Below are 57,671 nucleotides of genomic sequence, written 5' to 3'. Positions count from 1 at the left end.
GGGAGGGCGGCCCCGGGCGCTATCTCGGGGTGCCCTGATCCGGCCGCCGGCTCAGCCGGGGAAGAGCAGCGGGGCGTACTCCGGGCGCAACTGGACGTTGTTGTCGTACAGGCAGTACTCCACCGCCAGCAGGGGCAGGGCGGGATCGCCGGGGCCCGCGGCGGCGCGGGCGGCGGCGCGTACCTCGTCGGCGGTGGGGAAGCGGGCGGCGAGCGCGGCGTGGATGTCGTACGGGGTGCGGGCGACGCGGTCGTCCCAGTAGCCGGGGAGGCCGAGGGCGGCGAAGACGGCGCGGACGCGGTCGGCCTCGGTGTCGATGGCGAGTTCGGCGAGGGCGCGGGCGAGAGCGCCGGTGCCGGTGTCGGTGTCGGCGTCAGTGCCCGCGTCCGGTGGGGTCCCCGTCCGCAGCCCGGTGAGCAGCGCCGTACCGCCGTCGGCGGCGAGTGCGGTACGGACGGTGTGCACGGCGGTGCGTACGGCGGTGTCCTCCCCGGGCTCCCGGCCGGGCGGCGGGCCGGGCTCCGGTGCCCCGGGAGCGGCCCGGAGGCGCGTACACCACGCCGCCAGCCGCTGCCCGTCGGTGTGCCGGGAGAGAAAGGCCCGCCAGTCGAGCCGGGCCCGGTAGGCGCGGGAGAGAAAGGTCTTCTCGACATGGGCGAAGAACTCGTCCACCGCGCGGGCGCCGCCGAGGGCCTCGACCAGGGCGGGCGGATAGCTGAACGTCGGGTGCACCAGGTCGATCCGGTCCAGCAGCCCTTCGGGGCCGACGGAGTAGGCCGCGGCGGAGGTGTCGGCGAGCAGTCCGTCCCCGATGTCGAAGACCCGGGTGGCGCGGGTGATGAAGGAGTCCTCGAAGCGTTCGCCGAGGCGCAGCTCGTTGATGGTGCGCAGGGTGGTGGCGACGGTCTCCGGGGTGGCGTAGGTGTTGCCGAGGAACATGTCGAGCCGCCGGGGCGGCACGGGCAGGCCGTGTGCGCGGCGGTGTGCCTCGTCCTCTTCCAGCCAGCCGATCTGGGCTTCGATGGCGTGCCGGGTGCGGTAGGGGACGCGGGTGCGTCGCAGGTTCTCGTCGTGGTAAGAGGTGAACTGGTTCCAACTGGGTTCGAAGCGGGACTCCAGCAGCATCCGGATCTCCGCGCGCGCCAGCGGCGGGTTGGGCAGCAGATAGCAGGTCCAGTGGACGGGGACGGCGCGGCCCCGGTTGAGGCGGCGCATCCGGGCGGCCATCTCGAAGAGCAGCGCGTTGCTGCCGATATTGATCTCGGAGCAGACCAGCCAGATACGGGAGACGCCCCGGTCGGCGAGGAAGGTGATGTCGGCCATGACGACATCGAGATCACGGACGCGGTGGCGGCGCCCCTTGACCATGGGTTCGGTGCAGAAGTAGCAGCGGTACGGGCAGCCGCGCTGTATCTCCACGGCCACATGGACCTCGGCGCCGGGGCCGGTGACCCGCTCGGGGCCGTAGAAGTCCAGCAGATCGCGGAGGACGGCCTCGGTGTACTCGGGGTGGTCGGCGGGGGGCAGGAAGACACGGGGGTTGACGGTGTAGCCGGTGCCGGAGCGGTGCGCGAGATTGGGGATACGGTCCAGATCGCGCCGGGCGAGCACATCGTCCAGACGGGCCAGGATCTCGTCCGGTTCACCGGTGACGCCGAAGTCGGGCCGAAGCCGTTCCAGCAGGTCCCGGGTGCGGGTGGTGAAGCCGAATCCGCCCACCATGACCGGCCGGTCGGTCAGTTCGCGGAGCAGGGCGATGAGGTGTCGGGTGTCATGGAAGGGCCAGTAGCTGTTTCTGCGGACGGGTGGGGCGCCCGGGAGATCGTAGTCGGCGTAGTTCCAGATGAAGATGGAGTCGAGCTGCCGCAGATGGATGCCGATGAGCAGCGGATCGGTGCGCTCCAGCGCGGCGCGGAGGACGGTGCGCCAGGACTCCCGGGGGGTGTGCAGCAGATCGAGCCGGGCGGCGGTGCGGCCATGGCGCGCGGCCACCGCCGAGACCTGGACGAAGGCGTAGGGATAGATGGGCAGCGCCGGATAGTTGGAGGCGCTGAGCAGCAGGATGTCCGCGCCCTGACGCGCTCGGGCGGTCGTGCGGTCGACCGGCATGCGCAGCATGGTGGCATACGGCCGGAGGGCGCACCAGCGGCGTGCGGCGCGGGGTGTCCGAATCGGGGCGCTGGGGTGCGCGCACCCTTGACCGGCGGGGTGCGGGCCGAAGAATGGGAGCGTTCCAGAGCGTTCCGCCCGGGAACGCGATGGCCCCGATCCTCCGGGAGGAGTGGCCGGTGAGTATCCCCCTTCTGTCAGCGGACTCCCATGTGGTCGAACCGGTGCGGCTGTGGACGGACGGACTTGAGGGCCGCTACCGCGACCGCGCGCCCCGGGTCGTCTGGGACGCAGAGCGCCGTGGCTGGTACTTCGTCTGTGACGATCTGCGCCCCGCCCTGGTCACCTCGCTCTATGCCACCGACGCCTCGCCCGAGGAGTTCGCCGAGGGGGCGGAGGCCGTGGTGGAGGCGGCCCGCGCCGGCGGAAGCGACCCGGCGGCGCGGCTGAAGGACATGGCCCTGGACGGGGTCGCGGGGGAAGTGCTCTACCCCAGTCTGGCGCTGCATCTCTTCTGGCTCTCGGACGGTGCCTTCCAGCGCGCCTGCTTCCGGGCCTACAACGACTGGCTCGCCGACTACACGCGGTACGCCCCCGAGCGGCTGGCGGGCCTGGGGCTGATCTCGCTCTGGGACACCGAGGCGGCCGTGGCGGAGCTGCGCCGCTGCCACGGTCTGGGGCTCCGGGGCGCCGCGGTCTGGGCCTCGGCCCCCGCCGAGCGGGATTTCACGGGCACCGCCAACGACCCCTTCTGGCAGGCGGCGCAGGAGCTGGGGATGCCGGTGTCGATGCACTGTCTCACCGGCTATCGGGACAGCCCCCGGCTCTTCGACTACGCCTCGCCGATGGGCCGTATCCAGCGCAATATGGGCTATCCGGAGGAGATCCAGCACACCCTGACCGATTTGATCTTCTCCGGCATCCTCCAGCGTTTCCCCGGTCTGGACATTGTGCTCGCCGAGAACGACATCGGCTGGATCGCCTACCATCTGCTGCACGCGGACCGGATCTACGACAAGCTGGGCCCGGCGCTCCGTACCGATCTCGCCCTGCCGCCCAGCGACTACTTCCGCCGCCAGGTCCATGCCACCTTCACCGATGACGAGGTGGGGGTCCTGACCATGCGCAGGCTCGGCGCCGGGAACTTCCTCTGGGGCAGCGACTATCCGCACTACGAGGGCAGCTGGCCGCACTCCGGCGAGGTGCTCGACCGCTGTCTGGCCGATGCCGACGAGGCCGCGCGGGAGCGGGTGACCTCGGGGAACTGTGCCCGGCTCTACCAATTCGACCGTGCGGCGCTGACCGCCGAGTGAGGGAGACGCGGATGGCGGAGGGCACGCACCCCTGGTACCGCTTCATCGACGAGTCCATCGAGGACCGGACCCGGGCCGGGGTCGGCTTCACCAATCTCATCTCCCCGCGTCCCTACGCACTGGATCCGGCGGTGCTGCGCGGGTTCATCGAGCGCAACGCGCTGATCCGCGAGTTCCAGCGGATCACCCGCGATGTCTTCCTGGCCAGCCTGCGCGGTGACGCCGATCCCGCCATCGCGGAGACCATCGTGGCCGGTCAGCCGCCGGAGCGCGGAAGGGAGTTCCATCAGGGGCTGACGGAGCGCCAGCTCGCGCTGCCGCTCTACTTCCGTACGGACGAACCCGCCCCCGGCGCCATCGCCGAGGTACAGTGCCCGGCCTCCGGCTGGGAGATCACGGATCAGGTGCAGGCGGTCTACCGGGCCTTCCCCGGGGACTTCGGCGCGGCAGTGCCGCGGTTCGCTCCGCTGATCGACACCCTCGCCGGGTCGCTGCGGGCCCGGTTCGGGGACGATCCCGTCGTCCACCACCTCACCGGCAACGCCTCCCGGCCGCATGGCGTCCACTACACCGTCCAGCGGCTGCGGGAGGCCGGGATCCGGCACTTCGCCTGGGACGCCGTGCACTGGAAGGACTGCGGATTCGTCCGCGCGCACGAGTTCTACGACCTCCGCTACAACGGCTTCTTCGACCAGTGGATGGAGGCGTGTGCCCAGGGTGAGCTGGTCTTCGACCATCCGCCGACGCCGCTCTACGACGCCAAGGTGACCATGGCCTGGCCGTTCTGGGCGAAGGCCCGGGAGTACTACCCCGACACGGTACGGGGGATCTTCCCGCACACCGAGATCATCACGCCCGAGGGGTTCCATCTGCCCGACGGCGAGTGGATCAGCCTGGACGCGTACACCCGGCTGGGCCAGGGCAGGCGCCGCTACTACGTCAAGTTCGGCAGCCACCATCCGACGCTGAACTGGGGCAGCCGTGCCGTCTACCACACGGGCAGCTTCTCGGGACCCGCGCTGCGCGCCCTTTTTGACCGGATCCGGGCCGACGGCGCGGCGGGCCATCCGTGGGTCGCGCAGGACGCGCGGCTGCTGGCGGAGCCCGCCACCGCCGTCTCCCGGGACGGCGAGGAGGTGAAGTTCGACGGCTACACCAAGCTGAGCGCCTTCTACACGCCGGAGGGCCTGGCCGGTCTGATGGCGATGCAGGAGCGCGCGCAGAAAGTCCATGGCTCACCACACACCGTGGTGAGCGTGGCCCACTGACTCCGCGACCCTGCTCGCGTATCTTTCTCTCAGGTCCTTCTCCCAGGGAGGTGGGTGGTGGCGACCACCGGTTCCGCCCCGGTCCGGCTCACCGGGCAGGTCCACTCCGCCGACTACTTCCGCTTCGCCGAGCGGGACACGCCGGACTGGCGGGTCTGGACGAATGTGCTGGGCGGCCGGATCGCGGGCGCGATCTTCCGAGGTGTGCTCTCCCCGGAGGTCTGCGAGCGGATCCGGCGGAATTTCTGGAGCAGCGCGCTGCTGCGGAGCAAGAAGTACAGCGGCCGGAGCGCGGACTACTGGTGCGGTGACCATCTCTTCACCGCGCCCGGTCTCGACGCCTATCTCAACCAGGCGGAGCATGCGCGTCCGCTGCTGGAGACGCTCTGCGCGGGCCCGGGCCGGACCCCGCTGTCGCTGCTGGACGAGTACCGCGACCATCTCGCGGCGCGGGGCGTACGGCTGCGGCTCGCGGAGCACGGGGGCCGGAGCGCCGCCCCGTACCGGCTGCGCTCCCGCTCCGACAGCCGGCGGCCGGTGCTCGCGCCGCACGACGACGCCGAGGCCATCCGCCACGCCCGGCATATCGCGGGCTGCGAGGTGCGGCGGGTGCGGCATCTGTGCAACGCCCTGATGTGTGTGGAGAACGACTCCGGGGGCGAGCTGCTGTACTGGAACATCGCGCCGGACCGGGCCAGCCGCGAGGCGTACGGAATGCACACCGACAGCTACGGCTATCCGATGGAGTCGCTGTCCGGCATCGAACAGCTCACCGTGCCCGTGCGCGCCGGGGACGTCTACCTCTTCGACACCGCCAATGTGCACGCCGTGGCGCCCAACGCGGGCGACGGCTCCTTCCGTACCACCATCAATCTGCTGATGGGCGAGCTGGACGACCGCACCACCCTGTACTGGTCCTGACCCGGGCCCGGCCGTCCGGCCACCACGACCGGGCAGCCCCGGAGCCGTCAACGAGGGAGAAGCCCTATGGCCATCGCCGCGGAAAGCTCCGCCGGGATCGAGGTACGGCGCCTCACCGGCGGCATCGGCGCGGAGATCCCGGGAGTGGACCTCGCCGCGCCGCTCTCCGCCGCCGTGCTCGCCGCGATCCGCGCGGCGCTGCTCCGGCACAAGGTGGTCTTCTTCCGGGGCCAGCGGCTGAGCCACCCCGCCCATATCGCGTTCGGGCGACGCCTCGGCCCGCTGACCCGGCGGCCCGGCCCCAAGCACGGCGTCCACCCCGAGGGATATCCGGAGATCCTGACCGTCGACCCGGACGCGGAGGACACCCGCTACGGCCGCCGCTTCGAGGAGCGGCTGCGGCCCAAGGAGCTGCGCCCCGACTCCGGCTGGCATGTGGATCTGGCCGCCGCCGTCAATCCGCCGGCCATCTCGGTCCTGCGCGCGGAGACCGTGCCCGACCACGGCGGCGACACCCAGTGGACCAGTCTGGTCGCGGCCCATCAGGGGCTCTCCGCCCCGCTCCGGGAGCTGGCGGCCGGGCTGCGCGCCGAGCACACCCTCTTCGCCGGGTGCGAGCTGCTGCTCTCCGACGAGGAGGATGTGGCGGTGATCCGGCGGCTCACCGAGGACACCCTGCTCTCCGTGCACCCGGTGGTCCGCGTCCACCCGGAGACCGGCGAGCGGGCGCTCTTCGTGCCGCCCGCGTCGGTCAGCCGGATCGCCGGGCTGCTGCCCTGGGAGAGCCGGCTGCTCCTGGAACTGTTCCACGGGCACATCGGCCGTCCCGAGCACACCGTCCGCTGGCGCTGGGCCGCCGGTGACGTCGCCGTCTGGGACAACCGCGCGGTGGCCCATCTCCAGCCCGCCGATCTGGACCACACCGACCACCGGCGCACCCTCTACCGGGTGACCGTCCTCGGGGACCGCCCGGCCGGTCCGGACGGCTTCGCGTCGGAGGCGGTGCACGGCGAGCCACTGACCGCGTGGCCGGGCTCCTGACCACCCGGCGCGGACTCCTGCCCCCCGGCCGGGCCGCTGACCGCTCCGCCGGGCCCTCGACACCCGTTTCCCGCTCTTCCCCGCGACCGTACGAGAAGGGAGCGATCAGCCATGCCCGGAACCCGCGGAGTGTACTTCGTGGCCAATGACCATGTGGCGGAATTGGTCACCGCGTTTCTCAACAGCTTCCGTCTGACCAATCCCGATATCCCGCTCCGGCTGATCCCTTTCGACAGCGATTACGGGCGGATCGCCGCGCTCGCCGACCGGTACGGGTTCACCGTCTGGGCGGACGGGGCGGCACTGGCCCGGTACGACGAGATCAGTCTCTCCTTCCACCCGCGAACGAAAGGGCACTTCAGGAAGCTCGCGGCCTGGGAGGGCGAGTTCGATGAATTTCTCTACATCGACAGCGACACGGCGGTGCTGCGGAACATCGACTTTGTTTTCGGGCATCTCGCCGACTACGGCTTTGTCACCGCTACGTCGCATCTTCCCGGCCGCGCCTGGAAGGAGACCGTCCGGGATTCCGGACTGCTGACGGAGGAGCAGTACGGATACCGGGCCAACACCGGGTTCGTCGCCTCCCGGAGGGGCGCGCTCACCCCGGCCGGAATCCAGGCAGCGCTGCCGGGCGCCCGGGAGCTGGCACCGCATATGAAACTCGGCTACGAACAGCCGTTCCTGAACTATCTCATGGTCACCTCGGGGCTGCCGTACACCAGTCTGCACCGGCTCCGCACCACCACCGGTGATCCGGCCGTCCCAGCGGAGATCTTCGCCTGGACACCCGGGGTGAAGGCGAAGGACGGCGCGATCGTCCACCCCGTCGTACCGCCGCCGCTGCTGGTCCACTGGACGGAGCCGGTCAAGCCGGGCCAGGCCGACCCGGCGGACATCCCGCTCTACGATCTGTGGTGCCACTACCGGGACTTGCACACCCGTACGTAGAGTGACTGCTCGTCGTCGTGGCGCGGCGGGAAACCGGGGTGCGCGGCGAGCAGATCGGCCTCGGCGATCCGCTCGACGGAGCGGAAACCGGCCTGCTCCAGCGCCCAGGCCAGCAGTTCCAGATCGAAGAGATTGCGGTGCCGGCCACGGGCCTGGAAGAGGTCGTTGACGAACTGCTGGACGGGAGCGCCGTCAAGGGAGTAGTCCGGCCAGCGGCGACAGCGGTCCTCCTTCAGGGCGCGGCCCCGGTCGGCGGTGTAGGCGGCGCAGACCTTGGCCAGATCGGGGCAGGAGAGCCAGAGCACGGCATCGTCGGAGCAGACCCGGTACAGCTCCCGGAGGAGCGGGATCAGCTGACCCTTCAGCTCCAGATGCTCCACGACGTGCTGCATCACCACGGCGTCGACCGAACCGTCGGCGAAGGGCAGCCGCCCGGCCGCCAGATCGATATCACACTCGGATCCGGAGACATCGCAGTTGAGCCAGCCGGGAACGCGCCGGGCACCACAGCCCAAATGGACTCCGCGCGGCACCGGGGCACTCCGGGTGCCGCGCGCCCACCGCCGCTGCCGGAGCCGTGCGCGAAGACGGGCGACATCGTGCTCGACAAAGGAGACGGTACGGGGATCGAATTCCAGCTTACGCAAAGCCCAAGCCATCATCCGCCTTAGCCTGCCCGAAGAATGGCGTATGGTCAACCGGTCCGTGGCGCAGAGAATTCAGCCGTGTTCCGCGCGGCGCGATATTCCGCCGCATCCACGGCGCACAGGAATTGGCCCGTACCAGCAGGGCATGGTATTCGGTCATTCCGGCGACGGCCGGGAATCCGGTCCGCGCGTACTCTGGCCGGTGCCGGTGAATGCCGTGATGATCGGTGTCATCGCATTTCCCGTGGAGGCGCGCATGCGACAGGTGGTCCTGCCCGGTCCCGGCAGCTGTGAGATCGTCGAGCGGGACGAGCCGCCCGGCGAACCCGGCCGGATCGTGGTCGACATCGGGGTGAGTGTGCTGTCGCCCGGCACCGAGCGGGCGATTCTGCTGGACCGTCCGACGGCGGACGCCCGCTACCCGGAGCACCCCGGTTATATGGCTGCCGGGACGGTACGCGGCGGTGACGGCGCGGGCCCCGCCGCCGGGACCAGGGTGGCGGTCCGCCGGGCGCGCCACGCCTCCGTCGCCGTCGTCCCCGTACGCCAGGTGCGCGCGGTCCCCGAGGGCGTACCACCGGCCGACGCGGCGGTCTGGCAGCTCGCGCTCACCGCGCTGCACGGTCTGGAGACCGGGGAGCAGCGCGCGGGCGAGCCGGTGACGGTGGTCGGACAGGGGCTGCTCGGGGTCATCACCCGCCGGCTGGCCGCCGCGCTCGGTGCGCCCCGGGTGCGGGCCGTGGCCGCGTCGTCGGCGCGGGCCTGGACCTGCCGTACGGAACCCGGCACCGCGTTCGTGGCCCCCGACGACCACGACGGCGGCTCCACCCCGCTGGTGGTGGACGCCACCGACAGCGGTCCCGGGCTCGCCACCGCGCTGGCCTCGGCGGCGGACGGCGGACGGGTGGTGCTGCTCGGTTCGCCCCGGGCCGAGCGGGCGGACGTACCGCTGCGGCACCTCCACGACCGGGGGCTCGATCTGCGCGGCGCGCATGTGTCAGGGCTGTCCGAGGCGGACGAGGACCGGCTCGGGGATCTCTTCTTCACCCTGCTGGAACAGCGCCGTTTCACCGTACGGGATGTGCTGGCCGACTATCCGGCGCACCGGGCCCCGGAGGTCTACCGGCGGCTCGCCGAGGACCGGGCCTTCGTCAGCGCCGTACTGCACTGGGACACTCCCCGCCCGGCACCGACCCGGCTCCCGGCCCCGGCGCGGACCGCGCCCGCCGTCCGCCCGCTCCGCTTCGGCCTGCTGGGCTGCGGCGACATCGGTATCGAGAACGCCAGGGCGCTCGCCGCCGCCGACAGCGGCGAGGCGGAGCTGACGGCCTGCCATGACCCGGTCGCGGAGCTGGCGGAGGAGACGGCGGGGCGGTACGGCGGCCGGGCCGAGGCATCGGTGGCGGCCCTGCTGGCCCGTACGGATGTCGACGCGGTGATCGTCGCGACGCCGCACGACACCCATGAGCCGCTGTTCACGGCGGCGCTGGCGGCGGGCAGACATGTGCTGCTGGAGAAGCCCGTGGCCCAGGATCTGGCCACGGCACGGCGGATGGCCGAGCGGGCGGCGACGGCCCGGGAGCGCACCGGGATGCTTTTCCCGACCCGGACCGATCCACGGTTCCGCCGGGCCCGCGAGGCCATCGCGGCCGGGGAGATCGGCACCCCGCTCGGCGTCGCCACCAGCTATCTCACGGACAAGCCCGCGGCGTACTTCCTCGGTGGGATCAGCGGGCGGGTCGCCACCACCTGGCGGCTGTCGAAGGAGCGCGCGGGCGGCGGCTTCCTCATCATGAACCTCATCCATCAGATCGACGCCGTACGGGCGCTGATCGGCCGGGAGCCGGACCGGGTGTACGCGGAGACGGCGCCCTCGGCGACGGCGGCGGCCCCCGGGATCGAGGATGTGGTGGGGGTGGTGCTGCGGTTCGGCGGGGTGGTCGCCACGCTGGTCGGCAGTGCCAGCGCGGCGGGCGGCGGGGGGATGCGGACACGGGTCTGGGGCGAGGCGGGGGAGGTGTCCCTGACACCGGGGTTCACGCTCACCCGGCGAGGCGCGCGGCACCCGGAGGAGGGCGGCCCGGCCGAGCCCGCACCGTCCGCGATCGAGCTGCGGACCTGGGCGTTCACCCGCTTCGCGCGGGCGGTACGGGAGGGCGCGCCGGTGGATGTGAGCCTGGCGGACGGGCTGCGCACCCAGGCGGTGGTGGAGGCGGCGTACGCGTCGGCGCGGCTCGGGCGGGCGGTCTCTCCGGCGCGGCTGATGGAAGGGGGCGCGGCATGACGGTGTGGCGGCGGGTGGCGGGCCCGGTCGCGACGGCGGCGGAGCCCGGGGATGATCCGCGTCCGGCCCGGTCCGCCGACGACCCGGCGGCCGGGGAACCGCGTCTCGCCTGGTTCGCCGACGACCCGGCGGCCGGGGAGAGCTGGGCGTACGGCTGTCCGTCGCCGGAGGCCGCGGCCCGCGCCTGGGCGGCCACCGCCGACGCGGCGGCCCGCGTTGCCGGTGGGGCCTGTGCCCGGGTCGTGGGGGACGGGCTGCTCGCCCGTCTCGTCCGGCTGGCCCTGCCCCCCGGGGCCTCCCGGAGCACGGTCATCGAGACGACCGGCACCAATGGGGGCATCGGCGACGCGCTCGCCTCGGTCCGCCCCGGCGGCCTGGTGCTGCTCGCCGCCCGCCCGCTGCACCCGACCACCCCGCTGCCCACCTATCACGTCATCCATCTCCCCGGCGTCCGGCTGCTGCCCCTCGCCTGGCGGGACGGCACCGGCGAGGCACTGCCCGAGCCCCTGCTGTCGTACGCACTGCGCGGCCTTCCCGCCCACAGGATTCCCGCGGCTCCGAAGCAGTGAGATCCCGATTCCGCGCGTGATCCACCAGATCTGGTTCGGGCCCGAACCCCTCCCCACCTGGTGGACCGGCACCTGTGGTCACCATGTGGCCGCCCGTCCGGTCCGGGGTCGGTCCGCCAGGGTGCCGGTGGTGGGCGGGGCGGGCGGGCGGAGCCTGTGGAGGGCTTCGCGGAGGCGGCGCACGGGGGCGCGTGGTCGCAGCCGCGCGGGCCGACTCGTACGGTCGGCCGTCTGTCCGCACCGGCCGAGGGCCGACCTGAGCGCCGCCCGCGGCGCCGCGGGCAAGCGCATCCAGGCTGCGTGCCGGCGCCGAGGCGCTGACGTACCCCCGCCGAGCCGGCCGTAGCGCTTCGCGGGCGCCCACCGTCCGGAACGGATCTCACCGAACCCGGTGGTGCCACCGCTGCGGCCGCAAGGTCCGAACCCGTACCGGGATCAGGCCGCGACGAGCTCCTGCCCGCGGTCCGGCTTCTTGACCTTGGGCTTCTTGTTCGGCAGGGAGAGCCGGAAGACCTTGTACCACGCGGAGAACACCTGCTTGGGCAGCGGCCCGGTAACGTACTCCAGCTCGTACTTCTCGAACAGCGCGCGCACCTTCACCGCGACCTCGGCGTACCGGTTGCTCGGCAGGTCCGGGAACAGGTGGTGCTCGATCTGGTGCGACAGGTTGCCGGTCATGAAGTGCATGGCCTTGCTGCCGCTGATGTTCGCCGAGCCCATCATCTGGCGCAGATACCACTGGCCGCGTGTCTCGCCCTTGATCGACCGGCGCTCGAAGACCTGTACACCCTCGGGGAAGTGCCCGCACATGATCACCGAGTGGGTCCAGAGGTTGCGGATCAGGTTCGCGGTGAACGTGGCGGCGAGCGTGGTGAGGAAGGACGGGCCCGACAGCAGCGGGTGGATCACATAGTCCTTGAGCACCTGCTTGCGGATCTTGCGGCCCACGGCCCTGGCCCGCGCGCGGAACTCCGGGTTCTTGCGGCGGCGCTTGTGCAGGTTCTTGCCCAGCTCCAGGTCGTACGCCGCGATGCCGTATTCAAAGAAGCAGGCGTTGATGAAGTTCCACAGCGGCTGGCCGAGGTGGAACGGGTGCCACCTCTGGTCCTCGTCGACGCGCATGATGCCGTAGCCGAGGTCGTTGTCCTTGCCGATCACGTTGGTGTAGGTGTGGTGCAGCTCGTTGTGCGAGTGCTTCCACTGGTCGGCCGGCGAGACGTGGTCCCACTCCCAGGTGGTGGAGTGGATCTTCGGGTCCCGCATCCAGTCCCACTGGCCGTGCAGGATGTTGTGGCCGATCTCCATATTGTCCATGATCTTCGCCACGGACAGACCCGCGGTGCCGATCAGCCATGCGGGCGGGAAGATGGAGAACAGCAGCACGCCCCGGCTGACCAGCTCAAGCTTGCGTTGCACCGAGATGACCCTGCGGATGTAGGCGGCGTCCTTCTCACCGCGGTCGGCGATCACCTCGTCGCGGATCGCGTCCAGCTCGCGGCCGAGTTCCTCGATCTGCTCCGCGGTCAGATGGGCGGTGGGGTCGATGGCGGTCAAGGTGCTTCCTACCGTTCGATGTCGCAGGGGCCCGCCGCGGCGGACACGCAGGTCTGGATGAGGACGCCCGGCTCGGCCTCGGTGATCTCGCCGGTGCGCAGGTCACGGACGGTGCCCGCCTTGAGCGGCGTGACGCAGCCGAAGCAGATGCCCATGCGGCACCCGGAGGGCATGAGCACGCCGGCTCCCTCGCCGACATCCAGCAATGGCGTGGTGCCGTCCGCGTCGACGGTCCTGCCGGTGGTGCTGAACGTGACCTCGCCACCGTCACCGTCACCGACGGCGGCGATGGTGGGGCGGAAGCGTTCGGTGTGCAGGCGCTCGGGCACGCCGTGCCGGGTCCAGTGCTCTTCGGCGGCGTCGAGCAGGCCCGCGGGCCCGCAGGCCCAGGTCTGCCGCTCGGCCCAGTCGGGCACGAGTGCGTCGAGACGGCCGATATCGAGCCTGCCGTCCGTGTCGGTGTGCACCTCGATGAGACGCAGCTTCTTGTCCGCGACCAGCTCGTGCAGATCGTCGCGGAAGATCACGTCCTGCGGCCGTGGCGCGCAGTGGACCAGGACGACGTCGTCGAACTCGATGTCGCGCAGCATGCCCATCACCGGTGTGATGCCGCTGCCGGCCGTCAGGTAGAGCACCTTCGCGGGCTTGGTCTCCGGCAGTACGAAGTCACCGGTCGCCTGGTCGAGCTGGATCAGCGTGCCCGGTTTCGTCCTGTGGACCAGGTGGTTGCTCACCTTGCCGTCCGGGATCGCCTTCACGGTGATGGTGACGCGACCGTCCTGGCGGTCTGTCGGCGACGTGATGGAGTAGGCACGCCACAGGCGCACCCCGTCGACGTCGATCCCGATCCGCACGTACTGACCGGCGGTATGGCCGCGCCAGCCGCGTCCCGGCCTGATCACGACGGTCGCGGCGTCACTCGTCTCGGGATGCACGGCTTCGATGCGCCCACGCAGGTCGGCGCCCGCACGCAGCGGACTGACCAGATCGAGGTAGTCCGACGGCAGCAGCGGCGTCGTGACCATCTCCAGCAGTTTCCACGCCCTACTGCGGAGGGCTGCACTCGTCATGGCCCCAGCTTGATGCGCCTCAGGGCGTAAAGTCTTATCCGTAGGATGTGAATCTGATCGGCTGATTTGTTCGCAGGGAACAACGCATGACGCATACAACCCGGAGGGTCACTGAATTGGCCCTGGATGTGACGACGGTCACCGCGCTTCGGGCCGCGCTGAAGGGCACCGCCGACGAGGTCGTCCAGGCGATCATCGACGAGGTCCCTCCCTATGCCAACGCTCTCTCGGGTCGCATGGGCGGCACCATCCGCCGAGCCGTCCGCACCGCCCTGGGGCACTATCTGGACCTCGCGAGCGGGGACGCCACGGGCGGTGACGCCGGTGACGCGGCCTACGAGCTGGGCCGCGGCGAAGTGCGTGACGGCCGTTCGATGGATGCCCTGCTCAGCGCCTATCGTGTCGGCGCCCGCGTGGCCTGGCGATGTCTGGCGGCGGGTGCCGTACCCGCGGGTCTGCCCGCCGCCGAGGTCGCCAAGTTCGCCGAGCTGACCTTCGCCTACATCGACGAGCTCTCCGCCGCGAGCGCCGCGGGCCACGCCGACGAGCTGGCCGCCCGGGGCCGGGCCCACGAGCGCCACCTGGAACACCTGGCCCGCAAGCTCCTCGCCGGAGCGAGCCCGGACGTGCTGCTGGCCTCCGCCCAACGGGCGGGGTGGCAGCCTCCGGTTTCGCTGACCGCGGTCCTGCTGCCCGCTGCCCAGGCCCGGCCCGCCTACCGCGCACTCGACCCGAGCACCCTCGTCCTGGACGATCTGCCGGACGCCACGGGCGTGCTGCTCGTCCCCGATGCCGACCGGTCGCCTCTCTTGAGCCGGCTGACCGACCGCGCCGCCGTGGTCGGCCCGGCCCGGCCATGGACTCGGGCGTCCGCCTCGTACGCACGGGCCGTACGCGCGCGCTCCCTCTCCTGCGATGTCCGCGACACCGAGGAACACTTGCCCGAGCTGGTGCTGAGCGCCGACGCGGACGCGTTCGCGGACCTGCGTGCCCGGGCTCTCGCACCGTTGCGGACCTTGCCTGTCGCGACGGCACGGAGGCTGGAGGAGACGTTGCGGGCGTGGCTGCTGCATCAGGGCAGACGGGAGGAGGTGGCGGCGGCGTTGTTCGTCCATCCGCAGACAGTCCGGTACCGGATGTCGCAGCTGCGGGAGCTGTTTCCGGATCTCGCATCGCCGCAGCGGGTTCTTGAACTGACGCTGGCGGTCGGTCTCCGGGCCGACTGACGCGTACCCCGGCCGCCCACGACCGTTTCCGTGAGCGGTTCGGGATCGCGCCTCGCCCTCGGCGCCCCGGGGGGATTCCGTCCCTCCCACAAAGGGGGCCGGGTGCCGGGCCGTGCGCCAGGGTGAGCGCCGGTCGGATCACCGGAATGACCGGGACAGTCGGGGTGGACGACCCGTACGGGCCGTCCGAGGCACCCCAGCCGCGTACCGACCGCCACCGCCACCGCCTCTGCGTCTGCGTGGCGGGTCTGCTCGGCCTCCTGCGCGGGGACGCCCCGGCCCGCCCGGGTGCGGGGGGCCGGGGCGGTGCGGTCAGATGCGGTAGCCGAGGCTGCGCAGTTGCTGACGGATCGCCTCGTCGTCAGCCGTCACGGTGCCGCTGGCCGCGGCGCCCGAGTCGGTCGGAACGGGCGCGACGTGCTCCTCACGAAGGTTCTCGTTCACTGGTTCTCCCTTCCTGACTTCGGTGTTCATCCTTGCCCGGTTGGACAAGCTCGTGCCGCCCTTAGGGTGGCGGTATGGACGGCGACATGGACGACCTGGCCTACGACGCGACCGGTACGCCGGCGGTTCGGCTGCGCCGGTGGGAACGGTGCTGGCCACCGGACGATCCGCATGCCAACTTCAAGGCCGAGGTGGTCGACTACGGGCTCCTCGATCCGCTGGAGACCGTGCGCGGGATGTCCCGGAACCTGGACATCCCGGTCGGCGCGATCGTCCGGTATGTGCTGGCGAAGTGGGCCACCGGCGGCAGCGGCGGCCTGCTCGAACTCGGGCCGGTGATGGTGCCGCGCCTGTGGGAGCCGATCGCGGCGGCGGAGGAGGCCGGTTCCGACGAGCAGCGGCTCGCGGCGTACCACCAGCTCCGGCAGATGATCTCCTGGTTGAAGGTGCCGCTGGACGACCCCACGGTGTACCCGGCCCAGTGACCGGCCGGGTGACCGGCTCTCAGTGCTCACGGCGCACCACCCCGGTCACACAGCCGATCCCGCCGGCCGCCCGCAGGTACTCGCCGATGTCGATCTCGTCGACGGCCACACCCGCCCGCTCCAGCGTCCGCCGGATTCCCGGGCAGCCCGCGGGCATCAGCACCCGCCCCGGCGCGAGCACCAGCAGGTTCATTCCGCGCCGTACCAGCAGTTCCTCGTCCGGCGGCAGCGCGATCACCCGATAGCCGTACGCGGCGAGCAGCGCCGCCAACTCCGGTGTGCTCGCCGCTCGGTGGATCACGGCGGTGGACGGGTCGAGGAACACCACCGTCCCCAGCAGGTGCTGTACGCCCGGCGCCAGCGGCACCGTCACCACCCGCGCGCCCAGTTCCGCGACCGCCGAGGCGACCTCGGCCGCGCCGGCCGCGTTCGTGCGGAACCCGGTACCGACGAGCACCGTCGACGGGTCGATCCACAGCGCGTCGGCGCCCTCGAACACGGCGGTGCCGGACACCGTGCGCAGGATCGGGAACCCGGCCCCGGCCAGCGCGAGCGCGGCATGCCGTTCCTCGCCTGCCCGCTGCGCCGACGCCATCCGCGCCAGCACCGCCCCGGCCGGGGTCATCCAGAACAGGTCTCGCGCGAACACCACGTTCGGCGTCGCCGCGGGGGACGTCAGGTGCACCTCGACCCCGTTGTCCCGCAGCCGGTCCGCCAGCGCGTCGCACTGCGCCCGCATCGTCGGGAGATCCACCGGCCCGAGCATGAGCGAGGCCCCCGGCTGTCGCACCGCGGCGATGCTGTCCGGCGGGCGGACCAGCAGCACCGACCGCAGCGTGGCCGTCTCCGACCGGTACCCGCACGGCGCCCACACACCCCCGGCCGCGACCTCGTCCACATGCGAGGCCACCCGGGGGACCCACCCCGGGCCGCCGTGGGTGCTCAGCTCAGATCCAGTGGTCGTCACGGCCGTAGCCAAGCCTCTCCGCCATCGCGAGTACGTCGGTGCTCAGCGCGGACCGGATGTCCTCCTCCCGCGCCCGCCACCGGCCGGGGCGTGGTGCGGCGGTGGCCACGGTGGCGGCGATGCCGTCGGTCGCGACCCGCTTCAGCGGCCCGTCGAACGGGATGCCCAGCCAGTCCGCGATCCGCTCGACGGCGTCCGCGCGGGCGTGCGGACCGCTGATCAGGTCCTCGGATCGCACCGTGTGATCCGCCCCGTGCGCGAGTACCGCACGGTGGCTCGACACCCACTGGTGGGCGCAGACCCGGGGCAGGGCGGCGGCGGTGTACGAGGGCCAGCGGGGTGGTAGGTCGAACTTCCACCAGTGCCGGTCGGCCGGCCGCACATCGGCGTATCCGGCGATGCGCAGCGGTTCGTCCAGCCGGTACGCGTGGAACCCGTGGTGCAGCCACCCGTCGACCAGGCCGTTGATCGACGCGGCCGGGTTCCTGGTCAGGTGCAGCACCCGCAGCCGCGCGTGAGGGAACACCGCCCGCAGGAAGCCGAGCCGGTAGGCGTTGCCCGGCGTCTTGATCACCAGTGGCTTCGTGGCGAGGTCGTGTTCGGCCGCGGGCCGCCACGGGCGGGGGAGGACGAAGGGCGGCTCTTCGAGCAGCACATCACCGGGCGGTCCGGTCGGCCGTGGTCCCGGTGACTGCCCGGGAAGGTCGTAGTACCACGGGTTCACGCCGGCCCTGCCGATCAGCGCCCGCGCGAACCGGGGGAGATCACGGTCCAGTACCGCCTCGGCGGTCCGCACCAGGTCGACGGGGTCGAGGTCCAGCTCCGGCCACTGCACGACCAGCCGCCACGCCGCGTCCGCCGCCAGGTTCTCCACGCCGGTGCCGGGAGAGCCCGCGTCCAGTGCCAGTTCCGCCTCGAACAACGCCCGGGACCATGGCGGAAGCCCGTGCCAGTGCGCCGCGTCCAGCGCATCGGACCCGGTGCCGCTGTGCGGGTGGTCGAGGCCGACCAGCCGCAGCAGCGGATTCAGCTCACCGCGCAGGTGCAGCAGGTGCGGAGAGGAGCGCAGCAGCTCGGCGAGCATGCTCGACCCGCCCCGGGAACTCGACGCGACGACGACGAGATCGCGCACCTTCGCGCGGAAGTGCGGCACCGGCGTGCCGCGCAGCGGCCGCAGCGCCTCCAGCCCGCGCACGACCTCGGCGACCGGACGATGCACGGTGCGGCTAGGCATGGCCGGGTTTCCGCACCGAGTACACGCACCACCGCCACCGGTCGCGCACCGAGCCGTCCGGCAGCACCTCGAACGGGTGTACGGCGCGCACCTCGCGCGGCGCGTCGTAGTAGAGGCGGTGGATCTCCTGCCGGTTCGCCGGTGTCGTCTCGTGGGTGTCGATCCACCGGTCGATCGACTCCCACAGGAAGTACTCCTCCATCCGCACGTCGGTGAACCCGCCGCCGGTGAGCAGCGCCCGGAAGTCCTCCTCGCGGAACATCTGGTACAGCAGTGGCTGCTTCTTCTTGAACACGCGGAACATCCAGAAGGCGTCCACGTCCGCGTACGGCACGATCTGCCCGACGATGAACTGCCCGCCCGGCCGCAGCACACGGAAGATCTCCGACACCGGCCGTTCCGGCCGGGGCAGCAGATGCAGCACCTCCCGGGTGACCACGAGGTCGAAACTGGCGTCGGGGAACGGCAGGTCGTAGACGGTGCCCTGGTGCACGATGTCCAGCCGGGTGGCGGCGAGCGCGGCCATCTCCGGGGTGAGGTCCAGCCCGACCATCTCGCCGACCCGGCCGCGGAACGCGTCGCCGACGACACCGCTGCCGCAGCACACGTCCAGCATCCGCGCGTCCGGCGGCACCGCGCACAGCTCCGCGTGCTTGCCGAGCAGGTCCTCGTCGGTGAGCCAGGCGCACGAGTCGTGCCAGTCCTTCGAGCGGATGCCGAACTGTCGCTGGTAGACCGCGTAGTCGACCTCGACGGCCCGGGTCCGGGAGCGGGCCGTCCGCCCGGCCAGCCGCGCGGCGAGCCGGGCCCGGCTCGCGTCGATGGCCCGTTCGGCGATGCGGCGGGCCAGCTCCGGGTCGGCCGCCAGCGCCCGCCGCGCCTGCTCGGTGACGACGTCGAACACGCGGGCGCCCGCGTCGTCGTTGCGCAGGGTGCGTTTGGTCTGGCCGTCGAACCGCGCGTCCGGGGTGCGGATCGCGATCACCGCGGTCAGCCCCTCCAGGATGTCGACCACGGTCATCCTGTCCGCGGACGGGCCGAGGTGGTCGGCCACCACCCCGGCCAGCGCGCGGCGCAGGGCGTCCACATGCGACCCGCCCAGGTCGGTGCGGACGGTGTTGACGTAGCTGAAGATCTGCTCCGCGTACCCCTCGGTCCACTGGACGGCGGCGTCGATCACGCACCCGTCCCCGGCCCAGGCGATGGTGGTCGGCTCGGCGTGCACCTTCTCGGCGTCGTGGGCGCGGTACGCGAGCAGGCCCCGCACCCCGGTCGTCTCGCACAGCGACTCGTGCCGCCCGGTGCGGTGGTCGGTGAGCTCGACCCGCAGGCCCGGGTGCAGGTACGCGATGTCGAGCAGCCGGGCGTGCACCAGGTCCGTGTCGAGCAGGCAGGAGGAGAAGATCTCCGGGTCCGGGCGGAACCACACCCGGCTGCCGCGGCGGTCGCTGTCGCCGACCCGCTTGAGCGGGGTCTCGACCGAGCCTCGGGCGAACGACTCGCTGTGGTGCGCGCCGTCGCGCCACACATCCAGCCGCAACCACTCCGACAACGCGTTCACACAGGCCAGACCGACGCCGTGCAGCCCGGCCGAGGTCGCGTACGAGGAGTCGTCGAACTTGCCCCCCGAGTGCAGCGTGGTGAGCACGAGCTCACACGCCGGGACACCGGCCGCCGGGTGCGGGTCGGTGGGGATGCCCCGGCCGTCGTCGGTGACCGAGCAGGAGCCGTCGTCGTACAGCTCCACCGAGATCGCGCCGCAGTGCCCGGCGGCGGCCTCGTCCACGGCGTTGTCGACCAGTTCGAGCACCAGGTGGTGGGCGCCGTCCGGGCCGGTCGACCCGACATACATCGACGGGTTGCGGCGCACCGCCTCCAGCCCGGAGTGGACGGTGATGGCCTCGGCGGTGTAGTCGGTGGTCATGGCGCTCCGTTCCCGGCGAACCGCGGCTCGGTCAGCCCGGTGAGGGCCTGCTCCAGCCGGTCCACGTGCGTCGTCTTCAACGCGCACAGCGTCTCCAGCCAGCTCGCCAGATCGGCCACGCCGTCCGTGTGCGCCCGCGCCGCCAGGCCGGGGTAGCGTTCGGTGGCCTCCGCGAGGTCGCCGCTGATCGCCGCGGCGAGGTTGCGGCGGGTGTCGCCGAGCGCGTGGCCGGTGCCCGGACCGTCGCCGCCCAGCAGGTCGCGCAGCACATCCAGGTGCCCGTGGGCGGCGCAGGCCACACTCTCGGCAAGCTCGCCGAACACCCGGGCCGCCTCGGTGTGGCCCTCGATCTCGGCGACCCGTGCGCAGTAGGTGTACCGCGCCGCGGTGGCCGCCTCGGCGAGGAACGCGGCCCGCACACCGTCGGCGAGGGACTGGTCCGGTTCCATGTCAGACCCTCGTTCCCGAGGCGACGACGAACAGCATGTGGTCGGTGATCCGCCCGTCCACCTCGGCCACCGCGTGCTGTGCGCGGAACGCGGCTGACGCCCTCCCGTAGCGGTCCCGGATGGCCTGCCGCGCGTTCTCGCCGATCGCGCCGTTGTCCGACCACACGTCCACGTCCTCCACCGACACATACCGCTGCGACCGCACCGGGTCGCACCCCGCGCCCGCGAGCAGGGCCTCGACATCGCCGGGCCGGAAGAAGTGCCGCCGGGCCGGGTTGCGCAGCCGCAGGATCTCGAAGTACTCGTCGCGGTCGTCGTCCCCGTAGGCGCACAGGTGGGTCAGCACGATCCGCCCACCCGGCCGGGTCACCCGCACCATCTCCCGCACCGCGTCCGGCAGCGTCATGAACTGGATTCCCTGACGGCACACCACGATGTCGAACGTGCCGTCACCGAACGGCAGCTCCTCCGCCGGGGCGATCACCAGTTCGTCGAGCGTGTCGCGCGCCCGCTCGGCCATCTCCGGTGTGATGTCCACGCCGACCAGCCGCCGCACCCGCCCGGCGAACAGCCTTGACACCAGTCCGGTGCCGCACGCCACGTCCAGGACCGCGTCGCCCGGCCGGGGCGCGGCCGTGGACAGCATCAGCTCGCCGAGCGTGTCGTCGGTGCACCAGGAACTGGACCGGTCGTAGCCGCTCGCGCGGTCGGCGAAATGTGTGCGGACGTTTCCCGTGCTGTTCATCTGCTCCCTCCCGCCGGAACCAGGGCGCGGCCCGGTGCCGCACGGCGGCGCAGCCGGCGGACGGTGGCGTCGCGCCGCCAGCGCCGGAAGTGGTTGCGGTCGGTGCGCAGCGATCGCGCCTCCACCGCCAGCCGCACCGCGAACCCGCGCAGCGCGACGCCGAACGGACCGGGGACCGGTTCGTCCAGCGAGGCCCCGTCGAACGGGTAGCGAAGCGTCTCCATCGCCCGCGCGGCCACGCTCTCCACCTGCCGCCGCTCCCGGTCGGACAGCCCGCTTCGGTGGGCGCCGATCCGGGCCGTGGTGATCGGGTCGCCCGCCGTGCGCCAGGACGCCGACAGCGACGCGGTCACCCGGGCGTTGCCACGGAGGTGGTGCGCCAGCATCGCGGGCTCGACCGCCTCACCGATGGCATCGCAGATCGCCCGGATCTCCCGCTCGGGCGCGGACACCAGGTCCTCGTACCGCACCAGGTGCACCACGCCCGGCCCCCACCGCTCCAGGGCCGCACGGGCGAGCTCCTGTTCCGCCGTCCACCGCAGCGCCATCCGGTACGGGTGGCAGTGGCCGAACACGGCCCGCTTCGCCGACGCGGCCACATCGCGGGGATCGCGCACCAGCCACAGGAACCGCGCGTCCGGGAGTTCGGCGAGCACCTCGTCGACATGCTCGACCATGAACGTGCTCTTGCACCCCCACCGGGCCGCGCCCTCCGCGACGCGGTACTGGTCGTAGATCGCCGACACCACCCCGAACAGCGACGGGCCGGCCGCCTCCGCCACCGCGGCCCGGTCGATCACATGCGGCCACGGGTGGATGTGGTTGCGCAGCAGGCACATCGCGTCGCCCACCATCGCGTCGACATCGCCGTGGTACGGGATGCCGGACAGATACCGCATGAAGTGCGGCGGGTGCGGGACCGCGATCCGTGAGTGCGCGTCGAGCACCAGCCGCAGCAGGTTCGACCCGGAGCGCTCGGTCCCGATGATCAGGATCGGGCCGTCCTGAGGGGACACCGGTCAGACCCCGGCCGTGAGCTTCTTCGCGCCGCAGTGCATCAGGGTGCTCCCGATCGCGGCCACCTCCGGGTCGGCCACCTTGTCCAGGGTGTACCGCTCGGAACCGGGAACCAGTGGCGCGGCGGCGGAACTCCACTCCGCGCGCCAGCGGGTCCCGGCGTACGACGTCGACCGCTCGGTGCCGTCGGCCGACTGCGGGTGGAAGTACTCGAAGTGCTCCGGCCAGTGCCGGAAGTCCATCACCGGGCCGGGCTGATAGGCGTCGTACACCCGCTTGTACGCGTCCCGGCAGACCTGCTCGGGCAGCCCGCTCACGTTCAGGAACTCGTCCTCGTGCAGCGCCTGTTCGATCGACAGCCAGTTCAGATGGTCGATCTCGGAGCGGATCACCTTGTTCCGCCGCGCGTCCTGGTACACGGTCGTACCGGGCATGGCCGACAGATACTTCACCCGGGTCACATGGTTGTACTGCTCGGCGAACTGCACCATGTGGGACAGGGACTCCTCGGTCTCGTTGGGCAGACCGACGATGAGCAGCGAGCCGAACCGCACGCCGCCGTCGAACGTGGTGCGCATCGCGCGGACGGTCAGGTTCTCGCTGCTGCCCTTGCGGGCCTCGCGCAGCACCTCGGTGCCCAGCGACTCGACGCCGTACAGGATGATGTCCGCGCCCGCGTCCCGCATCGCGTTGATACGCGGTACGTCCATGTCGGCGCACCGGGTCAGACAGGTCCACCGCAGATCGTGCTGGGAGATCGCGTCGCACATCTCGATGGTCTGGCCGCGGTGCGAGCTGAACGTGAGGTCGACGAAGAAGCAGAACTCCACGCCGTACTGGGTTTTCAGCCAGTCGAGGTCGCGGTCCATCTTCTCCGGCGACTTCGCCCGCACCTGCGGGGTGGTGCGGTAGCAGAACGAGCAGTCCATCTTGCAGCCGCGGCTGTAGGACGAGATCACCTGCGGCTGCATGCCGAGCGGCGACCGCGACTGAGGCCACAGGTCGAGCCGCATCCTGGGCAGCGCGTCGAGGTCCATCATCTGGCCGCGCGGCGGCGTGCGGCGCGCCTTTCCCTTCTCGTCCCGGTAGCAGATGCCCTTGATGGCCGGGAGGTCCCGCTGCCAGGAGCCACGGGCGTAACTCTCCATCAGCTCCAGGATGGTGATCTCGCCCTCACTGATCACCGCGATGTCGCAGTCGGTGTCCGACATGAAGACCGACGGAACGGAGGTGACCAGCGAGCCGCCGCAGATGATGGGTATGTCCGGGTGCGACTCGCGGACCATCGCCATCAGCGTCCGGCAGAACGGGAAGTTGTCCTCGAACGTGCACACACCGAGCACATCGGTGCCCTTGATGATCTGCTCGTACGCCGCCCGCAGCGGGTTCGGGGTGTAGCGGACGTCGACGATGCGCACCGGGTACCCGGCGTTGTGCAGCACGGTCGAGATGTACGTCGCACCCTCGTAGGGTGAGGTGAGGAAGAACTCCCAACCGCGCGGCATGGTGAACGGCGAGGGCCCGACGACGAGGGTGAATCTCGGCAGCGCGGGATCGGTCGGCACCGGTTCGGCGTCCTGGTTGCGCATCTGCTCGATGTAGCGCTGGTCGACGCCGCCGTTCGCGTCGGCGTACAGCTCCAGGGCCAGGGACAGCTTGCGCGCCATATGGATTCTCCCTCGCGTCACGGTCGTGGACGCTCCGCCGGGCAACTGTAGTGAGGCGATGTGCTGTTCGGCACGGGTGTTCATACCGCGTGGTTCTTCGTTGTCGTACGCGGGGAGCCCGTTGCTAGCCTTCGGTGCCGCCGGCGTCGACGGAGGAATGTCGACGGAGGAATGCAGAGGAGTCCCGGTGACCGCACAGCCGAACATCCTGTTCATCTCCCTGGACACCGTCCGCGCCGACGTGGCCTTTTCGGGGAAGTACCCCGGTGTGGAGCGGCTGCGCGCGAGCGGGGTCAGCTTCACGCAGGCGATCTCGTCGTGCCCCCTGACGCCGGTCAGCCACGCCACGGTGTTCACCGGGCTCCAGCCGCCCCGCCACGGGGTCAGGCACCTGTTCCGCGAAGCGCTGGACAAGCGGGTGCCGACGCTGGCGGAGTGCCTGTCGGCGGCCGGGTACACGACCGGCGCGGTGGTGTCCTGCCCCGGCCTGAACCAGTGGTACGGGATGGACCGCGGGTTCGACTTCTACGACGACGAGATCCCGCTGCTGCCGGACGGCCGGGACCCGCTGTCGGTCGGCGACGTGAAGCTGCGCGGGCTGGCGCTCAAGCGCGCGCCGCTGGTGGTCGAACGCGCCACCCGCTGGCTCCAGTCGCTGGACGGCGCCGGCCCGTTCTTCCTGTTCGCGCACTTCTTCGACGCGCACTGGCCGTACGAGCCGCCGGAGGACGTCGGCGTCGAGGTGGCGAATCCGTACGAGGGCGAGATCGCCTACACCGACCACTATCTCCAGCTCCTGCTGCGCCGCATCGCCGAGCTGGGCCACGACATCGCGTCGACGCTGGTGGTGTGCTTCTCCGATCACGGCGAGGATCTGGCCGGGTGGTACCCCAACGATCACGCCGGCGACCTCGGCCACCCGTACGAGGAGGGCCACGGCTGCCTGCTGTTCGACGCGACCCAGCATGTGCCGCTGGTCATCAGCGGCCCCGGGGTGCCGGTGGGGATGAGCGTGGACAGCCAGGTGCGGCTGGTCGACATCATGCCGACGGTGCTCGACCATCTCGGGCTGGACCCGCGGCCGTCGGACGGAGCCTCGCTGACCGAGTTCTTCGCGGGCGGCACCGGGGCGTCCCGCGAGGCGTACTCGGAGACCTACTTCCCGCAGGAGCGGGCCGCCGCCTCGGACGACTACCCGGACCTGAAGGCGCTGCACGCGGTGCGGGCGGACGGGCGGAAGGTGATCTGGGAGGCGGACGGGCGGCAGGTGTGGGCCTACGACCTCGCCGCCGATCCCCACGAGCGCGGAGGGCGGGTCCTCGTGTCCGATGAGGACGCGTGACACCGGGGGTGGCCCCGGCGCCTCGTTCGGTCCGCCGGGTGCTGATCGCGAGCACGATCGGCACCGCCATCGAGTGGTACGACTTCTACCTGTACGCGACGGCGTCCGCGCTGGTGTTCGGCCCGCTGTTCTTCCCGGGATCGTCGGCCGCGGGCGGTGTGCTCGCGTCGTTCGCCACCTACGCGGCCGGGTTCGTCGCGCGCCCGCTGGGCGGCCTGCTGTTCGGCCACTTCGGCGACCGGGTGGGCCGCAAGTCGATGATGGTGTGGACGTTGCTCGTCATGGGCATCGCCACGTTCGGCGTCGGCCTGCTGCCCACCTATGACACGGCCGGTGTCCTCGCCCCGGTCCTGTTGGTGACCTTGCGCGTCGCGCAGGGCATCGGCATCGGCGGCGAATGGGGAAGCGCGGTGCTGCTCACCACCGAGCACGGCCCGCCCGGACGCCGGGGCTTTTTCAGCAGCTGGCCCGCGATGGGTTTCGCGGTGGCGTTGTTCGGCAGCAACCTGACCTTCGTGCTGATCTCCGAACTGCCCGAGGAGGACTTCCTGACCTGGGGGTGGCGGCTGCCGTTCCTGGCGTCGAGCGTCCTGATCGGCATCGGTGTCTGGGTCCGGCTGGGGGTCGAGGAGTCACCGGAGTTCGTGCGTGGCCGGGCGGAGAACCGTGCCGCCCGGGTGCCGGTGATCATGGTGCTGCGGCGGTGGCCGCGCCGCGTGGTGATCGGCATTCTCGCTTCGCTCGGCACCGGGTCGGTGATCGCGATGTTCACCGTGTTCCTGGTGGCGCACGCGGCGGAGGCCGGGCCGGAGGTGCGGTCGACCGTGCTGACCGGGCTGATGATCGCGGCCCTGGGCGAGTGCGTGACACTGCCGGTGTTCGGCGCGCTGTCCGACCGGTTCGGCCGTCGGCGGGTCATGGTCTTCGGCTACGCGGTCGCGGTGGTGGCGATGGTCCCGGCGGGCGCCTGGCTGTCCTCGGGTGATCCGACGCTGGTCGCCCTGGTGTTCGTCCCCGCGCTGACCATCGCGCACGGCGCGATCTACGGCGGCCTGGCGGCGTTCCTGGTGGACCTGTTCCCGACCATGGTGCGGTTCTCCGCGATCGCCGTGACCTACCAGGTGGGTGTCACGATCTCCAGCTTCTGGCCGCTGGTGGCGGTCGCGATCACCGGTGGCTCCTCGGCGCTGCTTCCGGTGGTCGCGCTGTTCGCGGTGGTCGAGGTGGTGGCGGCGATCGCCGTGGCGTGCGCGCCGGACTCACGCGCTGACGCGGACCTGGCCGCGGACCCGGCAGGCGAGCGCGGACCAGTCGGCCGCGCAGTCCATGGCGAGGTCGGCAACCACCGGTGACCAGCGCTGGGGGACGGCGGCGGCGAGGCGGTCCCACTGCGCGGCGTCGAGGGTGTTGGCGTCGAGCAGCCGCAGGAGCGCGCGGCCGATCTCGGAGAACCGCAACGACGGATCGGTGCGCAGCGAGAGCAGGAACCGGCCCCGTTCGGCGCGCGGCATGCCGTTGGCGCCGGTGTTGTCGCCCGGTACGTTGTTTTCCGCGCGATGCCCGGCGGAAAGGCGATGCCGTGGCGGAACAGGATGCTCGCCCCGGCGCATTCTTTCCCGGACATCCCGGGCGGTGCCGACCGATATTCCGGCGATTCGGGCAATCTCCCGCAACGAAAGATCTGGATTGTTCGAAATCGCCTGACTGGCAATCGTGCGTCCGTGCGAGGCATCGAGTGGCCGCACTTTCCCGTCGCGGCCGAGGCGGGTGTTCAACTGAGTCATTTCCCCGGTTGAACACTGCCGGATCGCGGCCACCTTCTTGGTGGACAACCCGGCTGTCGACGCGATCAGACGGTCCGACAAGTGCGGATGCGACGAGAGGATACGGGCGGCGGCGGCGGTGCGGTCAGCCAGTGTCAGTGGCAATCCCTGGGTCACGTTGGCGCTCACGGCCAGCATGAACGCGTCCTCCTCGGTGCCGTCGACATACCGCACACCGATGGTGGCGTCCCCGCGCAGCTTGGCCGCGCGCAGGCGGTGCACGCCGTCGAACACCTGCATGGTCGGCCGGTGCACCAGGATCGGCGGGAGGTCGTCCGGGCACTGCGTGAGCGCGCTGACGTGGTCGGGACTGGAGCCGGCGACCCGTACGAGACGCGTTTCGATTATCTGATCGACCGGCACGAACGCCGGTGGTGTGTCCTCTAATCGTGTACCCAGTGATGTCCCGCTCATCCGAACTCCTCCAGATGGGCCAACCCATTTCCGAGCACGACTTGGGCATGCTCGGCAGCGCGTAACTGATCAGGTCTCGGGAAGCGGCTACAAGATACTGGCCAGGCCATGGCGCCGAACAGACCGGCGGGACAAAGTTTTTCTCGACAGTCTCATAATTGCCTTTGCGGTCGGGGTGCCGGGTGAGTGCCGGTGTAAGCACCCCGTCGACCTCGTTGACACCGATCCGCGTCATGGGACAGAGTTCCCCCTCGTTCCCCCAATGGATTTTCGTGGGTCACGGAGTGTGAAACCGCAGTGGACGCGCGAGCGGACAAGGTGAATCCCTTATCGGCCGGGACGATGGTGGGGATGTTCCGGCGCCGGGTCGCCCGGGCCCCGGAGTCGATCGCGGTGGTCGCCGCTGACGGCACGCTCTCCTACGGTGAGCTCGACGCCCGCGCTTCCGCGGTCGCGGGCGGGCTGCGAGACCGTGGGGTCGGGCCGGACGACATCGTCGCCGTCGCGATCCCGCGCGGCGCGGACCTGGTGGTGGCCGTCGTCGCCGTACTCGCCGCGGGAGCCGCCTACCTGCCGGTCGACCCCGCCCAACCCCCGGACCGGGTGGCCGCCGTGCTCGCCGACGCCCGTCCCACCCTGGTGCTGACGCCGCGGGAGCTGCGGGCGCTGGAGGCCGCGGCGGCGTCCGCCGCCCCGGTGGCGGAACCCGATCCGGCGTGCGCCGCCTATGTCATCTACACCTCCGGCTCGACCGGGAAGCCCAAGGGCGTGGTCGTTCCCCATACGGGGATCGCTCATCTCGTCGCGGCGCAGAGGGAACGCTTCGGTGCCGGACCCGGTGCCCGGGTGTTGCAGTACGCGTCGGTCGGCTTCGACGTGGCCGTCGCCGACCTGTGCATGGCGCTGCTCACCGGGGCCGCGCTCGTTCTCGCGCCGCCCGAGGGCCTTCCGCCCGGCGAACCGTTCGCCCGGTTCGTCGCCGAGCACGGCGTCACCCATGTGTGCATGCCGCCGAGCGCGCTCGCCGCCCAGCCGGACATGGCGCTGCCTTCGGTCGCCTGCCTGATCGTCGCGGGGGAGGCGCCGGGCCCGGACCTCGTCGCCCGATGGTCCGCCGGCCGCCGGATGGTCAATGCCTACGGCCCGACCGAGACGACCGCGTGCGCCACCATGAGCGCCCCGCTCACCGGCGGCCCGGTGGTGCCGATCGGGACGGCGATCCCCGGCACCGAACTCCGTGTGCTGGACGAGACGTGCGCCCCGGCCACCGAGGGCGAACTGTACATCGGCGGCGCCGGGGTCGCGCGCGGCTATCTGGGCCGTCCCGGGCCGACCGCGCAGCGGTTCGTCGCCGACCCGTGGGGTCCGCCCGGTTCGCGCATGTTCCGCACCGGAGACCTGGTCCGTGTGCTGCCCGACGGTGACCTGCAGTTCCTCGGCCGGGTCGACGACCAGGTGAAGATCCGCGGCCACCGGGTCGAACCGGCCGAGGTGGAGGCCGCGCTCGGCGCCCACCCGGCGGTGGCGCGGGCGGCGGTCGTCGCCCACTCCGGACCGCTCGGCGCCTACCTGGTGGGCTACGTGGTGCCGCGCGGGGCGAGCGTGCCGGACCTGCGCGCGCACCTCGCCGAGCGGCTGCCGGCCCATCTCGTCCCGGACATGATCGAGGTGGTCGGGCACTTCCCGTCGACCCCCAACGGAAAACTGGACCGGGCCGCGTTCGCCGTGCCCGCGCCGCGGGCGTCGGGCGGGCTCGCCGACGACCTCGCCCGGTTGTTCGCCGCGGTGCTGTCGGTGGACCCGGTCACCCCGGACGACGACTTCTTCGCCCTCGGCGGCACCTCGCTCATGGCCACCGCGCTGGTCAGCCGGATGCGGGTCGAACTGGGCATGGAGGCGACCGTCGCCACCGTGTTCGAGGCATCCACACCCGCCGATCTCGCGGCAGCCCTGCTCTCGGTGGACCCGGCCAGGGGCCGGACATGAACGTCGTCGTCCGGGCGGGTACGGCCGGAACCGGGCCGGTGATCCGGCCGGACCGCGGCGGCCACCGGGTGGACGCGGTGGAGCGGCGCGGTGGACCGCGCGGCACGAAAGGCCCGGACGCCGCGTCGACCAGCGGCGGGCCGTCCGAACGCGGACGGGCGGCATCGCGCGACATCGGCCCCCTCGGGGAGGCCCCGGCCCGGGCGGTTCCCCCGCGCGGGCGGATCGTCCGCCACCGTGGCCGGGTCACCCGCCGGCCCTGGCGGTGCTGCACCGGGTGGCCGCCGACGCGCCGTTCCCACGGGCGGACCCGGAGCATCCGACGGCGTACCGGCACCGGTTCGGAGATTCGGAGAGCGCACCGATGACGATCCCGCTCCCGCCAGGGGCTCGGCGCTTGTGGTTCCTCGACGCGTTCGCCGACGGCGCACCCCTGCACAACAACCCGGCGGTGTTCCGGTTGGCCGGTCCCGTGTCGGTGGACGCGCTCCAGCGCGCGGCGGATCTGGTGGTGGCCCGGCACCCGGCGCTGCGCACGACCTTCGACGAGGTCGACGGCGAGCCGGTCGGACGGGTGGGGCCGGTGGGCGCCGCCGATGTCGTGGTGCGGACGGTGCCGGACGCGGAGGTGTTCGTGCCGCAGGCCGCACGGGAGCCGTTCGACCTGCGCACCGGGCCGCTGTTCCGGATACGTCTGGGCCGGATCACGCCGACCGACCACATACTGGTGATCAACACGCATCACGCGGTCGTCGACGGTATGTCACTGTCGGTGCTGTGCCGGGAGATCAGCGCCGTGTACGCCGACCCGGCCCGGCCGCTGCCGGACCGTCCTGGAGCGCCACCGGACATCATCGACCACGACCCGTCCCGGCGGGTCGCCGATCTGGACGGTGTGCCGGACCTGCTCACCCTGCCCACCGACCGGCCCCGCCCGAGGATGCGCGCCTTCCGGGGGGAGTTGCGCCGCCACGCCGTCCCCGGGGGTCTCACCGCGCGGGTCGACGCGCTCGCCCGCGCCACGCGCGCCACCCGGTTCGTCGTGCTGTATGCCGCGTACGCCGCCACGCTGGGCACGACGGCGGGCCAGGACGATGTCGTGGTCGCCACCCTGGTGTCCGGGCGGCCGGGGCCGGAGTTCGCCGGCGTCGTCGGAATGTTCGTGAACCCGGTGCCGTTGCGGGTGGGGATCGGCGGTGATCCGACCTTCCGCGAGCTGGTGGCCAGGGCCCGCCGCGCGGTCGCGGCGGGACTGGGCAGCGCGGCCGTCCCGTTCGACCGGATCGTCGAGGCGGTCGGCGCCTCCCGCGACCCGAGTCACGCACCGCTGTGCCAGGCGCGCCTCGTGATGCAGGACCCACCCGAGGTGGTGCTCCCCGGCGTGCGGGCCGACCGGATGCTGCCGGACACGGGAACGGCCGACGTCGACCTCACCGTGATGGTGGAGTCCGGCGGCGCGGAGATGGCCGTGGTCACCGCGCACGACACGGACCTGTTCGACGGCGCGACGGTCGACGGTGTCGCCGGGCGGCTGCTGGCCCTGCTGGACCGTGCGTGCGCCGACCCGGACCGCCGCTTGTCGGCGTTGACGGCGGGGTCCTCGGTGGTGGCCGCGCCGGTGGCCGGGCCGGCCGGTGCCCCGGCGCCGTCGACCGTGCTGGAGCTGATCCGGTTCGGCACGGACGGCCGCGCGGTGGGTGAGTTGTCCTACGCCGGGCTGGAGCGCCGTTCGGCGGCGCTGGCCTCGGTGCTGCGGGCGCGGGGCGCCGGGCCGGAGACGTGGGTCGCGGTGGACCTGCCGCGCGGCACGGACCTGGTGGTGGCCATCCTCGGGATCTGGCGGGCGGGCGCGGTGTACGTGCCGGTGGAACCGCTGTGGCCCGAGCCGAGGCGCCGGGCCGTCACCGAGGCCGCCCGCGTCGTGCTGACCGGGATCCCGGAGCTGCCGGAGGAGTTCGAGCGCGTCGAACCCGGAATCGCGCCCGAGTCACTGGCGTACGTGCTCCACACCTCCGGGTCGACCGGCCGCCCGAAGGCGGTGGGTGTGCCGCACCGCGCGGTGGCCGGGATGCTGGCCCGGTCGACGGCGTTGGTGGGGCTGGGCGCCGGGGACGTGGTCGCGGCCATGACCTCCCCGGCGTTCGACATCTCGGTGTGGGAACTGGTGGGGCCGCTGACCGTGGGCGCCCGGGTGGCGCCGATACCGCCGGAGACCGTTGTGGACGGTCCCGCGCTGGCGCGGCGTCTGCTGGCCGAGGCGGTCACGGTCGTCCAGGTCACCCCGTCGGTGTGGGCGGTGCTGGTGGCGGCCGGGGGCGTGCCGGAGTGCGTGCGGGTCCGGGTGTCGATCGGGGAGGCGCTGACACCGGAGCTGGCCGGGTCGCTGGGCGGGGCCGAGCTGTGGAACGCGTACGGCCCGACCGAGACGACGATCTGGTCGACCGCCGAGCGGGTGCACCGGGGCAGCCGGTTCGGCATCGGCGGCCCGCTCGACGGCGTGGCCGTGTATCTGCTGAACGCGGGCCTGCGACCGGTCGACGACGATGTGGTCGGCGAGGTGTACGTGGGTGGTTTCCCGCTGGCACGCGGCTATCTCGGCGCGCCCGGCCGGTCGGCGACGAGCTTTGTCGCCGACCCGTTCTCGCCGGTCCCCGGCGCGCGCATGTACGCGACGGGCGACCTGGCGCGGCGCCGGCCGGGCGGTGTCGTGGAGTTCGTCGGGCGGGTGGACGCGCAGCTCAAGGTGCGGGGTCACCGGGTGGAACCGGCCGAGGTGGAGGCGGCGTTGCGGGCGGACCCGGAGGTCGCCGACGCCCGCGTGGCCGGTGACGGTGACCGCCTGGTGGCCTATGTGATCCCGGCCGCCGGGCGGCCCCGCTGGCCGAGGGTGCGGGAGCGGCTGAGCCGTGTCCTTCCCGCCTACCTGGTGCCGTCGGCGATGGTGTCCGTGGACGCGTTCCCGTTGACCAGCGCCGGAAAGCTGGACGTACGCGCTCTGCCCCCACCGGCGGAGGACGTCGCCGCGCCTGATCCCCACCCGGGTCCGGAGACCACGATCGCGGAGATCTTCGCGCGTCTGCTGGCCCGCCCGGTCAACCGCGACGACGACTTCTTCCTGTCCGGCGGCCATTCCCTGGCGGCGGTGAAGGCCGTCGCCGAGATCCGGGCGTCGACCGGCAGGGAGGTGACGGTCAGAACCCTGTTCGCCAACCCCACCGTCGCCGCCCTGGCCGCCGCGATCGACGCGGGCCAGGGCGATCCCGATACCCCCGATACCCCGGGGCCGGTGCCCGCTCCACCAGGACGGCTGTCCGGCCCGCAGCACGGACTGTGGATCATCCACCAGGCGGGCCAGGACAACGGCGCCTACGTCGTGCACGCCGCGTTCCGGCTGGAGGGTGTGCTCGACGAGGCGGACCTGCGCGCCAGGTTCGTCCACACCCTGGCCACCCATCCCGTCCTGCGATCGGCGATCGTCGTCCATGACGACACCCCGCTGCTGAGCGCGGCGCCCTACACGGACGCGTTGCCGGCGAGGGCCTGGCGCACCACCGACCTGAGCGCTCACGCGGACCCGTGGCCCGAGGCCGAACGCCTGGCCGCCCGGGACGCCGACCACCCCTTCGACCTGACCCGGTGCCCGTTGGTGCGGGCCCACCTGATCAGAACGGCCCCCACGACCCATCTCCTGACGATCACCACGCACCACATCATCTGCGACGACACATCGATGGCGATCCTCCTGACGACCCTGACCACCGTGGACCCGGGCTCCTCGCCCCTGTCCGGCGCCACGGATGTCCAGGGGCCGAGGGCCGCGCCCAGCACGAGGACCGGCGCACCGGGAGTGCCGGTCCCCGCGCCGGCAGCCGTGGTTCCACGGCAGCGGACCACCGCATTCTGGGCCGAGACACTCCGCGACGCCCCGCCTGCCTCCGGACCCCCGCCGGACCACCCCTGTGGCACGGCCCCGACCCCCGCGCCGGGCGGATCGCCGCACCCGGAATCCGGCCCGGGCGCTGTCCCCGGTGCCGCCCACCGGTTCACCGTCCCGGCGGGGCTCACCCGCCGCTTCGCCGCCTGGTGCCGGGGCGAGCGGGCCACCGTCTTCGCCGGTCTCCTCACCGTCTTCGCCATCGTCTGCTCCACCCGGAACGATGGTGACGACCTCGTCGTCGGCGCCCCGGTCAGCACCCGCCCGGCCGGGTGGGACGACGTGATCGGCATGTTCGTCACGACCCTCCCGCTCCGGCTCCGCACGAACCGTCGAGCCACCCCCCGCGAGCTGCTCGCCGATGCCACCGGGGTGGTGGCCGACGCGATGGACCACGCCGACATCTCCCTGGCCGACATCCTCACCACGGTCCCCACCCCACGGGAGGGCCATCCCCTGTTCCGGACGATGCTGGTCCTCAACCGTGAGACGGCCCCCGTCACCTTCACCGGCCTGACCGCCACCCCGCTGCCGCTCGACCGCGCCACCAGCCGTTTCGACCTCACCCTCCACATCAGGGAACGCGAGGGCGACTGGCCCGCCCTCATCGACTACCGCACCGACCGGTACGAGGCGGACACGATCACCAGGATCGCCGACCAGGTGCTGGCGGTCATGGAGGCCGTGGTCCGCCACCCCGGTCTTCCCCTGTCCCACCTGGACCTGTTGTCCCCGGCCGACAGCGCCGTCCACACCGCCCTCGGCACCCGCTCCGATCCAGCCTCCGCCGGCGGACCGGACACGCCGTCCACCGGCCCGGCCGTCCACACCCGACCGGCCGCCACGACCGTGGTGGACCTGATCGCGGCCCACACCGCCCGGACCCCCGACTCCACCGCCGTCCTCGACCTCGCCGCCGCTCCCCTCACCTACCGCGAGCTGGACCGCAGATCCTCAGCCGTCGCCCGCCACCTGCGCGAGGCCGGCATCCGGAGCGAGGACCCGGTGGCGATCACCATCCCGTCCAGCGCCGACGCGATCGTCGCGATCCTCGGCGTGCTCAAGGCGGGCGGATGCTTCGTCCCCATCGACCCCGCCCAGCCGCCCTCCCGCCGGCACGCCCTGATCACCGCCAGCGGTGCGAGGGCCGTCCTGACCCGCGACACCCTCCCCGCCACCGGTCACCACGGACCTGTGCCCATCCACCCGTCCCAGCTCGCCTACATCGTCCACACCTCCGGCTCCACCGGCGAACCCAAGGGCGTCGGCGTACAGCACGACACCCTCCTCAACCTCACCACCGCGCTCGTCGCCGAACACGGCCTCACCGCCGCGCACCGCCTCCTCACGGTCCCGCCCCTGCACTTCGACGCCGCGTTCGGCGACATCTTCCCGGTCCTCGCGGCCGGGGCCACCCTGGTCATCCACCCCGACCCGGGCGGCCTCACCGGGCCGGACCTCCGCAGGCTCTGCGTCGAGCACCGACTGTCCGCGGTGAACACGGCGGCTCCCCTCTGGCAGCGCTGGGTGGCCGATCTCGCCGGGGAACGCCTCCCGTTGGAGACCATGATGGTCGGCGGCGACATCGTCCCGGCGGTGACCGTCCACGCGTGGGCGAAGCACGGCATACCCCTCCACAACCAGTACGGCCCGACGGAAGCCACCGTCTGCGCGACCACCCATCGCACCGTCGACGGCCGCGAGCACCCCACCCGGCTGCCGATCGGCCGCCCGCTGCCGAACGTCCGCGTCCACCTCCTCGACCGTGCTCTGCGCCGGGTGCCCGTCGGCGTGGTCGGCGAGGTCTACATCGGCGGGATGGCGCCCGCCCGGGGGTACCGGGGAAACCCGGCCGCGACCGCCGCGGCGTTCCCCGCCGACCCGTACGGCGCCCACCCCGGGGCCCGTATGTACCGGACCGGCGACCTCGCGAGGCTGAGCCCGCGCGGCACGCTCGACTTCGTCGGCCGGGCCGACGACCAGGTCAAGATCCGCGGCAACCGGGTGGAGCCGGGCGAGGTGGCGGCCGTGCTCGCCGCGCACCCGGCCGTCGCGGAGGCCGTGGTGGTGGCCAGGGGCGACCGCCTCATCGGCTATGTCGGCGCCCCGGCCTCGGCCGCACCCGGCCGGAACACGCCCGGTCCGACCGGCCCCGGCCCACGGGCCGCCGTCCCGGACGTTCCCGGCCTGCGCGCCTTCTGCGCCGACCGCCTGCCCGCGTATCTCGTGCCGGACACCGTGGTCGTCCTCGACGTCCTTCCCACCCAGAGCACCGGCAAGGTCGACACCACCGCCCTCCCCGAGCCCCCCGCCGGCCCCTCCGCCCCGGCCGAGCCGCCCCGGACCGCCACCGAGCGGGCCGTCGCCGCCATCTGGGCCACCGTTCTCGGCCGGTCCGACGTGGACCGCACCGCGGATTTCTTCGCCATCGGCGGGCACTCGCTCATCGCCGCCCATGTCCTCGCCGCCGTCCGCGACCGCCTCGGTGTCACGGTGCCGATGCGCACCCTGTTCACCGCGCCCACCGTGGCGGCGTTCGCGGCAGCCGTCGACGACGGTGCCCCGGCCGATCTGCCCACGGTCGACCGGTTGCGCGCCGACGCCGTCCCCCCACCCGGAATCCGTCCCCGCACCGCCCGCCCGTCCGGCGGCCTCCCGTCCGGCGGCTTCTCGGCCGGCGCACCGCGCCGGATCCTGCTCACCGGCGCCACCGGTTTCCTCGGCCGCCACCTCCTCGACCAGCTCCTGGCCCGGACCGACGCCCGAATCCACTGCCTCGTCCGCCAGGGCTCGATCGATCGGCTGCCGGTCGCCGACCGGGTGATCCCGGTCCCCGGCGACCTGTTCGCACCCGGCCTCGGCCTGTCCACAGAGGATCACGACACCCTCACGACCGTGGACGCGATCTACCACAGCGCCGCCGTGCCGCACTTCGCCGTGCCCTACAGCACCCTCAAACCCGCCCATGTCGACGCCACCGCCGCGATCCTGCGCCTGGCCGGCGACAGCGGTGCCCCGCTGCACCTGATCTCCACCCTCGGCGTCTTCCTCGGTGACGCCTACGACGGCCGCGTCGTCACCGAGGCCGACGCTCCCACCGACCCGAGCGGCCTCACCAGCGGCTACGACCTCAGCAAATGGGTGGCCGACACCATGGCCGCCGCCGCCCGCGGCCACGGCCTGCCCGTCTCGATCCACCGCATCGCGGCCATCGTCGGCGACACCGCCACCGGCGCCGCCGACCCGCGCTCCGCGTTCAGCCGCTGGCTCACCGGATGCGTCGCCGCGGGCGCCGTCCCGGACACCGCCGAGGTGCTGGACATGGTGCCCGTGGACACGGTGGCCGCGGCGATCGTCGCGCTCTCCCGGGCCCCGGACCACCGCTGCCGGGACCACCACTACCACGGCGACGGCGGCCTCACCCGCGCCGCCGTCGCCGCCGCCCTCACCTCGGCCGGTCACCCGACCGAGGTGGTGCCGTACCACCGATGGCGGGAGCGGATGCTCGCCGACCCGGCCGGGCCCTTCGCCCCGCTCGCCTTCTCCCTGCCCGAACGCCCCCGCTCGCACCCGCGGTTCGACTGCTCCCGCACCTGGGCCGCCGCGGCCGGGGCCGGGGTGGGGTTCCCCCCGGCCGACGAGCGAATGCTGCGCAGGCACCTGGACTTCCTCACCGGTGCCGGCGCGCTTCCCGGAGGTGAATGATCATGCCCTTGCCCGAAGAACCCTCCGGGGTCCCGGCCCCGGTACCGGACCGGCTCGGCGCGCCCGGGCACCGGGCCATGACCGTCGGCGCCCGGCTCGGGGCGTTCACCGCGCTGGAAGCCGGTCCGCTCTCCGTCGCGGAGCCGGCCACCACGATCGGCGGTGCCCCGGCCGGGGCGCGTAGCCCGGTGCACGTCCCGGTGGCCTTCGGCTGCCTGCGGCGTGCCGACGACCACGACGGGGTCACGACCGCCGCGACGCCCGGCCCGGTGGACGGCGAACCGCGCCGACCCAAGCCTCTGTCCGAGCACGGGGCCGACGCCGCGGACACCCTCCGCACCGGCACGCCCCGCCGCGCCTTCTCCACCTGGCCGCGCGAGCGCCCCGCCACCGAGGCCCGCCTGCGCCGTATGCCCGCCGCCGCGGACCCGGCCGACGGCATCGCCACCGCGCCACCCCCTGCGGCGACCGTCCCGGACATCGGGGGTGGCCACGGCGACCGCACCGTCGAACGGTGCCGCCGCCCGGACAGGGGGGCCACCGTCTTCGACCTGCCCGGGACGGTCACGGCCCGCCGCGAAGAAGCCCCGCCGGACCGGGTGACGGCGCGGGCGGGCGACCGCCTCACCGACGAGCCGGGTCCCGGGCACGACCTGGTGCCGCCGTTCACCGTCCCGCACGGCCACCACATCGAGGAATGCCGAGGGCTGTTCCGGCGCGCGGCGACATCGCCGCCCCCCACGGGAAGCACCGCCGTCCTCGACCGTGACCGGGAACCACCGGCCGGGCCGGGCCCGGCCGCGGCCGGGTTCCTCGGCGTGTTCGACCTGCCTCTGTGGCAGGGCCACGGCGGCGGCGTGCGCCGCCGCGCCGATCTCGTGGCAGGGCCGACCGGGACGCGGGTCGTGCCGCTCGCCGCGTCCCGGCCGGCGAGGCCGCTGAGCGCCGGTCGGCCGTCGTGACCGCCGACCCGTACCCGGGCTACGCCTGGTTGCGCGAGCACGACCCGGTCTGCCCCGTCGACGACCCGCATGCCCCGGGCCGGATGTGGCTGGTGACCCGGTACGACGACGTCCGCGCCTGCCTGGCGGACCGCCGCCTGGGCAGCGGCGCCCCGGTCAACCCCGACCCGCACCCGCCCGGCCTGTCCCGTCTGGACGATCCCCGACACGCCGGGCTGCGCCGGCTCGTCGCCCCGGCGTTCACCCCCGCCGCGGTGTCCCGCCTGCGCGATCGCACCGCCCGGACCTGCGCGCGGGCCGTCGATTCGTTCGCCGGGCGGGGGCGCGCGGACCTCGTCGCCGAGTACACCCGGGAGATCCCCGTCGCCGTCGTGCACGATCTGCTCGGCGTCCCGGAGGCCGAGCGCGCGCCCGCCGCCGACGTGCTGGACATGTGGTACCGCGCGAAGTTCCAGCAGCCGCGTGACGAGGCGAAGCTGGCCGAGATGCTGGGCTACGTCCGGAAGCTCGTGGCCTACAAACGATCGCACCCGGGGGACGACCTGCCGACACGGCTGATCGAGTCGGGCGCGCTGACCGGGGACGAGCTGGAGGTGATGGTCATGACGCTGATCGGCGCCGGCCACATCACCACGATCCAGTTCCTCGGTACCACCGTCCTGCGCCTGCTCGACCACCCCGTCCGACGAGCCGCCCTGCTCGGCGGCGACATCGACTGGTCCCAGGCGATCAACGAGCTGCTGCGCCTGGACCCGCCGGACCACGTGGCGGAGTACCGGTACGCGGGTGAGGACCTGACGATCGGGGACGCCCGTGTGGCAGAGGGCGACACGGTGCTGCTGTCGCTGGCGGCGGCGAACCGCGACCCGAACCGGTTCCCCGACCCCGACGCCCTGGACCTCACCCGTGACGCCCGCCCGCACCTGGCGTTCGGCCACGGCGCGCACACCTGCCTGGGCAGCCATCTGGTGAAGCTGGAGACGGAGATCGCGATCACCACGCTGTTCGGCCGTCTGCCGGACCTGACCCTGGACATCCCGAGCAGCGAGGTCGACTGGGGCTACGCCCCGACGTTCCGCGGCCCCCGGGCCCTCCCGGTCACCTTCACCCCCCTGAGCCGATGACCTCGTCCCTCCGCTGGGGGAGGCGACGGATCGCCGGAACTCGACCCAGCAAGAGGTCTCTCAAGGTGGGTCCGGATACGGCTGGACGGGCTGTAGGACGCGTTCAGGGCTGCCACCGACCCGTCCTTCCGTCGCGAAGGCCGTCGACGCGGTGGGCCCGCACCACGACCCGCCCGGACCGGCGGAGCCGATGCGCGCGATACGGCGGGCCCGCTCAGGGAGCGCCCTGCCGGGTCAGCCGTTCGTGTTCCCCGGCGGACACCGGTGCCCCGGACGCCGGAAGCAGCCGCGGGACACCGCCCACGATCGGGTAGAGGCGCCGCAGCCGGGGGTTGTACAGGGCTTCGACGGAGGCGGTGCCGGACAGCACGGGGCGCAGTGGGCCCTTGTCCAACGGGCAGACGAGGAAGGCCAGCAGCGGGTCGGCGGGGTTCATGGACGGTCAGCTCCTCGGGGGAGGTCGACGGGGACGGGCGACTTCGGCGGGTCGTGCCGTGGCGGGTCGTGCTGCTCCGGGGCGTGCTGTGCCATCGTGAGGAGCACCGCCACGGCCAGCAGGGCTCCCGCGACCCGCAGCGACAGCCGCACCGGGTCGTCGGGCAGCGCCTCGCCGAACGCGAACGTCCCCAGAACGGCCGTGAACACGCTCGTCACCGTCGTGCACACCGGCACCACCAGGGAGACCCGGCAACGTTGCAGGGCCGCCTGCGACATGACCAGTCCGAGCGCGCCGGTGACCAGGAGGAGATACGGATACGGGGAGCCCAGCACATCGAGCAGCACGGCGGCGGGCCGGTCGGACAGCCCGGTCAGCCGGCCCGACATCCCCTTGACCGCCAGCGAGCTGACCCCGTACAGCAGCCCCAGGGCGACCCCGTACCCGACCCCCGCCGACGGCACCCGGCGCGGCTGCCGCGCCCGGCGCTCCGCGGCGGCGTACAGCCACACCCCGGCCGCCAGCGACGGCACACAGAGCAGCAGGATCAGCCGCACCGGCGCGTCGGCGCCGACGGTGTCGGTGTCCGGGGACAGGGAGAGGACCACCATCACGAGGGCGACGAGGACCACCCCGACCGCCCGCCGCTCCCGCCCCGACAACCGCTCGCCGAGCAGCCGCGCCGACAGGAGCAGGAGCAGCACCAGACCGGAGACGAAGACGCCCTGCGCGGCGGCGATCGGCAGCGTCCGGTAGACGAGGAGCTGCGCCCCGAACCCTGCGGCCAGCGCCAGCGAGCCGCCGATCCACAGCGGGCTCCCGAGGACCAGCCGCAGCAGCCGCGCGGGCTCCCGGACGGAGACGGCGGGCATGCTGCCGAGTGCCCGTTTCTCCAGGACGAACCCCGTGCTGTAGAGCACGTTCGCCAGCAGCGCGGCGGCCACTCCCCACCCCGTGGCCCACTCCATGGCCTAGCCCTTCCGCGCGTGCAGCAGCAGGATCGAGGAGACCGAGGGGACCGCGCACGCCAGCCGGTCCAGGGGCCGCGCCGGGCGCGGCACCCCGTGGAAGGGCGCGCCCGCGACCCGGACCACCTCGAAGCCGGACGCGGCCACGAACTCCCGCAGCGCGCGGGCCGTGTACAGCCGGAGGTGCCCGACGACCTCCCGGCCGGGACGGCCGTGCACGGCGCGCAGGCTGACCTCGGAGAAGACGGGCTGGACACCGGCGAGCAGCAGGGCCCGGTTGTACCAGGCGGCCAGGTTCGGTGTGGACAGCATCAGATGGCCGCCGGGGCGCAGGACACGGCGCAGCTCGTCCAGGGCGCCGTCCGGGTCGACCAGATGCTCGATCACCTCGCTGAACAGCACGGCGTCGGCCGCGCCCGATCTGAACGGCAGCCGTCCGGGGGCGAGTTCGCCGCGCACGACGCCGCCGAGCCGCGTCCTCGCCCGGCGCAGCGCGTCCTGCGACCAGTCGACGCCGATGACCCGGTGCCCGGTGAGCAGCGGCGCCGCGGTCGCCGCCGCCGTGCCGTCGCCGCAGCCGACGTCGAGCACGACGGCGGGGCGTGCGGCGGCGGGGCCGAGCGCGGCGGCGAGCATCCGGGCCTGCCGCAGGCTGCGGGCGTCCCCGGAGGCGACGGGCACGGCGGGGTTCTCGTAGAACTCCCGCAGCCCCGGGGGTGCGGTTCCGGCCGCCGGGGCGGGGTGCCGGGTTCCTGTGCCGGTGCCTGTCCGGACGCTCCCGCTGATGCCCGCGTCCGTCCTTGTGCCCGTGCCCGTGTCCCTGTCCGTCCGCGCGATGCTGCCCTCGTCCGCGCCGCTGTCCGCATCCGCGTCCGGCCGCGCGGTCCTGCCTATGCCGGGGTCCGTGCTCGTGTCCGCGTCCGTCCTCGTGCCCGTCCGCGCGCCGCTGCTCCCGTCCGCGTCCGACCGCGCGGTGGCGTCGCTGGCGGCCCCGGCCGCCCTGGTCCTGCCCATGCCGGGGTCCGTGCTCGCGTCCGCGTCCGTCCTCGTGCCCGGCCTCGGGGCCGCGTCCGACCCCGGCCGTGTGGTGCTCGTCATCCCCGGTCTCCCTCCGGTGCCCCGTCGCTTCCGGCCGTGGCGGTCTCTGTCGCGTCCAGGCACCGTTCGAACAGCTCCAGCAGCCTCGCCCCGTCCTCCCGCGCGAGCAGCGCCGTCGACCAGCGCAGCGCGAGATGCAGCCGCCCGGCGGTGGACGCCGTCGTCACGCTGAGCCCCCGGGGCATCCGCGCGGGCGCCGAGATCCACACGGCGTCCGCGCGGCCCGCGTCGCCGAAGTCCAGGGCGTACGGAATCCGTCCGATGTTGCTCAGCAGCGCCGTGGACGTCCACGGCCCCGCCGCCCGGCGCAGGCCGCGGGTCACGGCGGCCCGCCAGGCCACCGGCGCCACCGGGGCCGTCAGCAGAGCCGCTCCGCGGCCGAGTTGCGGTCCGGGGGCGGCCTTGAGGGCGCGGGTGCGGCCGGCGGTCCGGCGCAGCAGCTCGCCCAGGGCGTCCGGGTCCCCTGCCCCGGCGGTGCCGCGTTCGCCGGGCGTCTGCTCGGCCACGGTGAAGGGGACGTCGACGAGCCGGGTGCCGTTCCCGATGGGCATGTCGACGCCGCGCGGCCGGTCGTCGACCGGCATGGTGATCCGGATCGGGCGCGGGGGTGCGCCGCGCTCCCGGTTCCACTGCGCGATCGTCAGCGCGGTGGCGACCAGGAGCTGATCGTTCACGGTGTACGCGGCGCCGGGCGGGCGGCGCGGTACCGCCAGGTCGGCCACGAGCAGACCATTGCCCGGACGGCCGGACGGGGTGCCGCGCGCCACCCGGGCGGACGGCACCCACCCGGGCGGCCCCGGCACCGCGGCCCGGTCCCCGGTGCCGGCGCGGACCGGGGGCGCCGCCGGGTCGGTGCCCCGGCCGCCGTACAGCTCGGCGGCCGTCGCGAGCACCCGCAGTCCCGCGGGGCCGTCCAGCGCGGTGTGGTTGACGGTGAGGAACAGCGCGCTGCCGCCGGGCCGTTCGGGGTCCTCGACGAGTTCGAGCCGGACCGGCGGGGCGGCCGACAGCGGGGGAGCCGAGGCCAGGGCGCGTTCCCTGGCCCGCTCCAGAGCGCCGGGCCCCGGGGCCGGGACCGTCACCACGTCCACGCCCGGGTCCGGCTCCCCGGTCTGCTCCCAGAGGTAACGGCGCCGGTACCAGGGGCCCGGCGCCTGACGCACCAGGGCGCGCGGGTGGCGGCGCAGCGCGTCGGTGAACGCCCGCCGCAGCCGGGCCGGGTCGGGCCGCCCCGGCAGCCGGATCTCGATGTGGATGGTCTCCGGCTCGTCCTTCCCCAGGCAGTGCCGTGCGACCTCGTCGACGACGGGGAACGGCACCAGGGCGGGCGGCCCGGCCGGTCCGGGGCGCACGGGCTGGTCCACGGCGGTCACCGGACGCCGCCCTCGGGGCCCGCGGGCGCGTCCGGGTGCCCGGCGTCCGGCCGGACGGCCGGTCCTCCGCCGTCACCCGGACCGGACCCGCCGCCCTTGCGCACCCGGAAGCGGAAACGGAATCCCGGATTCGAGGATTCCGGACCGGCACCGGCACCGGCACCGGCACCGGCCTCGGACGGCCGCTGACGCCGCCCGAGCCCTCCGACGGTCACCAGCGCCGCGAACAGCGCGGTGAACGCCAGGAGCTGGGCCGGGTACCCGAACGCCCCCTCCCCGGCGGCCGGGGCCTCCCCGGCGCCGGTGGCCGCCACGACCCCCGCCCCCGCCATCGCGGCGAACGCGATCGGCACCAGCAGCGCGCGCCGCCACAGGGCGATCAGCGCCAGCGCCGGGACCAGCAGCGCGAGCCAGCCCGCGACCACCACGGCCACCACGGCCGGTGCCACCAGCCCGAGAACCGCCCCCGGCCCGTCCGGCACCGGCGCGGCCCCGGCCGTGCGCTCGGGGTTCTCCTCGCGCCTGCGGTACAGCACCAGACCGATCAGCGCGAGCAGCGCGACCCCGCTGACGGCCAGCCCCGCCGTGTACATCCGGGACGGCTCGTACGACAGCACGACCGTGCCGCCCCCGCCCCGCGGGATCTCGAAGCCCTGCTGCCAGCCGTCGAGCCGGAGCGGTGTCAGCTCCTTCCCGTTCAGGGTGGCCTTCCAGCCGTCGTTGACGTTCTCGTACGTCGTCAGATACGCGGTGGCCCCCGGGCCGACGGACACCTCGCGGCGGTCGCCGCCCCAGTCGCCGACGGTGAGGTCCCGGCCGCTCGCGGCGGGCGCGGCGGGCTCGCCCCGGGTGAGGGTCACCGAGGTGATCGCGAGCGGACCCGCGTCCCCGGCCTCGATCCGGTGGCTGCCCGCGCCGAGCGTCAGCGTCGGGTCCCGCTCGCCCTCCCGGCAGAGCGCCACCTCGACGGGACGCCGTTCCACCAGGTCTCCGACCGTGCCTTTCGCACTGGTCGCGTGGAGGGTCCCGTCGATCGCCAGGGCCGGGCCCGCGCCGCACTCCAGGGTGAACGGGCGGTCGGCGGCGGGCCGTGCGGTGCGCTGGTCGGCGACCGCCGGGACATGCAGCTCGGTCAGGCCCACGGGGAGCTGGAGCGCGTCGTCGGCGACCGGGTTGTGCAGGGTCAGCGGCGCGGTCCGGGTGACCGTGACCTCCAGCCGGTCGGTGATGATCGCCGGGAAGCGGGCCCAGCCGTTGTCGTCGACGTCGGCGGTCGCCGCGCCGTCGGGGGAGCTGACCTCGATCTTCGTGGGCCGGGTCGAGAGTCCGCCCGCGGCGGCCAGCACCAGCGAGTCCACGGGCTTCCTGCCGGACCACTTCAGATGGATCACGGGCTTGTTCCCGGCGATCCAGGCGGTCGTCAGATCGCCGTCGGTCAGATTCCGCGCCGACAGCCCGGTGCCCAGCCGGGCCGTGGAACCGGCCGTCGCGACGATCTGTCCGGTCTGTCCGGTCTGTTCGGGTGCCACCCGGTACAGGAGCCGGTCCAGCTCGTCGCCGGGCACCGGGACCGCGCCGATCCTGATGTCCCGCACCCCGGCGGTGCCGGTGGTGAAGGAGCGCCGCAGCCCCGACTCCGTGCCCGCCGGGGAGAGCCCGCCCGGGTCGGACAGCCGGTGCAGCGACACCGTCTCGGCCGCCGCGTCCGTGCCCGCGCCGTCCGTGGGCAGCCTCAGCAGCCGGGTCACGGTGACCCCGGGGATCGTGATCTCGGCGAAACCGGCACCGGTCAGCCCCGGCCGTCCGGCCTCCGTGCCCACGATGGTGAATCGCGCCCAGCGGGTCTCACCGCCGGGTGACGCGATCTCCTGGGGCCTGCCGTCGGTCGCCAGCGGGCTGATCCTGCTGCCCTGTTCGGTCTCCACCTTCACCCGGGTCGGGGCGGACCGCACCCCGTCCTGCGGCAGCGGGGTCACCTCCAGCGAGGACGGCATCCGCCGCTTCCCGTCGAACGCGATCCGCAGCCACTGCCCCTTCGCGTCGCCGGGCGAACCCTCGGCCCACGCCGTGCCCGGGTCGCCGTCGAAGGCGTGCACCGGGTCGTACTGCGGCAGATGGAACAGCCAGTTGCCACTGGAGGACGCCGTCACCGCACGCGCCCCGCGCAGCTCCGCGACCGTCTGCCGCTCGACGCCCCGCGCCGGCAGGATCTGCCGCGGCGCCTCGCCGGGGTCCTGCGCGCTGCCGGGGTGGTTGCGCTCGTCCTCGGTGTACGTGTACGAGGTGTTGGTGTTCACCAGGCCGAACCGGGTGTCGGCGCGCCGCAGCCCGTCCCCGGTGATCCGGAGCGCCGGGGTGTCGACGCCGGGGTGCCTGTCCCCGGTGAGCACGGTGGGCCGGTCGCGCAGCGAGGGGTCGGCGGAGAGCGGCAGCAGCGATTCCGGTCCGCCGGACACCACGGCGGTATCGGCGGCGGCGCGGATTCCGGCCCGGCCGGGCGGCCGGGAGTCCCCGGCGGGGGCGAAGATCTCCACCGCGCGCTGGCGCGGATACAGGCCCTCGACCTGGAGCGGGGTGTTGTCCGCGATCCGTCCGCCGGTCATGACGGGGCCGAGGCCCGTGACGCGCTCGTAGCCCGACTGCTCCAGCGCCCGCTTCACGGTCGCGGTCGGCACATGGCCGAGCTGGTCCGGGTCCAGGTCGTTGCGGACCACCACATGGTGCAGTCCCGCCCGGCCCAGGAAGTCCCGCAGCCCCGGTATCGCGGCGCCGGTGAGCAGGGCCTGCTCCACGGCGTCCAGGGCGCGCCGGTTCCCGGGCGTGCCGAACGGCACATAGTCGCGCTGGGCCCAGGGGGAGCGGGCGAGGACGTCGAGGGGCTGATCGATGGGGGAGCCCCAGGTGTAGACGCCGTGCGCGGTCGCCGGGACCACCAGCGCCCGGCTGTCGGGGGAGTGCTTCCTCAGCCAGTCCGCCGTGTCACCCCAGTACGCCGGCAGCTTGGTGAACGAACCCGGCTGGAGAACGGCCCCGGTGGCGTACGGCAGGGCGAGCCCGGGCAGCACCACCACCGCCGCGAGCAGCGGAACGTACCGCCGCCCCCACCGCACCCCGTGCCCCGGGACACGGCGCGCGCGTTCCCGCTGCGCGACGGCGGTGACATGGACGAGCCCGAGGACCAGGGCGAGCGCGAGACCCGGCTGGAACTTGTAGATGTTCCGGAACGGCACCAGCGCCCCGTCCAGGAGGTCCTGCACGGGCCCCGCGAACGGCGCGCCGAACCTCCCCGCGTACCCGGCGAGGGTGAGCAGCGCGACCGTCAGCACGGTCAGCACCAGCCAGCGGCGCTCCGGCAGATCCCGCCGGGCGAGCCCGGCGAGCCCCAGCGCGGCGGCCAGCGCCGAGCACACGACGACGGGGACCGACGCCGCGACACTCCACCCGGCGGGCAGCCAGGCGTCACCGAAGTGCAGATACGCCACCCAGTTCCCGGCGCCGCGCAGGGCCTCCGTCGCCGCCATCGTGTCCGTGGTGACCCGTGCCGTCTCCACATAGGGAAGGAAGTTCTCCCCGTACGCCCGGAGCAGCAGCAGCGGGATCACCCACCACAGCGTCGCCAGGACCACCCCCGGCACCCACCACAGGGCCAGCCGCAGCTTCCGCGGACCGTTCGGCCGGGACAGCAGATACAGCCCCACCGGCAGCAGGGACGCCAGGGTCGACGCCGCGTTGACCCCGCCCATGAACGGGATCAGCGCCGCCGAGCGCAGCGCCGTGACCCGCGCGCCGTACCGGTCGTCCGTGAGCGGCAGCAGCACCCACGGCAGCAGCGCGCCGGGCAGCGCGGCGGCCGACGTGGACCCCACGACGATCGTGAACGTCGGCCACAGCGCGTACACGGCGGCGCCGAGCAGCCGCGTCGGACGGGTGCCGACGCCGAGGCGTTCCGCCAGGCGCAGCGCCCCCCAGAAGGCGGTGGTCACCACCAGCGACAGCCACAGCCGCTCCGCCAGCCACACCGGCAACTGCGCCAGATCGGCGAGGGCGTGGAACGGGAGCATCGGGAACGCGTACCCGATGTACTGGTTGGTGAGCCCGCCGAAACCGCCGCGGTCCTGCCACAGCACCCCGAGATCGGCCAGGAACCGCCAGGGGTCGGTGACGACACCGAGTTTGGTGTCGAACGTCATCCGCCCCGGCGACGCCGCCAGGAAGAGCGCGAACACCACGGCCCAGAAACCCAGCAGCCACCGCCGCGACCGGGGCCCGTCCGGGGGGTCCTGGGTCGCGCCGCTGGTCCGGACGGCCGCCGGAGGGGGAGCCTGGGCCGCTGGGGCCGTACTGGTCATGGACACCGCCGAAGAATGAGGAGGAGATTCCAGGTAGCGAACTCACGCAGGCCCGGCACCCGGGTCACCGCCTCGGCCAGGAACGGCCAGTAGCGGGAGCGGGCGGAGACCACCGTGACATCGGTCCTGGCCCGTACCTGGCGCAGGGTGGGACCGATGTGCACGGCGAAGAGGTTCTCGCCCAGGGTGTGTTTGGCGGGGCGGCCGGTGCGCCGCTCGTGGCGGGCCCGCGCCCGCGTGGCGCCCAGATAGTGCCAGGGCGCCCACTCGTGGCCGCCCCAGGGGGAGAGCCAGTTGGTGAACGAGACATAGATCAGCCCGCCGGGGCGGGTCACGCGGATCATCTCGCTGAGGAAGGTCTGCGGATCGTCCACGTGTTCAAGGACGTTGGACGAGAGGCAGACGTCGGCCGAACCGTCCGCGAGCGGCAGCAGATAGCCGTCCGCGACGACCGCCCCCTCGGGCGGCGCCGGTCCCAGCTCCCGTGCGTCCGGTTCGAAGAGGAAGGCGTGCGCGCCGCGTCGGCGGAACTCCTCGGTGAAGTAGCCGCCCCCGCCGCCGACATCGACGACGGTCCGCCCGGCGACCGGCCCGCCGTACGCCTCGACCTGGTCGGCGGTGTCCCGCGCCAGCAGCGCGTAGCACGCGGCGGGGTCGTCGGGCTCCCGCAGAAAGGCGCGGAACAGGGCCAGTGAGCGGCTGAAGGAGGGGTCTTTCGGCGCGGCGCGGCGGTCGGCGGGCCGCGGGACACCGGGGGTGCCCGCGGCGGCGCGGACGCGTGGACGAGGGGTCCGCATCGGTCCTCACTTCCGCCGGGAGGGCGCGGCGGGCCGCGGAGCGGTCGGCGCGGGGCGCGGGCCCGCCCCGAGGCCGGTCAGGTTCCCACCGGCCGGGACGGCGCCCCGGGCCCACGCCCGGCCCTGACCCCGTTCCCGTTCCTGGGCCCGCGCCCGGCTCTGTTCCTGGCCCTGGCCCTGGCTCCGGCCCGGGGCCCGGACGTGGGCCTGCGCGGCGGCCTCCGCGGCGACCGCGCGGAACGCCCGTACCGTGTGGTCCCAGGTGTACCCGGCGGCCAGCTCGCGGGCGGCCCGCCCCAGCGCCGACCGGCGCTCCTCGCTCAGCGCCAGCGAGCACCAGGCGGCGGCGAACGCGCTCTCCCCCCGGGCCAGTACCCCGCTCACCCCGTCGTGGACCGAGTCCCGCAGCCCCGGCACATCGAAGCCGACGGTCGGGGTCGACCGGATCGCGGCCTCCGTGACCACCAGGCCCCACCCCTCCACGGCCGACGGATGCAGCAGCAGCCAGGCCGCGGAGAGCAGCCGGTGCTTCTCCGCCTCCGTGACATGCCCCACGAACTCCACTCCGGCGCCCGCGAGCCCCGCCAGCCGGTCCCGCTCCGGCCCCTCCCCGACGATGACGAGCCGGCCGCCGGTCACCGGCCTGACCCGCTCCCACAGCCGCAGCAGCAGATCGATCCGCTTGTACTCCACGAGCCTGCCCAGCGCCAGGAACAACGGTGTGGACGACCGGGGAGCCGGCGGCCCGGGCTCCTCGACACCGTTGTGCACCACCCGTATCCGGTCCTCGTCGACGCCGATCGCGCGCAGCTCCCCGGCCGTGGACGGGGAGACCGCGACCATCAGATTCCGCCGCTGCCCCTCCTTGAGCGCCCAGTGTTCGAGCCGCCGCCCCAGCCGCCCGGCGGGCGCGAGGGCCCGGCCGCCGAAGCGCATGTCCCACAGCTCGGTGTGGACATGGTTGACCAGGCACAACGTCGGACCGCGGTGCCACAGCGGCGCCAGATAGGGCAGGCCGTTGCAGACCTCGACCAGCAGATCGCAGTCGCCGACCCGCCGGGCCAGGGTCCCGCGGGCCCGCAGGAAGTGACCGAGGTCGCCGCCCGCCGACACCACACGGTAGTCGCGGTCGGCGGCCGGGCCACCGCAGACCAGGGTGACCTGATGGCCGAGGCGGGTGAGGCCGTCGGCGAGCCGGTCGACCAGGAGTTCGGAACCGCCGGCGGCGGGATTGCCGAGGTCGCGGCGGGAGAGGAACACGATGCGACGTGGCTCGGCGGACAGCGCCACCGGGGGCCGGGCGGGCCGGGGAGCGGCCGTGCGCGGCGCGGCGGGCACGTGGTGGGGCATGGGTGCTCCGACTCGTCAGGGTGCAGAACCGTGCGGTGGTCGTGGTGCGGGGAACACCCCGGCACGGGAAGGGCGGACGGATGAGGGCAGGGGCGGAAGGAAGGACAAGGGCAGGCAACGAGGGCAGGCGGCGGAAGGAAGGACAGAAGCGGGCAACGAGGGCAGGGGACGAGGGCAGCGGACGGACGGGTGGCCAGGGCGGGGTGGGGCGGTACCGGGGATGGAGGACGGCACGGGGTCCGGGCGGGACCGGGCCGCCGGGCCGGGTCCGGGACCGTGCCGGGGAGCAGCCGCTGCTGCGCACGGTCCCGGCGGGGTCCCGGACCGGGGTGAGCCCGCCCCGGAGGTTTCCGGGGCCGCTCGGATGTGCCGGATTCTGCACGGATGGCGTGTTCGGGTGGGTGGGATGGACAGTTTTCGCCCAGCGGTTCGCCGCGGCTACTCACCGAGGTGACAAATTGCGGGGCCGTTGCCGGCCGTACTTCATCACCGGGTGAGGGGTTCCGGTACATCGGCAGGGGCCGGGGCCCCGGCGGTGTCCTCGCGGCGCCCCCGGACCAGCAGGACCGAGCCCGCCACGGCCAGCGACAGCCCCAGCGCGCCCGCTCCCACGGGCGCCGTCACCCCCAGCAGCCGCAGCTTGCGGTTGTCGGCCCGCGCCAGCTCGACCTGCTTCTTCTGCGTCTCCTCGGTGAACGCGATCCGCTTGCTCTCCAGCAGCACCACCTCGTTCCCGGCGCCCGCGCCGGGCGCCCGCAGCGTCTTCCGCGGCCCGATCGCCGCGAACAGGATGCGCCCGGTCCGCTGATCGGCGACCAGTTCGATGCCATGGTTGGCGTACCACTCCTCGGCGAGGACCTGGCCGCGCTCCGGTTGACCGACGAGCACCCCCGGCACCTGCCGCGTCCCGGTCCGCACCGGGTCGACCGTGCCGGTGAACAGGTATCCCTCATGGCCCCGGACCTTCGTCGTCCTGGTGAACTCCAGCTCCACGGCGGCCCCCAGGGTGCTGTCCCACCAGCGGTACGGGCGCTTCTCCACACCGAACGGGAACTTCAGATACGCCTCGCCCGCGAAACGGGGGCTCTCCCCGCAGCAGTGCACGGGGGCGTTGGTCCTCCGGTCGGTCACCCAGCGTTCCACGGTCCACTGGAACGAGTCATGGGGGTCGGACGCGGGCAGGGTGTCCTCGGTGTCGACGCTCGTCGACACGTCCCAGACGGCCCGGCCGCTCTTCTCGCTGTCGGCCACGTCCCCGCGGACCTTCCGGGTGACGGTGAGCTCTGCCCCCTCGACGGTCTTGACCTTCCCGGTGTCGAAATAGCTCCCCTGACCTGTGAAGACGGTGGTCACATCGGTGTCGGTCGGGGTGCGCTGGGCACGGGGCTCGACATACCGGGCGAGCAGCGCGGCCAGCACCAGCAGAAAGGTGCCGACGCCCAGCAGAACGAGCGGAACGGGTGGGGCGGTACGTCGCATCCTGGTACTCCAGAAGGGTTCGGGGCGGCTCGGCACGGCGTCGGGACAGCGTCGGGACAGCAAGGCCGCAAGGTGACGGAGAGTGTGCGCGCGAGGGAAAAAGCGCGGGCGCCGTATGGGCCGGGAAACGTAGGCCCACCCTTGACGAGGTGTCAATGCATTGCCGAGACTGACCCCAGCCGGTCGGGGCCGGCAGGCGCCATCGCGGGAGAGCGGAACCGGGAACCCGTGACCGCTCACCACCGGGGAACCCGTGGGCACTGGCGCGGAACGTGTGGATCATCCAGGGTGGGGACGACCTTTCGACCGGAAAGGCTGGACCCCCAGCATGCCCAGACTGCTCGCCGCCGCACTGACCGCCGCGGTCGCCGCGGCCCTCGCCACGGGCGCCGCCCTCGGTATCGTGGCCCTGCTCGACGCCACCCCGGACCAGCCCAATACGCCTCTCGTCACCTACGAGACGGCCTCCCTGGAGCGCTGACCCGTGCCCTCCTCCACGCCCTCCTCCACGCCCGCCGTCGGCCCCCCGGACGCCGGCGCGGCCCCCGCCACCGCGGGGGACCGCGCCGGGCCGCCGCTCGGGGCCCGTTCGGCCTGGCACCATGTACCGCGCGGCCAGGTCCGCCGCTTCGCGGCGCTCGCCATGGCCGAGGCCCCCGCGCTGGCCGAGGAGATCCTGCGGGAGATCCGCCGTGAGTACCCGCATGTCCCGGTCATCCTCGACGACTCGGGGGAACCCAAGTCCCTCATCGGCATCCGGCGCGCCATCGAGATCTTCGTCCTGCATCTGGAGACGGCCGAGGACCGGCCCCGCGTCCACCCCGAGGTCTTCCAGGACTTCGGCCGCGGCGAGGGGATCGGCGGCCGGACCCTCGACTCCCTCCAGGCCATCTACCGCCTCGGCGTCCGCCTCACCTGGCGGCGCCTCGCCGAGATCGGCCAGCGCGTCGACATCCCGCCACCGGCCATGTACGAACTGGTCGACGCCGGGTACGAGTACCTCGACGGCCTCGTCGACCAGTCGGTGCGCGGCTACGCCGAGGCCGCGGCCCGGCAGGCGGGCGAACGCCTCCGGCTCCAGCGCGAACTGGTGGAACTCCTGCTCGCCGAGCACCGCACCCGCCCCGCCGCCGGTCCCCACGAGATCACCGCCGCCCTCGCGGAACGCGCCGCCCGGATCGGCTGGCCGCTGCCCGCCAAGGTCGCCGCCGGAGTGCTGCTGCGCCCCGCCCGCCAGGCCGTCGCCCCCGCCGTCGGCGAGGGCGTGCTGCTGGACATGGAGGCCGAACAGCCCCGCATGATCGTGCCCGACCCGGCCGCCGCGGGCCGCCCCGACCTGCTCCGGCGCGCCATGACCGGCTGGTCCGGCGCGATCGGGCCACCGGTGCCGCTGGTCGACGCCGCGAAGTCGCTGCGCTGGGCCGAGGCCGCCGTCCGCCTCATGGAGCGCGGGCTGCTCCCGGCGGGGGAGGTGCTGCACTGCACCGAGCACACCGAGGCCCTGATCCTCCTCCAGCCCGAGGAGCTCATCGACGACCTGGCCCGCCGCACCCTCGCACCCCTCGCCCACTGCGGCCGGACCCACGCCCGCCGCCTCGCCGAGACCCTGCTCGCCTGGCTGGAGACCCGGGGCGGCGCCCCCGAGGTCGCGGGGCGCCTCGGCGTCCACCCCCAGACCGTCCGCTACCGGCTGCGCCAGATCCGGGAGCTGTGGGGGGACGAGATCGACGACCCCGACCGCCGCTTCGAACTCGAACTGGTCCTCCGCGCCCAGCGGCTGCGCGGGGACCTGGGCCGTCCCGCGCCCTGACCCGCCGGGGGACGGGGCACGGCCCCGGGCCGCGCCCCCGGCCGGGGAGCCCCGTCCCCGGCGCCGGCGAGGGACGATCGAAGGTGTGAGGGCGGAACGGAACCGCTGTGCGGATCTGCTGCGGGTCGGTGCCATCGGAGCGGTGGTCGCCGGTCACTGGCTGCTGGTGGACGTCACCTACCGGGACGGAGTGCTGTCCGGGAGCGACGCCATCGAAGCCATCCCCTGGGCGCGCTGGCTGACCCTGCTCTTCCAGGTCATGCCGGTCTTCTTCCTCGTCGGCGGCTATGCGAACGCCGTGTCCTGGACGGCCGCCCACCGGCAGGGCGAGCACTGGCGGTCCTGGGTGCAGGGCCGGGCGGCGCGGCTGCTGTGGCCGACGGCGGCCTACGCGGCCGTGTGCGCCCTCGCCGTCCCCGTGGCCCGCCTCGCGGGAGCGGAACCCGCCGTGCTGGCCCGCGCGGGCTGGCTCCTCGCCCTCCACCTGTGGTTCCTGCCGGTGTATCTGCTGCTGATCGCGCTGACACCGCTCCTGCACACGGCGCACCGCCGCTGGGGAGCGGCCGTGCCGCTGGTGATGGCGCTGGCGGCGGCCGGGGTGGATGTCCTGGTGCTCGGGCCCCGGCTGCCGGTGATCGGCTTCGCGAACTACCTGCTGGTGTGGGGTTCCGTGCACCAGTGGGGATTCGCCTGGCAGGACGGCACACTCACCACGCCGCGGTGGCGCTGCCGGGCCCTGGCGGCGGGTGGCGCGGTGCTCCTGGCCGCCCTGCTGATCCGGGGCCCGTTCCCCGTCGACATGATCGGCGCGGGGACCCGGGTGGGGAACACCGACCCGCCGTCGATGGCCCTGCTGGCGTTCGCCGCCACCCAGACCGGACTGCTCCTGATGGCCGAACCCGCCCTGGACCGGCTGCTCGCCCGCCGCCCCCGGCTGTGGGCCCGGATCTCCCGCCTCAACGGAGCGGTCATGACCGTCTATCTCTGGCACATGGTCCCGGTGCTCCTGGTCGCACCGCTCCTCTACCCCACGGGCCTGGCCCCGCAGCCCGCCGTCGGTACCGCCGCCTGGCTCGCGCTGCGCCTGCCCTGGCTGCTCGTCCTGAGCGCCGTCATGATCCCCCTCACCCCGGTGCTGCTGCGGGTCCAGCGCCCGCTGCTGCGCCTCCCCCGGGGGGTGGGGCCCGTGGGCCGCTGGTCCCCCGCCCTCCTCCTCTGCGGCCTGGCCCTCTGCCTCCCCTCCCTGGCCGTCCTCGCCGTCGGGGGCTTCGCCCCGGACGGCCGGCTCGCCGCGCTCCCGCTCGCGCTCGGCGCCGGCGGCCTCCTCGCCGTCGTGTGCTCCGGCCGCCCCGCCGTCCGGCCGCCCGGCGATGGCGCGTTCCCTCGCACGGGGACCCGGCGGTGAACCGGGGCCGGTACGGGCCCGTGGGGGTGGATGCCCCGGGACGCACCCCGCGTCCGGGCTCACACACCGGAGACCAGACATGCTCCAGCGAATCGGTTCGGCGGTCCTGACGGCCGCGGCGACCGGGATGTCCCTCGTCCTCTGCGCGGCGGGCACCGCCGACGCGGCACCCACCTCCCAGCGCGTGGGCATCGGCATGTTACGCCTGGCCATCGCGTACGAACACGCCAGCTTCCAGGGAGCGTCCATCGACCTCTACGCCAGCGACTGCTACTTCATGCGCTCCCAGCACGACCTCCCGCCCGAGTGGAACGACCGCATCAGCTCCATCAAGGTCCTCCAGTCCTGTTCGATGATCGCCTTCGAACACGGCCAGAGCAAAGGGGCGTCCGCCCGGTTCAGCTTCCTGAACGTCGGTATCGGCGGCTGGAACGACCGGATCAGCTCCTACGCGTTCGTCCGGTAGCGACCACCGGACCACCACGCGGCGCGGCCCGTACAACCTTCTCGTCCTCCAAGGGATCAAAGAAAGTACCTGGTGCCACAGAAGGCCCTGCTTTGATCATGTTCATCAGCAAAAATCCCTAAGAGGTCGTATGCCCAACGAAGAGCAGTCGCAGCCGGGGGCCGCGACCCCGGACGGAAGGGCGCGGCGGGCAGCCCAGGACGCCCAGCGGCTGGTGCGGCGGAACCCCGAGGCGTCCTGGCCCGTGCACACCTACCGCCGGGTGCTGCCGGTACGGGTCAGGCGCGGGGTCGCGCGTGTGGTGTCGCGGGAGGTCAGGGCGCAGGTGAAGGAGGGACTCTCCGCCTGGTCCGGGAGCCGTCCGCAGCTCGGCAACTCCGTTGCCGAGCGGGCGATCCGGCGCCATCCGCAGGGCCTGCTGGAGGGCGCCCGCACGCTCGGCCGGGTGCACGGTGTCCCGAAGGTGCTGCTGATCGGCGAGTCGATCTCCCCGCTCCGGGCGCGGAACGACAACGCGGCCTCGGTCTGCGAGGCGCTGGAGCGGGCGGAGGTGGACTACTTCTGGGTCCGCGGGCGGCGCGACGACTCGGCGGTGATCGCGGTACCGGAGCGCGACCGCGGCCTCGTCCATGAGGCACTGGCCGCGCTCTGCGAGCGGCTGCCCGGCTATGTCTCCGTCATGGACGGCCGTGCGGGGACGCCCCGCGAGTCCGCCCCGGGCTTCGCCGCCGCCACCTGGCGGCGGCTGTCCGAGGCGAAGGTGATCCGGCTGACCTGGTACCGCACCGACCCCTCGGGACGGCTGGTGCTCGGCGCCAAGTACGGCTGTGACGTGGAGTTCTGGGCCGAGGACGAAGGCCGCCTGCACGCCCCCCGCCCCCAGCCGGTCGCGGACACGGTGGACCTCGCGGACCCGCCGGTGCGCACGCCGGGCTCGCTGTTCACCCGGCTCGCCTCCCCGGCCACCGCGCTACCGGCGGTCCGCACCCGCAGGGAGTTCGCCGCCCCCCGGCCGGACGACATCCGGTTCCCCGTCGATGTCGTCTACACCTGGGTGGACGGCCAGGACCCGGCCTGGCTGCGCCGCAGACAGGAGGCCCAGGGACAGCCGTACCACGAGGAGGCCGCGAACACCGCCCGCTTCGCCAGCCGGGACGAGCTGCGCTACTCGCTCCGTTCCGTGCACCAGTACGCGCCCTGGGTCCGGAACATCTACCTCGTCACCGACGACCAGCGGCCCTCCTGGCTCGACACGGAGGCCGAGGGCCTGACCCTCGTCAGCCACCGGGACATCTTCCGCGACCCGGAGGCGCTGCCGACGTTCAACTCGCACGCGATCGAGAGCCAGCTCCACCACATCGACGGTCTCTCCGAGCACTTCCTCTACTTCAACGACGACATGTTCCTCGGACGGCCCGTCGTCCCGCAGGACTTCTTCCACGCCAACGGACTGACGAAGTTCTTCCCCTCGCCCGCGCTGATCCCGATGGGCGAGCCGGACGGCCAGGACGTGCCGGTCTCCGCGGCGGGCAAGAACAACCGGACACTGCTGGACTCCCGTTTCCAGACCGTGATCACGCACAAGATGAAGCACATCCCGTATCCGCTGCGGCGCAGTGTGCTCGCGGAGATCGAGGCCACGTTCGCCGAGCGGCACCGCACCACCGCGGGCAACCGGTTCCGCGGTCTGGACGACCTGTCGATCGCGTCGTCCTTCCACCACTACTACGCGTACCAGACCTCCCGCGCGGTACCGGGCCGGCTCACCTACTCCTATGTCGATCTGGCCCACCCGGACACGGAACGACGGCTCGGCCGGCTCCTCGCCCGCCGCGACCGCCAGACCTTCTGCCTCAACGACACCGTGTCGGGCGAGGCGGACGTCGAGAGCCAGCAGCGGTTCCTCGGCCCGTTCCTGGAGGCGTACTTCCCGGTGCCCGGCCCGTACGAGCTGAGGGACGAGCCGGGCCGGTGAAGGGGCCGCTGAGGCGGGCCGTACGGTGGGGCATACACCTGTCCCCCCTGGGGCACGGTTGTTCCCGTGCCCACAACAGATGACATCAGCAACTTCCTCGCGCTGTCGTCGCGGCTGACCGGTTTCGACCGGGGAGAGCTGGAGGCGACGGGACTCGTCGACGTGTACCGGACGGTGGCGGCCGAACAGCTCGGCGAGGAGAGATACGGACGACTGCTGCGCTGGGCGGCGGACCGGCCGGACGGCGAGACCCCCCGGGACGGCGGCGACGGCAGCGGCGGGGCCCCGGAGAGCGCCCGTGCGCTGGCCTTCCTCTGGTACACGGGTAGCTGGCCCGGTTCGCCGCCGCAGGTGGTGTCGCCGCGTGCCTACGCGGAGGGGCTGGTGTGGAAGGCGGTCGGTGTGGCCGCTCCCGGGACCGGCCGGCCGGGTCACGGCAGCTGGGCCGGGCCGCCCGCGGGGGTGGGCGGACGGTGAGCCGGTACGACGTGATCGTGGTCGGCGCGGGGGTGGCGGGCTCGCTCGTCGCGCACCGGCTCGGCCGCCGCGGCCGCCGGGTCCTGGTCCTGGAGGCCGGGGTGGACGCCGCCGACCCCGGCCGGGGCGAACCGGACCCGTTCACCGCCTATCTGACCGCGCCGGTCAAGGGCCCCGACGCCCCCTACCGGCCGCACCCCGCCGCCTCCTGGCCCGCGATGACCGACCTCACCGGCACCGCCGGACCCCCCGGCTTCCGGATGACGGGCCATCTGCTCCAGAACGGCCCCCTGCCCTACGGCAGCGGCTATCTGCGGGTCAACGGCGGCACCGGCAACGTCTGGACCGGACTCGCGCCGCGCATGCTGCCCGAGGACTTCGACACCGAGCCCTTCGGCTACGGACGGCGCTGGCCGATCGGCTACGACGACCTCGAACCCCACTACCGCGCGGCCGAGGCGGAACTGGGTGTCGCCGCCGACGCCGACGAACAGCGGGAACACGCCGGACTGC

The 57,671-nt window shown here is 73.3% G+C and carries 43 protein-coding genes and 1 pseudogene (2 of these 44 running past the window's edge); 23 read left to right on the top strand and 21 right to left on the bottom strand.

The features are described from left to right. Window positions 1-38, top strand: partial view of a hypothetical protein gene (locus tag CRV15_RS02040; protein ID WP_003955900.1) — the end only. The gene continues 1,051 nt to the left of window position 1, outside the view; 38 of the gene's 1,089 nt are visible here — the last part of the coding sequence; its start codon lies off the left edge, out of view; the stop codon is at window positions 36-38. A 13-nt stretch (window positions 39-51) separates the two neighbouring features. Here CRV15_RS02040 and CRV15_RS02035 read toward each other — a convergent pair whose 3' ends face one another. Beyond that, on the bottom strand, window positions 52-2,109 hold the full coding sequence (locus CRV15_RS02035) for a B12-binding domain-containing radical SAM protein (protein ID WP_003955901.1): 2,058 nt from the start codon (window positions 2,107-2,109) through the stop codon (window positions 52-54). Window positions 2,110-2,288: 179 nt separating this feature from the next. Here CRV15_RS02035 and CRV15_RS02030 point away from each other — a divergent pair, with 179 nt between their 5' ends. The 5 genes from CRV15_RS02030 to CRV15_RS02010 all read left to right on the top strand — a co-directional run bounded on the left by CRV15_RS02030 (window position 2,289) and on the right by CRV15_RS02010 (window position 7,603). Continuing rightward, window positions 2,289-3,422, top strand: coding sequence for an amidohydrolase family protein (locus CRV15_RS02030; protein WP_029183128.1), 1,134 nt, complete (start codon window positions 2,289-2,291; stop codon window positions 3,420-3,422). 11 nt (window positions 3,423-3,433) lie between these two features. Further along, complete coding sequence (locus CRV15_RS02025; protein WP_009998038.1) at window positions 3,434-4,690, top strand: hypothetical protein; 1,257 nt, start codon at window positions 3,434-3,436, stop codon at window positions 4,688-4,690. A 57-nt stretch (window positions 4,691-4,747) separates the two neighbouring features. Then, window positions 4,748-5,611, top strand: coding sequence for a hypothetical protein (locus tag CRV15_RS02020; RefSeq protein ID WP_009998039.1), 864 nt, complete (start codon window positions 4,748-4,750; stop codon window positions 5,609-5,611). Between the two features lie 66 nt (window positions 5,612-5,677). Then, window positions 5,678-6,652, top strand: a complete 975-nt coding sequence (locus CRV15_RS02015) for a TauD/TfdA dioxygenase family protein (RefSeq protein ID WP_003955906.1) — start codon at window positions 5,678-5,680, stop codon at window positions 6,650-6,652. Window positions 6,653-6,763: 111 nt separating this feature from the next. After that, complete coding sequence (locus CRV15_RS02010) at window positions 6,764-7,603, top strand: glycosyltransferase family protein (RefSeq protein ID WP_003962549.1); 840 nt, start codon at window positions 6,764-6,766, stop codon at window positions 7,601-7,603. On the opposite strand, the gene CRV15_RS02005 is transcribed toward CRV15_RS02010, so the two are convergent. Beyond that, window positions 7,576-8,250 carry a class I SAM-dependent methyltransferase gene (locus tag CRV15_RS02005; protein WP_157849186.1) on the bottom strand — a complete coding sequence of 225 codons (675 nt, stop codon included), beginning with the start codon at window positions 8,248-8,250 and terminating at the stop codon, window positions 7,576-7,578. The two genes, CRV15_RS02010 and CRV15_RS02005, sit on opposite strands and share 28 nt — an antisense overlap. A gap of 256 nt (window positions 8,251-8,506) precedes the next feature. Here CRV15_RS02005 and CRV15_RS02000 point away from each other — a divergent pair, with 256 nt between their 5' ends. Together CRV15_RS02000 and CRV15_RS01995 are read left to right on the top strand one after the other, a co-directional pair. Beyond that, window positions 8,507-10,534 (top strand): Gfo/Idh/MocA family protein, encoded by a 2,028-nt coding sequence (locus tag CRV15_RS02000; RefSeq protein WP_230864186.1) that lies wholly within the window; start codon window positions 8,507-8,509, stop codon window positions 10,532-10,534. Further along, window positions 10,531-11,103 carry a hypothetical protein gene (locus CRV15_RS01995; protein WP_003955910.1) on the top strand — a complete coding sequence of 191 codons (573 nt, stop codon included), beginning with the start codon at window positions 10,531-10,533 and terminating at the stop codon, window positions 11,101-11,103. The genes CRV15_RS02000 and CRV15_RS01995 overlap by 4 nt, the downstream gene beginning before the upstream one ends. A gap of 435 nt (window positions 11,104-11,538) precedes the next feature. Here the strand turns inward: CRV15_RS01995 and CRV15_RS01990 are convergent, their stop codons facing one another. Together CRV15_RS01990 and CRV15_RS01985 are read right to left on the bottom strand one after the other, a co-directional pair. Then, window positions 11,539-12,657 (bottom strand): fatty acid desaturase family protein, encoded by a 1,119-nt coding sequence (locus CRV15_RS01990; protein WP_003962552.1) that lies wholly within the window; start codon window positions 12,655-12,657, stop codon window positions 11,539-11,541. A gap of 8 nt (window positions 12,658-12,665) precedes the next feature. Then, window positions 12,666-13,727, bottom strand: a complete 1,062-nt coding sequence (locus CRV15_RS01985; RefSeq protein ID WP_003955912.1) for a ferredoxin reductase — start codon at window positions 13,725-13,727, stop codon at window positions 12,666-12,668. Window positions 13,728-13,813: 86 nt separating this feature from the next. Here CRV15_RS01985 and CRV15_RS01980 point away from each other — a divergent pair, with 86 nt between their 5' ends. Continuing rightward, on the top strand, window positions 13,814-14,953 hold the full coding sequence (locus CRV15_RS01980; RefSeq protein WP_003955913.1) for a PucR family transcriptional regulator: 1,140 nt from the start codon (window positions 13,814-13,816) through the stop codon (window positions 14,951-14,953). Between the two features lie 312 nt (window positions 14,954-15,265). On the opposite strand, the gene CRV15_RS37340 is transcribed toward CRV15_RS01980, so the two are convergent. Continuing rightward, window positions 15,266-15,397 (bottom strand): hypothetical protein, encoded by a 132-nt coding sequence (locus tag CRV15_RS37340; protein ID WP_009998045.1) that lies wholly within the window; start codon window positions 15,395-15,397, stop codon window positions 15,266-15,268. 74 nt (window positions 15,398-15,471) lie between these two features. Between CRV15_RS37340 and CRV15_RS01975 the strand changes: the two genes are divergently transcribed. Continuing rightward, on the top strand, window positions 15,472-15,882 hold the full coding sequence (locus tag CRV15_RS01975; protein ID WP_003955915.1) for a DUF6027 family protein: 411 nt from the start codon (window positions 15,472-15,474) through the stop codon (window positions 15,880-15,882). Window positions 15,883-15,901: 19 nt separating this feature from the next. On the opposite strand, the gene CRV15_RS01970 is transcribed toward CRV15_RS01975, so the two are convergent. From CRV15_RS01970 to CRV15_RS01940, 7 genes are read right to left on the bottom strand one after another with little or no spacing between them, the layout of a single operon-like run. Continuing rightward, entirely contained in the window at window positions 15,902-16,849 is a 948-nt protein-coding gene (locus CRV15_RS01970) for a dimethylarginine dimethylaminohydrolase family protein (protein ID WP_003955916.1), read from the bottom strand. Continuing rightward, window positions 16,830-18,083, bottom strand: a complete 1,254-nt coding sequence (locus CRV15_RS01965) for a sulfotransferase (RefSeq protein ID WP_003955917.1) — start codon at window positions 18,081-18,083, stop codon at window positions 16,830-16,832. The genes CRV15_RS01970 and CRV15_RS01965 overlap by 20 nt, the downstream gene beginning before the upstream one ends. Next, the gene (locus CRV15_RS01960; RefSeq protein WP_003955918.1) at window positions 18,076-20,007 is read right to left on the bottom strand and encodes a methyltransferase domain-containing protein; all 1,932 of its coding nucleotides are present in this window, start codon (window positions 20,005-20,007) and stop codon (window positions 18,076-18,078) included. Before CRV15_RS01960 ends, CRV15_RS01965 begins: the two co-directional genes overlap by 8 nt. Next, window positions 20,004-20,456, bottom strand: coding sequence for a rubrerythrin family protein (locus CRV15_RS01955; RefSeq protein WP_003955919.1), 453 nt, complete (start codon window positions 20,454-20,456; stop codon window positions 20,004-20,006). The genes CRV15_RS01960 and CRV15_RS01955 overlap by 4 nt, the downstream gene beginning before the upstream one ends. A gap of 1 nt (window position 20,457) precedes the next feature. After that, window positions 20,458-21,201, bottom strand: coding sequence for a class I SAM-dependent methyltransferase (locus tag CRV15_RS01950; protein ID WP_003962554.1), 744 nt, complete (start codon window positions 21,199-21,201; stop codon window positions 20,458-20,460). After that, on the bottom strand, window positions 21,198-22,217 hold the full coding sequence (locus CRV15_RS01945; RefSeq protein WP_003955921.1) for a sulfotransferase family protein: 1,020 nt from the start codon (window positions 22,215-22,217) through the stop codon (window positions 21,198-21,200). The genes CRV15_RS01950 and CRV15_RS01945 overlap by 4 nt, the downstream gene beginning before the upstream one ends. Before the next feature lie 3 nt (window positions 22,218-22,220). Then, complete coding sequence (locus tag CRV15_RS01940; RefSeq protein WP_009998049.1) at window positions 22,221-23,885, bottom strand: B12-binding domain-containing radical SAM protein; 1,665 nt, start codon at window positions 23,883-23,885, stop codon at window positions 22,221-22,223. Between the two features lie 187 nt (window positions 23,886-24,072). Between CRV15_RS01940 and CRV15_RS01935 the strand changes: the two genes are divergently transcribed. Both CRV15_RS01935 and CRV15_RS01930 read left to right on the top strand, forming a co-directional pair. Beyond that, window positions 24,073-25,227, top strand: coding sequence for a sulfatase (locus tag CRV15_RS01935; RefSeq protein WP_009998050.1), 1,155 nt, complete (start codon window positions 24,073-24,075; stop codon window positions 25,225-25,227). After that, window positions 25,224-26,579 carry an MFS transporter gene (locus CRV15_RS01930; RefSeq protein ID WP_003962557.1) on the top strand — a complete coding sequence of 452 codons (1,356 nt, stop codon included), beginning with the start codon at window positions 25,224-25,226 and terminating at the stop codon, window positions 26,577-26,579. The genes CRV15_RS01935 and CRV15_RS01930 overlap by 4 nt, the downstream gene beginning before the upstream one ends. On the opposite strand, the gene CRV15_RS01925 is transcribed toward CRV15_RS01930, so the two are convergent. Further along, a complete protein-coding gene (locus CRV15_RS01925) occupies window positions 26,487-27,464 on the bottom strand; it encodes a ParB and winged helix-turn-helix domain-containing protein (protein ID WP_003955925.1) in 978 nt (325 codons plus the stop codon). The genes CRV15_RS01930 and CRV15_RS01925 overlap by 93 nt on opposite strands. Before the next feature lie 342 nt (window positions 27,465-27,806). Here CRV15_RS01925 and CRV15_RS01920 point away from each other — a divergent pair, with 342 nt between their 5' ends. The 4 genes from CRV15_RS01920 (at window position 27,807) to CRV15_RS01900 (ending at window position 39,175) form a co-directional block, all read left to right on the top strand. Next, window positions 27,807-29,450, top strand: a complete 1,644-nt coding sequence (locus CRV15_RS01920) for a non-ribosomal peptide synthetase (RefSeq protein WP_009998055.1) — start codon at window positions 27,807-27,809, stop codon at window positions 29,448-29,450. Window positions 29,451-29,814: 364 nt separating this feature from the next. After that, complete coding sequence (locus tag CRV15_RS01910) at window positions 29,815-37,089, top strand: non-ribosomal peptide synthetase (RefSeq protein WP_029183130.1); 7,275 nt, start codon at window positions 29,815-29,817, stop codon at window positions 37,087-37,089. 2 nt (window positions 37,090-37,091) lie between these two features. After that, window positions 37,092-38,051, top strand: a complete 960-nt coding sequence (locus tag CRV15_RS01905; protein WP_230864189.1) for a class I SAM-dependent methyltransferase — start codon at window positions 37,092-37,094, stop codon at window positions 38,049-38,051. Then, window positions 38,048-39,175, top strand: a complete 1,128-nt coding sequence (locus CRV15_RS01900) for a cytochrome P450 family protein (RefSeq protein ID WP_003962562.1) — start codon at window positions 38,048-38,050, stop codon at window positions 39,173-39,175. The genes CRV15_RS01905 and CRV15_RS01900 overlap by 4 nt, the downstream gene beginning before the upstream one ends. A gap of 214 nt (window positions 39,176-39,389) precedes the next feature. On the opposite strand, the gene CRV15_RS01895 is transcribed toward CRV15_RS01900, so the two are convergent. The 8 genes and pseudogenes from CRV15_RS01895 to pgfA form a co-directional block, all read right to left on the bottom strand. Continuing rightward, window positions 39,390-39,611, bottom strand: a complete 222-nt coding sequence (locus tag CRV15_RS01895) for a Trm112 family protein (RefSeq protein WP_003962563.1) — start codon at window positions 39,609-39,611, stop codon at window positions 39,390-39,392. Next, a complete protein-coding gene (locus CRV15_RS01890) occupies window positions 39,608-40,579 on the bottom strand; it encodes a hypothetical protein (protein WP_003962564.1) in 972 nt (323 codons plus the stop codon). The genes CRV15_RS01895 and CRV15_RS01890 overlap by 4 nt, the downstream gene beginning before the upstream one ends. Window positions 40,580-40,582: 3 nt before the next feature. Beyond that, the gene (locus CRV15_RS36230; RefSeq protein ID WP_174391445.1) at window positions 40,583-41,287 is read right to left on the bottom strand and encodes a class I SAM-dependent methyltransferase; all 705 of its coding nucleotides are present in this window, start codon (window positions 41,285-41,287) and stop codon (window positions 40,583-40,585) included. Window positions 41,288-41,673: 386 nt separating this feature from the next. Then, window positions 41,674-43,050, bottom strand: coding sequence for a hypothetical protein (locus CRV15_RS01880; RefSeq protein ID WP_003962566.1), 1,377 nt, complete (start codon window positions 43,048-43,050; stop codon window positions 41,674-41,676). Beyond that, on the bottom strand, window positions 43,047-47,399 hold the full coding sequence (locus CRV15_RS01875) for an alpha-(1->3)-arabinofuranosyltransferase (RefSeq protein WP_003962567.1): 4,353 nt from the start codon (window positions 47,397-47,399) through the stop codon (window positions 43,047-43,049). Before CRV15_RS01875 ends, CRV15_RS01880 begins: the two co-directional genes overlap by 4 nt. Next, window positions 47,396-48,196, bottom strand: a complete 801-nt coding sequence (locus CRV15_RS01870) for a class I SAM-dependent methyltransferase (RefSeq protein WP_003959127.1) — start codon at window positions 48,194-48,196, stop codon at window positions 47,396-47,398. The genes CRV15_RS01875 and CRV15_RS01870 overlap by 4 nt, the downstream gene beginning before the upstream one ends. Before the next feature lie 216 nt (window positions 48,197-48,412). Next, window positions 48,413-49,546, bottom strand: a pseudogene (locus CRV15_RS01865) (glycosyltransferase family 4 protein); the annotation flags it as partial. Window positions 49,547-50,032: 486 nt separating this feature from the next. After that, the gene (gene pgfA, locus CRV15_RS01860) at window positions 50,033-51,025 is read right to left on the bottom strand and encodes a cell envelope lipid trafficking protein PgfA (protein ID WP_003962569.1); all 993 of its coding nucleotides are present in this window, start codon (window positions 51,023-51,025) and stop codon (window positions 50,033-50,035) included. A gap of 328 nt (window positions 51,026-51,353) precedes the next feature. Between pgfA and CRV15_RS35795 the strand changes: the two genes are divergently transcribed. The 7 genes from CRV15_RS35795 to CRV15_RS01830 all read left to right on the top strand — a co-directional run. Further along, complete coding sequence (locus CRV15_RS35795; protein WP_003962570.1) at window positions 51,354-51,506, top strand: hypothetical protein; 153 nt, start codon at window positions 51,354-51,356, stop codon at window positions 51,504-51,506. A gap of 3 nt (window positions 51,507-51,509) precedes the next feature. Further along, a complete protein-coding gene (locus tag CRV15_RS01855) occupies window positions 51,510-52,835 on the top strand; it encodes a PucR family transcriptional regulator (protein ID WP_003962571.1) in 1,326 nt (441 codons plus the stop codon). A gap of 85 nt (window positions 52,836-52,920) precedes the next feature. Continuing rightward, window positions 52,921-54,240: an acyltransferase family protein gene (locus CRV15_RS01850; RefSeq protein WP_003962572.1), complete on the top strand. Its 1,320-nt coding sequence runs from the start codon at window positions 52,921-52,923 to the stop codon at window positions 54,238-54,240. Between the two features lie 79 nt (window positions 54,241-54,319). Then, on the top strand, window positions 54,320-54,706 hold the full coding sequence (locus CRV15_RS01845) for a beta/gamma crystallin family protein (RefSeq protein WP_009998061.1): 387 nt from the start codon (window positions 54,320-54,322) through the stop codon (window positions 54,704-54,706). A gap of 130 nt (window positions 54,707-54,836) precedes the next feature. Beyond that, the gene (locus CRV15_RS01840) at window positions 54,837-56,681 is read left to right on the top strand and encodes a stealth family protein (RefSeq protein ID WP_003962574.1); all 1,845 of its coding nucleotides are present in this window, start codon (window positions 54,837-54,839) and stop codon (window positions 56,679-56,681) included. 66 nt (window positions 56,682-56,747) lie between these two features. Continuing rightward, window positions 56,748-57,158: a hypothetical protein gene (locus CRV15_RS01835; protein WP_003962575.1), complete on the top strand. Its 411-nt coding sequence runs from the start codon at window positions 56,748-56,750 to the stop codon at window positions 57,156-57,158. Beyond that, a protein-coding gene (locus CRV15_RS01830; RefSeq protein ID WP_003962576.1) for an FAD-dependent oxidoreductase crosses the window boundary here: on the top strand, window positions 57,155-57,671 show its start. 1,313 nt of this gene lie beyond the right edge of the window; 517 of the gene's 1,830 nt are visible here — the first part of the coding sequence; the start codon lies at window positions 57,155-57,157; the stop codon falls past the right edge of the window. Before CRV15_RS01835 ends, CRV15_RS01830 begins: the two co-directional genes overlap by 4 nt.

Source organism: Streptomyces clavuligerus, assembly GCF_005519465.1.
GTDB classification, from domain to species: Bacteria; Actinomycetota; Actinomycetes; order Streptomycetales; family Streptomycetaceae; genus Streptomyces; species Streptomyces clavuligerus.
The sequence above is the reverse complement of the archived record's forward strand: the minus strand, read 5'-3'. Positions and strand labels throughout refer to the sequence as shown.

What these genes read in the sequence shown, in the direction of transcription:
- CRV15_RS02035 (WP_003955901.1), bottom strand. Translation starts at nt 2,109, where the DNA reads ATGCCGGTCGACCGCACGACCGCCCGAGCGCGTCAGGGCGCGGACATC.
- CRV15_RS02025 (WP_009998038.1), top strand. Translation starts at nt 3,434, where the DNA reads ATGGCGGAGGGCACGCACCCCTGGTACCGCTTCATCGACGAGTCCATC.
- CRV15_RS02015 (WP_003955906.1), top strand. Translation starts at nt 5,678, where the DNA reads ATGGCCATCGCCGCGGAAAGCTCCGCCGGGATCGAGGTACGGCGCCTC.
- CRV15_RS02010 (WP_003962549.1), top strand. Translation starts at nt 6,764, where the DNA reads ATGCCCGGAACCCGCGGAGTGTACTTCGTGGCCAATGACCATGTGGCG.
- CRV15_RS02000 (WP_230864186.1), top strand. Translation starts at nt 8,507, where the DNA reads ATGCGACAGGTGGTCCTGCCCGGTCCCGGCAGCTGTGAGATCGTCGAG.
- CRV15_RS01995 (WP_003955910.1), top strand. Translation starts at nt 10,531, where the DNA reads ATGACGGTGTGGCGGCGGGTGGCGGGCCCGGTCGCGACGGCGGCGGAG.
- CRV15_RS01985 (WP_003955912.1), bottom strand. Translation starts at nt 13,727, where the DNA reads ATGACGAGTGCAGCCCTCCGCAGTAGGGCGTGGAAACTGCTGGAGATG.
- CRV15_RS01980 (WP_003955913.1), top strand. Translation starts at nt 13,814, where the DNA reads ATGACGCATACAACCCGGAGGGTCACTGAATTGGCCCTGGATGTGACG.
- CRV15_RS01975 (WP_003955915.1), top strand. Translation starts at nt 15,472, where the DNA reads ATGGACGGCGACATGGACGACCTGGCCTACGACGCGACCGGTACGCCG.
- CRV15_RS01965 (WP_003955917.1), bottom strand. Translation starts at nt 18,083, where the DNA reads ATGCCTAGCCGCACCGTGCATCGTCCGGTCGCCGAGGTCGTGCGCGGG.
- CRV15_RS01960 (WP_003955918.1), bottom strand. Translation starts at nt 20,007, where the DNA reads ATGACCACCGACTACACCGCCGAGGCCATCACCGTCCACTCCGGGCTG.
- CRV15_RS01955 (WP_003955919.1), bottom strand. Translation starts at nt 20,456, where the DNA reads ATGGAACCGGACCAGTCCCTCGCCGACGGTGTGCGGGCCGCGTTCCTC.
- CRV15_RS01950 (WP_003962554.1), bottom strand. Translation starts at nt 21,201, where the DNA reads ATGAACAGCACGGGAAACGTCCGCACACATTTCGCCGACCGCGCGAGC.
- CRV15_RS01940 (WP_009998049.1), bottom strand. Translation starts at nt 23,885, where the DNA reads ATGGCGCGCAAGCTGTCCCTGGCCCTGGAGCTGTACGCCGACGCGAAC.
- CRV15_RS01925 (WP_003955925.1), bottom strand. Translation starts at nt 27,464, where the DNA reads ATGAGCGGGACATCACTGGGTACACGATTAGAGGACACACCACCGGCG.
- CRV15_RS01920 (WP_009998055.1), top strand. Translation starts at nt 27,807, where the DNA reads ATGGTGGGGATGTTCCGGCGCCGGGTCGCCCGGGCCCCGGAGTCGATC.
- CRV15_RS01910 (WP_029183130.1), top strand. Translation starts at nt 29,815, where the DNA reads ATGACGATCCCGCTCCCGCCAGGGGCTCGGCGCTTGTGGTTCCTCGAC.
- CRV15_RS01905 (WP_230864189.1), top strand. Translation starts at nt 37,092, where the DNA reads ATGCCCTTGCCCGAAGAACCCTCCGGGGTCCCGGCCCCGGTACCGGAC.
- CRV15_RS01895 (WP_003962563.1), bottom strand. Translation starts at nt 39,611, where the DNA reads ATGAACCCCGCCGACCCGCTGCTGGCCTTCCTCGTCTGCCCGTTGGAC.
- CRV15_RS01890 (WP_003962564.1), bottom strand. Translation starts at nt 40,579, where the DNA reads ATGGAGTGGGCCACGGGGTGGGGAGTGGCCGCCGCGCTGCTGGCGAAC.
- CRV15_RS01875 (WP_003962567.1), bottom strand. Translation starts at nt 47,399, where the DNA reads ATGACCAGTACGGCCCCAGCGGCCCAGGCTCCCCCTCCGGCGGCCGTC.
- CRV15_RS01870 (WP_003959127.1), bottom strand. Translation starts at nt 48,196, where the DNA reads ATGCGGACCCCTCGTCCACGCGTCCGCGCCGCCGCGGGCACCCCCGGT.
- pgfA (WP_003962569.1), bottom strand. Translation starts at nt 51,025, where the DNA reads ATGCGACGTACCGCCCCACCCGTTCCGCTCGTTCTGCTGGGCGTCGGC.
- CRV15_RS35795 (WP_003962570.1), top strand. Translation starts at nt 51,354, where the DNA reads ATGCCCAGACTGCTCGCCGCCGCACTGACCGCCGCGGTCGCCGCGGCC.
- CRV15_RS01845 (WP_009998061.1), top strand. Translation starts at nt 54,320, where the DNA reads ATGCTCCAGCGAATCGGTTCGGCGGTCCTGACGGCCGCGGCGACCGGG.
- CRV15_RS01840 (WP_003962574.1), top strand. Translation starts at nt 54,837, where the DNA reads ATGCCCAACGAAGAGCAGTCGCAGCCGGGGGCCGCGACCCCGGACGGA.